This is a genomic window from Bradyrhizobium sp. (assembly GCF_035309285.1).
Lineage (GTDB): Bacteria > Pseudomonadota > Alphaproteobacteria > Rhizobiales > Xanthobacteraceae > Bradyrhizobium.
The window spans coordinates 1-57,671 of sequence record NZ_DATGFH010000072.1 but is presented as its reverse complement, the minus strand read 5'-3'; the positions used below and the strand labels follow the sequence as shown (position 1 = coordinate 57,671).

The following is a 57,671-nucleotide window of genomic DNA, read 5'->3' as shown; positions in this document are numbered from 1 at the left end:
GCGGCGGCCGGTCGATCAAGCGAGCCACCGCCTGGCTGACATCATCGATATAGGTGAAGTCCCGGCGCATCTTGCCGTGGTTGAACAGCTTGATCGGCTCGCCGGCAAGGATCGCCCCGGCAAAGAGAAACATCGCCATGTCGGGCCGGCCCCACGGGCCGTAGACCGTGAAGAACCGCAACCCCGTGGCCGGGATTTTGTACAGGTGGCTGTAGGAATGGGCCATCAGCTCATTGGCCTTCTTCGAGGCGGCATAGAGACTGATGGGGTGATCGACGTTATCCTGCACCGAGAACGGCAGCCTGGTGTTGGCGCCATAGACGGACGACGACGAGGCGAACACCAGATGGCGGCAGCCGCCGTGACGGCAGCCCTCGAGGATGTTGATGAAGCCCTCGAGGTTGGCGTCCACATAAGCGTGCGGATGCGTCAGCGAATGACGCACGCCGGCCTGCGCGGCAAGATGGATGACAAAAGGAAAGCGGTGCTGCGCAAACAGCGTTTTCATCGCCTTCCGGTCGGTCAGATTCAGCTTGACAAAGGTGAAGCCAGGGTCGCGCCCGAGAATCTCCAGGCGCGCCTCTTTCAATTTCGGATCGTAATAGTCGTTGACGCTGTCGAGGCCGACGACTTCGCGCCCCGCGGCCAGCAACCGTTGCGCAACGTGGAATCCGATGAAGCCGGCAGCGCCGGTCACGAGCACGCTCTCGTCAGCCATCCTCTCTCCGCTTCAAAGCCGCCAGAGCTCGATGCCCAGAGGCTTCGAGACTCGATCAAGCTTCATCTTGACGTCGAGAACAAGGCCGCTTCCGCCGTCCAGCAGGCGTTGAACGAGCGACCAACCGCCGTCGACATAGCAATTATGCGCAACCGCCAGAATTACGGCGTTCGCAGGCTTCAGTGCGTCAAGTTCCGTCAACGCCACGCCGTATTCTTCGGCGACCGTCGCGGCATTCGCCAGCGGATCGGCGATCTGCACCGCGATGTCGAACGATTGCAGCTCGCGTACGATGTCGATCACTCGTGAATTGCGGATGTCCGGGACGTCCTCCTTGAAGGTGATGCCGAGGATCGTCACCAGATTGCCGCGACCCTTTCGCAACAGGCCGCGAATGCACTCGCGCGCAACCCGCCGCCCCATGTCATCATTGATGCGGCGGCCGGCCAGAATCACTTCGGGATGATGACCGGCCTTCTCGGCGCGATAGGTGAGGTAATAAGGATCGACGCCGATGCAGTGACCACCGACCAGGCCTGGCTGAAAGGGCAGGAAATTCCACTTGGTGGCTGCCGCCGCAAGCACGTCGCCGGTGTCGATATCGAGCGCCTGAAAAATCAGCGATAGCTCGTTCATGAAGGCGATGTTGAGATCGCGCTGGGTGTTCTCGATGACCTTGGCGGCCTCGGCCACCCGGATCGATGGCGCGCGATGAATCCCGGCTGTCACGACCGATCCGTAAACACGCGCCACGATATCGAGCGTTTCGGCATCCTGCGCCGACACGACCTTGGTAATGGTTTCGAACCGGTGCTTCCTGTCGCCGGGATTGATGCGCTCGGGCGAGTAACCGACGCCGAAATCCACGCCCGCGCACAAGCCCGAGTCGCGCTCGAGAATTGGGACGCATTCTTCTTCGACCGCGCCGGGATAGACAGTCGACTCGTAGACGACGATACCGCCCTTCTTCAACGCTCCGCCGACGGCGCGCGAGGCATCCAGCATGGCGCTGAGATCAGGCCGGCGCGCCCCATCGATCGGGGTCGGCACCGTCACGATGAAGAAATCGGAATCGCGCAATGCGTCAACGTCGCTGCTGAGGCTCAGTGAACGTGACTGCAGATCGGCCGCCTCGACCTCGCGCGTACGATCCTGTCCGGCGCGCAGCTCGCCGACGCGCGTCGCGTCGACATCATAGCCGACGACGGGACTGCCACCCCGCGCGAAGGCCGCGGCAACCGGCAAACCAACATAGCCCAGGCCAATGACCGCGATCTTCCGGCCGTGCGACATAAAATTGACAATCCCGGCTTTCACGCCGCCCTTGACGCCACCCCGCCGACTGTTTAGCCACCCTGCGACGGAGACCGCAAGGGGGGTCGGGACATGCGGTGGCGGAGCCTGCGAAAGCCGTCCTTTCGCTCGACCCGGCGCGGCCGTTCAGGGATGCAATCCAGTGGCGTTTTTGAACACGAACAAGCCTGGTCTGAAATGCGCCGGTTTTTGACACTCTCTGGCCGTATTGCCGTATCGCTGGCCCTGCTCTACGTGGCGCTTCGCGGGATCAATTTCGCTGCGATCCAGTCGCGCCTGACCCGGATCAGCCTTGGCTGGATGGGCTTTGCCCTGTTGATTGCGGTGCTGCAGTGTTTTCTCTCCTCGTTGCGTTGGCGCGAAATCTCGGCGCAATGCGCCGCTCCGCTGACAGACCCGCAGGCCTTCCGCTACAACATGATCGGCGCCTTCTTCAACCAGACCCTGCCCTCCTCGATCGGCGGCGACGCGGTGCGGCTGTGGCTCGTCAACCGCACCGGTGCTGGCTGGCGCGCTGCGACCTATTCGGTGCTTACCGACCGGGCGATCGGCCATATTGCGCTCGCGCTCGTGATCGTGGTGAGCCTGCCGTGGAGCTATGGCTTGATCGCAGATGACAAGGGTCGGCTTGCACTGCTTGCGGTCGACGCCGTGGCGCTGGCGGGCGGGCTCGGCTTTCTGCTGGTCGGCCATCTCGACTGGATCTGGCTGAAACGATGGTGGCCCACCCGGCACGTGCAGGCCTGCTCGGTGATCGCAAACCGGGTGCTGTTCGGCAGAAAGAGCGGACCGAAGATTGCGGTCACCTCGCTGTCCGTTCACGTGCTGTCGGTGGTGATTGCCTGGTGTGTGGTCCGCGCGATCGCGGCTTCCGCGGATTTCGAGGAGCTGTTCATGCTGACGCCGCCGATCCTTCTGATCACCATGGTGCCGATCTCGATCGCGGGCTGGGGCCTGCGCGAGGCGACGATGATGATTGCATTCGGCTATGCCGGGCTTTCACAAACCGAAGGGACGGTCGTCTCCATCCTGTTCGGTGCGGTGTACTTTGCCCTCGGCGCGACCGGTGGGCTGGTGTGGATTTTCAGCTCGGAGAAGACTGCGCAGACCATCGAGCTCGCGCCCGTGGAGGACAGCTAGGCGCCTACTGCAGCCGCGCGATTGCCGGGGGCGCACCAGGCGTCGTGCCAGGCCTGTGCCATCAGCACGTTCCACAGCCAATAGCCGTGATTGCAGCGACCCTTGACGTGCTCGTCGACCATGCGCCCGACCACATCCGCATTGAACAGACCCTGCGACTTGAGCCGCGTCGGCGACAAGAGATCGCTCATCCAGGCTTGCAGCGGCCCGCGCAGCCAGTCGTCGATGGGGATGCTGAAGCCGGTCTTCGGCCGCTCGACGAGCTCGACCGGGACGTGCCGGTGCAGCACCTGCCTGACCAGCCACTTGCCACGGCCCGCGCGAACCTTCATGTGCGGCGGGATCCGCGCCGCAAATTCCGCGACATCCTTGTCCAGGAACGGCACGCGGGTCTCGAGGCCCACCGCCATCGCTGCCCGATCGACCTTCTGCAGGATGTCGTCGGTCAGATAGCTCAGCGAGTCCGCGAGCGTCATGCGGTCCAAGGGATCGAGCGCGCTTCCGACCTCCTGCATCTGATCGGTCGACCAGGATGAACTCTCCCTGCCCTGCAGCACGGTCCGTTCCGGATCGCTGTCGATCGAGCAGAGCAAGCGGTACATGTGCTCGAACGAGGTCGCGCCGACAATGCGCGCAAGCTTGCCGGTCTGGTCTCCCGCGCGCCGCACGTTATAGCGCGAAGGCAGGAACGGCTGCGCCCAGCGCGCGATGGTGTCGGCGGGCTCCGGCGAAACGGCACGGAGCAGCGCGCTCAACGCCTGCTTCAACGGCGCCGGCCAGTGACCGACGCGGGCATTGAGACGGCCGGCCCAGACGTGGCGGTTATAGCCGCCGAACAGCTCGTCGCCGGCATCGCCCGAAAGGGCCACTGTGACGTGCTTGCGCGCCAATGCCGACACAAGGTGCGTCGGAATTTGCGAGGAGTCGGCAAACGGCTCGTCGTACATCAGCGGCAGCCGGGGAACGACGTCCATCACAGTCTTCGCATCGACATAGAGCTCGGTATGCGCAGTGCCGAGATGCGCGGCCACCTGCCGCGCGTCGCTCGCCTCATCATACGCCGCCTCGCGAAAGCCGATGGTGAAGGTGCGCACCGGCTGTGTCGCCTGCGCCTGCATCAGCGCCACAATGGTCGATGAGTCGATGCCGCCGGACAGGAACGCGCCGAGCGGCACATCGGACAGGCATTGCCGCTTGATGGCGATCGACAACAGCCGCTGCAATTCCTCGATCGCCTCGCCTTCGTCGCCGATGCGCCGGCCCTGTGCGGCGATGACCTGCTCGCGGAGCAACCAATAGTGAGCCGGTGGCGGCATCGTGCCGGGTTGTATACGGGGTGAGAAAGTCACGAACGATCCGGGCGGAAGCTTCCTGACGCCGGTCCAGATCGTGGCCGGCACCGGCACATAGGCGTAGCGCATGAACGCGGTGAGTGACTCGCGATCGAGCGCCGGCGACCACCGCGGATGCGTTGCGAGCGCCTTCAGCTCCGAGGCGAATACGAGATCGGAGCCGCACCAGCCATAATACAGCGGTTTCTCGCCGAAACGGTCGCGGGCGAGCGTCAGCGTGCGCTCGCTCGCGTCCCAGAGCGCAAAGGCGAACATGCCGATGAAGCGTTGCAGCGACGCCTTTATCCCCCATTGCCTGACGGCATAGAGCAGCGTCTCCGTATCGGAATGCCCACGCCAGTTGGGCGCACCGCCGCAGGCGTCGAGTTCGCGCCGGATGTCGAGATGATTGTAGATCTCGCCGTTGAAGGTGACCGCGAATCGACCGCATTCGCTGCGCATCGGCTGGGCGCCGGCGTCCGTCAGATCGAGAATTGCGAGCCTTCGGTGGCCGAAGGCAACCCCCGCGTTGGCGTTGGTCCAGAGGCCGATGGCATCCGGCCCGCGGTGCGCTAGCGCCTCGGCCATGCGCTTGACCGTGCCCGCAAGCAGCGCGCCATCAGCACCGCCCGGCCGGAACAAGCCCGTTATGCCGCACATGGCCTAGCCATTGACCACGCACCGGCGAGGGCCATCGGACTCAGCGGCCCGATCATCGGCGTCGGTCAGAAACTCGCTTTCATATTTTCTCAGATAGTAAAGACTGGGCCTGCTGGTGCCGTAATAATGCGGCAACGCGAGCTGCTCCTTCCATCGCGACAACAGGCCGCCCGCATCCACCTCCCGCTCGAATTCCGACGACTGTCCGCGGGCCAACGCATCTACTTCTCGTACCACCTCAGTTATTTCGTCGGGCGTGTTGGTGCCCGGATGCGCGCCGCTCCGGCCAAGCACCGCCGCATCAAAAAGGCGCCACCGCCAGGGCGCCGACGTTGACTGCGCCTGCGTCAGCATTTTGCCATCGGCGAGACGCACCGGCTTGAGTGCAAAACGCACATTGCTGTTCCACAGCTGAGCGTCGGTCGTGATGCAGTTCACGATCGCACTAGGAATGCCGAAGCTGATGGCCACGTTGGTCAATCCCGAGGTCGTGCCGATGAAGGCATTTGCGTTCCGGATCAAGCCGATATCCATCAGCTCGGACCTGAAATCACTCAGCGCGTAGTCGATGGTGCGTTCAAGCTCGGGAAGCTTCGGCGAATTCTGGCCACCGAGCTTGATCACCCAACCGCCCCGCTCGGTTATAGAGCGGATGGCATCAAGATAGGACTCAACCGGCGAATTGCGGTGCGTCTGACCGGTGCCGGCAAGTTCGAAATAGTGGGAAGCATCGCGGGTATGTAGGCAGACGTACCAGTCGTCAGGCTTCATCCCGAAATTTTCGCGAAAGCGCTGCATTTTACCTGCGGCTTCCGCCGACGAACCATAAACGCGATCGTACTCGTCCCGTAGTGGGTGGCCGCGGCCTTCACGCTCCCACTGCGCGATGGCAAGTGCGCCAGCCTCCTGCCATGCCATTACCTCGCCGTTAGGCATATGGAATGCATTGAAATTCATTCCGCACCATCGCTGCAGGGACAGAAGTTCCTCGGCGACGAGGTCGGAGACGTTCTCGCCGATGACCAGAACATTGCTGAAACGCTTGAACAGGCGGAAGAACGCCTGGTTGGCGATCCGCCCTGGACGAGTAACTATAAGCGGCCTTCCCGACCACCAGCCGAGCTCACGCATCCGGAATAAAATATCGAGCATGCCGAGATGCCCGATCTGGGTCGTCCATTCTTCCGGAATGATTCGCAATTCGTCGAACGGGATTTCAAGCTCGTCAAGCAGCTGCGCGAGCTCGACCGACAAACCCGGACGCGACAAGCTCCGCAATTGCGCTTGGGCTGCAAGTGCCCGTGCATAGAGGCGAACCCCGATGTCGCCGCGGCCAACGTGAGTTGTCCGCTCGCCAGTGAAATTACAGAGATCGAACAGCCGGCCCGGCGCATCGCAAAGGAAGTCGAGGTGATTCGGTACGTAATCCGAGCCGGGACGCGACGCGAGATTTTGATGCGGCCGTAAAAAGCGAAGCTTGCCGCGATAGGCTCTTGAGAGGCTTGCGAGTGCCGCGGTCTCATCTCCGTCGATGATGTCAAGCATTGCTTTGAGATAGGCGAGATCGGGCACCTTTTGCAGTTCGACCCGCGAAGCGCACGCCGAAGCGATATCGCGCGCCTCTCTGAAAAGCCCCAACTCGAACCGAGCGCGAGCGACCGTAATCGCCCCTTCGACCGATGCCATCTCATCAAACGCGGCAGCAGCGGCCTCCCTGTAGGCGCCGATCCCGAACAGAACCTGGACCCTTGCCTCCGGAAGCCAGCGCTTCAATTTCTCAGAAAAGCGCCAGGTTGGGTGATCCGTCAAGAACGCAACCGCGTAGGGCTGATAGGCAAGGGCCAGGCGCCGACGACCAGGAAACCTGACCTTTTCGCAAACAACGAGCAGCCAAAACACCAACCGCCGGGGCAGAACATCGAGCGCCGCGCCGGCGCAGATGAAGCAGTGATGAATAAGCCGCCGCCGCTGCAACCAGGGCACCGATTTTGTTGCCGACTTCGTGTGGCCGTTTTTCATTTCAGGCCGAACACAGGAAGCAAAGGTTGCAAAAACCTCCAGTTGGCGGGAAGACGTCTGGGTGAGGAACCATCCGGTTCCAACCCATCATGAGCCAACGGCCCTCCGTCACCGCCGAGATCGTTCTTGCGCATCGACATTTCTCGTACCCTCTTTGATTCTCCTTGAGGATCCGCCGACGACGAGGATCGCCAAGACCAAGGTGATCAAATACAACCTTCGAATGGCCGGGACAAGATCAACAAGAAACGAGGCCGGCTTGGGCCACGAAGCAGCCAGGCCGTTCACGCGCTAAACGAGGATCGGCGGTCTATTAGAGCGGACTTGGCAGCTAACGAAAAGCGGGCGATAAGGCGCCCTCCACTCCCGATAAACCGCTCGGTCCGAGCCGGAGCGACGAACGAGGTGGCATGAAATGCTCTTCACTCAATTCGAATTTCTGTTCCTGTTCCTTCCACTGACGTTCGCCGGATATTTTCTCATCGCCTATCTCGTGGACGCGCCGGCCGCGCGCCTGAGCTGGCTCGCGGCGGCGTCGCTCGTCTTCTACAGCTACTGGGATGTGCGCTTCGTTCCAATCATCCTTGTTTCCATCGTCTTCAACTACGTGATGGGCCTTCTGATCGCGCGGCAATCGAACCAGACGGCGCGAGGCTGGGTGCTGGCCGCTGCCGTAACCGTCAATCTCGCCGCTATTGGCTTTTTCAAATACACCAATTTCGCCATTCATATTTTCGATGCGATCACCCGGGCGAAATATCCCTCGCTTGCGATCGTGCTGCCGCTCGGCATTTCCTTCTTCACCTTCACCCAGATCGCTTACCTTGCCGACGTCTATGGCGGTTATCCCAACGAGAAGAGCTTCACCAAATACGCGCTGTTCGTGACCTATTTCCCGCATCTGATCGCGGGCCCCATCCTTCACCACCGTGAGATGATGCCGCAATTCGGGTCCAAGGCCGGCCGGACCCTATCGGCAGAGAACGTCGCGATCGGGCTCACCATCCTGGTGATCGGCCTGTTCAAGAAGTCGTTCATCGCGGACGGTTTTGCACTGATTGCCAACCCCGTCTTCCAGGCGGCGGCCCAACAGCACTACCTTCATATTCTGGATGCCTGGGCCGGCGCTTTCGCTTATTCGCTGCAGATCTATTTCGATTTCTCGGGGTATTCCGACATGGCGATCGGGCTGTCGCTGTTGTTCGGCATTAGGCTGCCGTTCAATTTCGACGCGCCTTATAAATCGCAGAGCATCGTAGAGTTCTGGCGCCGCTGGCACATTTCGCTGTCGCGTTTCTTGCGTGACTATCTTTACATCCCTCTGGGCGGTAACCGGTATGGCGAAAGACGCCGCAGCTTCAACCTTGCGGCCACGATGGTCCTTGGCGGACTATGGCACGGCGCCGGCTGGACCTTCGTGATCTGGGGTGCGCTGCACGGGTTGTTCCTCACCATCAATCATCGCTGGACTGAATTTGCCCAGAAGCGGCCGGCGCTCGCGAGAGTGACGAAGAGCTGGTGGTATCCGATCGCGGCGCTTGTGCTGACACAGGTCGCCATCGTCTTTGCCTGGGTATTCTTTCGCGCCGACAACTTCCATGAGGCCGTGCGCGTGATCCAGGCCATGGCGGGCCGCGCCGACCAGAGCAGGGTGGCTCCTCGCCTCGTCGACGTCTACGGAGGGGCCTCGATTGCGCTCGGTTATTTCGCCTGCCTGATTCTGCCCAACGTCAACGCGATGTTCGCACACTGGAGTGTCGGACTTGAGACCTACAAAAACGAACGACCGTGGAGCATTCTCAATCTGACCTGGCGGCCATCCGTCGCGTGGGCGCTTACGACATCCCTAGTGCTGTTCGTTGCCGTGATGATCAATCTTGTTGCCGGCGACAGCTCGCAGTTCCTGTATTTTCAGTTCTAGCCGCTTCGAAAAACGGCGAAGACCCACGAATCTGGGGCGTCAGCAATGAACGCGACATCGGAAACCATTTCCTCCATACAACCGCTGCAAACTGAGATGAACCAGCCGCCACGACGCTACCTGACTATTGTCGGTGCATTGTTTGCTGCGGCCTTCGTGCCGCTGGTCTGCCTCATTGAGTGGGCAGGCTGGCATTCGGGGGCGACGGTGCCATTATCTAGCATCGCACGCGAGCAACAGGATTCTGACAAAATTCTTTGGCTTGGCGCCTTCAAGGACTATGCGGCCTACAAGCTCGAGCGCATCAAGCTCGTCCAGCCGGAAGTGCTACTGGTCGGCAGCTCACGCTGTGCACAGGCCCGCGCACAAATGTTTCGGCCCTACAAGACCTATGACGGCTGTCTGACCGCCTGGCCGCTCGAGCATGTTGTTGATTTCATCGATCGAGCGACACGCATAGCCAAGCCGCGGGTCGTCATTGTGGCGCTCGATTGGTTTCTGTTCGGCGACACCCTCGCAGAGGCCTGGCGGAAAGAGCGTACGATGGACTTCCGTCAAGGACTGAACTCGCACCGCAGGAAGGTGCATGACCTCATCGATTTCGCCAAGCAGACCCACTGGAATCTCCACGAGCTCCTCGCGTCGATGGAACGGGACAAATTCGAGCCGATCGACCGTAATCGCCTGCTCGGAATCGAGGCGACCCGCGGGCAGTTCGGCTTTCGCAGCGACGGCTCTATCTTTGTCGCGCCCGTATATCGTAGGATTGCCGACGAACAGCTTGCCAAGGGCGTCGAAAATGTCACAGGCTCTTTTCCCGGTGGTCAACATCTGAGCGAGAAACAGTTTCGGCATATCGAGCAGCTGTCACAGCTGGCGAGAAATCGCGGCTTTACGTTGGTCGCCATTCAATTCCCGATCTTCAAGCCCGCCGCAGACTTCATGGATACGAGTCAGTCCTATTGGCCCTATGCCGGGCTCTGGCGCGAACTAAGAAGCGAGGCGACCGCCGAACGGTTTGAACGCCTCGGTATCCGCTTTTTCGACATGAGCCGCGATCCTTTGAACGCAGACCCCGAGAATTTTTTCGATCCGGCCCATCCGACGGAACGCGGCGTACTGCGGACGATCATCAAGCTATTGGATCGCAAGGATTTCCGAGACGTATTTCCTCAAATCGACAAGGCCGCCCTGGAAGGCGATCTCCAGAAAAATCTGGAGAGCGGAGAGAGGTTCGACCTCTATCACTGAGCGCGCGCCTTTCAGTTCGAAGCGCCGATCTTGCCGGCAAAGGCCCGCTTGAACGCGGCCGTCTTCACGAGCTCACGGGCGAGATAGCCTGTGAATATCTTCGCGCCATTCTTGTCGAGATGCCCTCCCCCGTCGACGGTCGTCATGCCGTCGAATGGCGGCGCGATCAGTTCGACGTGCAATGCATCAGCCAATTCTCTGGCCTGCTGAAGGCAGGACTGGCTGTGCGGCACAAGCGTCAGAACCACATTGCCGCCGACCTCCTTGAGGAACCTGCGGGCGTAATCGACCACGGCTGCATTGGTGTGGCAGTTGCCGTCCCGTGCACTGCGCATCGGCTTGTTACCGCTGGCGACATAGGCAGGATTCGCATCGAGCAGCATGTCACCGTTGGAGACGTTGCGATAGAGACCGAAGAAGGGAGGCGTGAGCGAATAGCTTCCCTGCTGGAAGGCGGCATCGATGTCCTCAATACGCCAGCGGAGATTTCGGCCGACCACCGTGAGCCAGCCCCGCATCCGGTTGCGCTGAACAGCACCGATCGGCACCTTTTCGGGCCCAATCGTCAGGTCCAGATCGTTGCTGAAAAAATGCACGAACTGATCGTCGGCATTGATGATCCACAAGGGCGGCCGGATACCCCAGCGCTTGATCACTAGGCGCGAAAACTCACCGCCCCGAATGCCGACGAAGGCCATGTTGTAGATCTTTAGACCGCCGAGTTGCGGAGAGGACTGCAGCGTCTGGCGGTCGACTGCATAACTGACGAAGGAAGGTCCGAGAAACACGATATCGGATGCCTTCGCGGATGCGACGGAGTGCCCGACATTGTTGTAGAAGATGTCCTCGTCCTGAATCTGCGGAATGTGGCGCCCACCGAAATTGCGGTACCAGTCTGCATCGCCGTCCTTCACGATCTCCGAAAAGAAATCGTGCCTTGCGCCACCGTCCCAGCAGATCACAGCGAAGGCCGCGAGGATCAAGGACACTCCAAACACGATCGCAAAAGCCAATGCGAGCAAGTAGCGGCGCATGATGCCGGAAGCCGGCCTGATATCGAGGCCGTCATTGGAAACCGAGATAGCTGTGTCCTGCATGTCCAGAAGGCGCCTCGAGCGATTGGACGAGAGTCCGGCTGCTTGGAAAGCCTTGCTAATCCAACTGGGACATCGACTGCAATGGCCTCGCCGGCAGACTTTATGTGGTATGCAGCACGTCCCGCGGGGCGGTGGTGCCAAGCGCGCGTCTCAGCCATGCGCGGGACGGCGCCTCGATCAGCGAATAGCAGCCCCAGGCAATGGCTGTCGTTACGCCGACGAACAAACAAAGCCGAAACACGAATTCGGGAACCGACATGACATCCGACGCCCCGATCATCGCGATGCGCATCAGAAACGGATGCAGCAGATAGACCGAGTAACTGCACTCGCCGCCGATGATCACCGCACGCCAGGACAAAAACCGCGCCAGCCCATACCGGCTCGCGCCCAGCATGATGATCGAGAAGAAGGCGACTTCCCCGAGGCGGACGGCAAGCTCGATCGCGAGATAATAATCCGGCATGCTCGGCTGAAAGAACAGCAAGATCGGAAGCAATACGAGCCCCGCTGCCGACAACCAGAACAGGCCGGCAACCAGCCTCCCCTCGGCGCGACGAACGGGCTTCCCGGTGCGATCGAGATAAATCATCGCGACCAAACAGCCGGCCAGGAACTGCGGAACACGCAGATATGGCCCGTAATAGGTCAGCCATTGCATTCCGCTGTCGGTGAGCCGTGGGGCTACCGTCTGCAGCAAGGCATCTCCATAGCGGAAGAACAGGAAGATTGCGACCGCAAACGCAAGCAGGTTCACAAGCGCAAGCACCATCACAGTTGCCGGACGTCGCACGCGCGCAAGCGCGATGCAGATGAGCGGAAACAGCAGATAAAAGAAAAACTCGACGCTGATCGACCACAAATGCTGGATCGAAGGAATCACCGCCACCAGCATTTTGCCTTCGAGAGCTGGGAACCACGCCTGAGTCATCGTCAGCACAAACCCCACGGCATGCGGGTCGCCACCCTTCAAGGCCACGATGCCCAAGACCACGACCGCATACATCGGATAGAGCCGCGCGAATCGTGCGATCGCAAAACTGCGCATGGCTTCCGCCAAAGGCTTCGTCCCAAAGCTCTCCGCATAATTCAGCCAAAGCACGAAGCCGCTCAGCACAAAGAACAGCGTCATCCCGATGCTGCTGATTTGCGCCACCAGTTGCGCAAGCCAATCATGGCGCAGCGCCAGTGCGCCGTGGCCGACCGCAACGGTCACGGCCGCGACATATCTGAGCCCCGTCAATGAGCCGATGAAGCGGGAATTTTCGTTCACCCAGCAACCCCCGTTCTCCCATACCGCCATCTTTGGCTAGCTCACCCCGAGCTTCCGATGTCTTGCTCAAATGCCCGCAGCCGCCAAGGAAAGATTTTCCCCAACCTGGCCTCGCGCGCTCCGTCCCTCCTCCAGGTGGAACCTGGGCGGAGGCCGGAAAGCAAAAAGCCCAAGCTTTTCAAGGCTGATCCCGAAAGTGTCAAAATCTCGGCACAACCGGGTTAGGATTGATGCTTCTCTCCGCGTGTGAGTTGGGCTATCCGTTCGGACTCACGCGAGTGCCCTCCGCGGGGCTCTGAAGTGAAGCAGATGGGGGCTGAAGGGGGATCCTTGCACCAACTTGTTGACACTTTGCACGGCGATGTCGTGTGCCAGGAAATTCGCGCCTCATGCCGCGCGGATCAGACCATTGCGTTCGTTTCGGGCAACTTCAATGTCGTCCATCCCGGCCATCTGCGGCTTTTGAAGTTCGCGGCGGAACAGGCCGATGTTCTGGTAGTCGGCGTCAATTCCGATTTCACACCGGGCGTGACGGTTGCCCAGGAGATGAGGCTCGAGAATGTACGCTCGATATCCTTCGTGCCGCATGTCGTGCGCCTGGACAAATCCGCCTCCGAGTTCATTGCGCGGCTGAAGCCCTCCGTTGTGGTCAAGGGCAAGGAATTCGAGAATAGGTCCAATCCTGAACAGAACATCGTCGAGTCTTACGGTGGCAAGCTTATCTTCTCCTCCGGCGAATTGCGATTCGCCTCGCTTGCGCTGCTCGAGCGCGATGCTAATGTCGATATCTCCACTGTTCGCAAGCCCCTCGAATTCCCCCAGCGCCACGGCTTCGAGATCTCGGGTTTGAAGCAGCTGCTTGGCAAGTTGTCCGGCATGCGAGTTGCCGTCATCGGCGATCTCATCGTGGACGAATACGTGACCTGCGATGCGGTCGGCATGTCACAGGAGGACCCGACCATCGTGGTCACCCCACTGATGACACGCACCTTTGTCGGTGGCGCCGGCGCGGTCGCTTCCCATGCACATGGGCTCGGCGCCGACGTTCAATTCTTCACCCTGGTTGGCAACGACGAGGCGGCGAATTTCGCGTGCGATACTCTGGAACGGCATGGCGTTATCTGCAAGACTTTCGTGGACGAAACCCGGCCGACCACTCGAAAGCAGCGTTTTCGCGCTTTGAACAAGACCCTGCTGCGCGTCAATCATCTCCGACAGCACGCGGCTGAAGCCGACGTCCAGCGTCAAATGCTGAGTGCGGTGGAGATCGCGCTGAAGACCAGCGATCTTCTGCTGTTTTCTTGCTTCAACTACGGCTGCCTGCCGCAGGACCTAGTGGATGCGGTCGCTGATCGCGCGCGCGCCATGGGCGTCATGATGGCCGCCGATAGCCAAGTCTCCTCACAGACCGGCGATGTCTCTCGTTTCAAGGGCATGACACTTCTTACGCCGACCGAGCGCGAGGCGCGCGTGGCGCTGAACGATTTCGTCTCAGGCCTTGCGGTCATCAGCGAGCGGCTGATCGAAAAAGCGCGAACGAAAAACCTCGTCATAACGCTTGGCGCGGAAGGCGCGTTGATCAACACGATGAGCGACGGCGCACACAATTCCGACCGCCTGCCCGCCTTCAATCCGTCGCCGAAGGACGTATCCGGTGCTGGTGACAGCCTATTCATGGCCTCGTCGATGGCGCTGCGGGCTGGTGCGGATATCTGGCAGGCCTCCTACCTAGGTTCACTTGCGGCCGCGCTGCAGGTCTCCCGCGTTGGCAACCTACCGCTTACTACAGACGAACTCGTTACCGAGATCGACGAGACCGGTTTTACTCACGAGTGACGGACCACTCATGCGAGCGCTATTGCTTGCAGCCGGAATCGGAAGCCGGTTGCGTCCATTAACCGACACGATGCCCAAATGCTTGGTGCGCGTGCACGACAAGCCACTGCTCGACTACTGGCTCGGCCTTGTTTTCGAAGGCGGGATCGAGCGTGTGCTTCTGAACACGCATTGGCTTGCGGAGCAGGTGCGTCAGCACGTGGCAAATTCGCCCTGGCGCTCCCGCATCGATCTCGTCCACGAGGACGAGCTTCTAGGGACAGGAGGCACCGTACTTGCCAATCGGGACTGGTTTCAGAACGAGGCGTTTTTGGTCGCGCATGCCGACAATCTCACTGATTTCGACGTGCCAGGGTTGATCGCAGCCCATAACCGCCGCCCCAAGGGCCACGTCATGACCATGCTCGGCTTCCAAACTGACGATCCCTCCTCGTGCGGGATTCTCGAACTGAATGCACAAAACACCGTCGTGGCGTTTCACGAGAAGGTCAAAAAACCGCCGGGCAACCTCGCCAACGGTGCGGTCTATATTTTCGAGCCGGACGTAATGGTCGACATCGCCGGGGTCGGCAGGGCCTTCGTCGATCTCTCAACCGAGATCATCCCGAACTATATCGGGCGGATTTTGTGCGTTGAGACAAACGGTTATCATCGGGACATTGGCAATCTAGAAAGCTTGCGCCGTGCCCATTCTGAGTTTAAGCAAAAGCCGCACCAGGAGCGCGTCGTCGCGGGGCTTTCCTAATTGCCCTTCTTGGTTTCAGCTGTTTGTTCGGCAGGGCCGATCATTGTCGCGGCTTCGTGTAAAGCGCGGGGCCAAATTTGGGGAGCGTCAAGGCGATGAAGATTTTTGTGACCGGCGCGTGCGGCTACAAGGGTAGCGTCCTAGTCCCCAAACTGCTCAAGGCAGGGCACAAGGTGGTTGCGTTCGACATTATGTGGTTCGGCAATTTCCTCGAGCCTCATCCGGACCTCACCGTCGTCAAGGGGGACGTTCGGAATCCCGATGAAATCGATCTTTCCGACGTCAATGCGATCATCCATCTATCGAGCGTCGCCAACGACCCCTGCGGCGATCTCGACCCCAAGCTCACCTGGGAAATCTCTTGCCTTGCCACCATGCAGCTGGCCGACCGCGCCAAGCGTCACGGCATCAAGCGCTTCATCTATGCTTCCTCCGGCAGCGTCTATGGCGTCAAGGAAGAGGAGCAAGTTACCGAAGATCTCGAGCTTCTGCCGATCTCCGAATACAACAAGACCAAGATGTGCGGCGAGCGCATCGTGCTGTCCTATAGGGATGACATGATTGTGCAAATCGTGCGGCCCGCCACTGTGTGCGGATACTCGCCGCGGCAGCGCCTCGACGTCTCTGTCAATATGCTGACCGTACAGGCGCTGATGAATGGCCGCATCACCGTTTTCGGTGGCGAACAGACCCGACCCAACATTCACATCGATGACATTACCGACCTCTATCTGTTCCTGCTCGACCACCCCGAGCACACCGGCATCTACAATGCCGGCTTCGAAAACATCTCTATCCTCGATATCGCCAAGCTGGTGACCAAGCACATCAAGGCCGAGATCGTGGTGACGCCGTCCAACGACCCGCGCAGCTATCGAGTCAATTCTGACCGCCTTCTAGCGACCGGCTTTCGACCTAAGAAGACAGTCGAGGACGCGATTAAAGAACTGGTCGGGATGTACTCCCAAGGCCAGCTCAAGAACGAAGACCGTTGGTACAATCTGAAATGGATGGAAAAGGAAGTCGTGTCATGAACGCGCCCGCCTTCTCGGCTCCGAGCAAGCTGTTTAACGAGTATTCCAGGCGGCTTTCTGTCCTATTGGAGAGCTTCGACTGGAGCCCTGTCGAGCGCCTCGCCTACGATCTGCGTGACTGCTGGCAAACGGGGCGGCAGGTGTTCTTCTGCGGCAATGGCGGCAGCGGCGGCAATGCCAATCATCTCGCCAACGACTTTCTCTACGCGCTGTCGAAGACGCCGGGCTCGGGCCTGCGCGTGCATTCGCTCTCGGCCAATCCGTCCGTCATCACATGCCTTGCCAACGATGAAGGCTACGATCGGATCTTTGCGCTCCAGCTTGCGGTGCTTGCCCGCAAGGGCGACGTGCTAATCGCCTTCTCCGGGTCAGGCAATTCTCCGAACATCGTGAAAGCACTCGAAGAGGCCAGGAAGATCGGCATGACGAGCTATGCGGTGCTCGGCTACTCCGGCGGCAAGTCAAAGGCGCTGGCTGACGTGCCGATCCATTTCGCGATCGAGGACATGCAGATTTCCGAAGACGCCCAGATGATCATTGGGCACATGCTGATGCAGTGGCTGTACCGGCAGCGCGGCGAAATAGTGCGGAACGCGAGCAGATAAGCGGATTCCATGGTGGGGCAAGAGAAGTTTCTCATCCTGGGCTCGAACTCGTTTTCGGGCGCGACCTTTGCCGACTATTTGGCGACTAAGGGCTATGACCTACTCGCAACGAGCCGGTCGGACGAGCCTCACGACGCATTCCTGCCCTATAAGTGGCATAAGCGGCCGGGGAAGGTTCGGTTTCGTCGGCTCGATCTGAACAATGATCTCGACACGCTGAAGTCGCTGCTAGCTGCCGAGAGGCCGACCCACGTTGTCAACTTCGCCGCACAAAGCATGGTCGGAGAAAGTTGGCTCTATCCGGACCACTGGATGATGACCAATGTCGTTTCCGCGGTGCGGCTGCACGATATCCTTCGCAATTATGACGGACTCGAGCGGTATGTCCATGTGACGACGCCCGAAGTCTATGGCTCGACCGAAGGCTGGGTGAAGGAAGACGCCCCCTTCAACCCGTCGACGCCTTATGCCGTGTCCCGCGCGGCCAGTGACATGAGCCTGAGTACGTACTTTGCGAACTATAAGTTCCCCGTAGTCTTTACTCGTGCGGCCAATGTCTATGGTCCCGGCCAGCAGCTCTATCGCATCGTCCCTCGCACGATCGCCGCCGCGATCGGCGGCCAGAAGCTGCGGCTCGACGGCGGCGGCAAATCGGTACGCGTGTTCATCCACATGGCGGACGTATCGGATGCGACGCTGAAAATCGCGCAGAGGGGCACCCTCGGGCAGACCTATCACATTTCCGGTTATGAGCTCGTCTCCATCCGGGCGCTGGTCGAGATGATCCTGAAGCAGCTCGGCAAGTCCTTCGAGGAGTGCGTTGAGATCGGCCCCGAGCGTGCGGGCAAGGACACCGCCTACAGGCTGGACAGCCTCAAACTGCGCACCGCACTTGGCTGGCGCGATACGTTCTCGCTCCAGCAGGGCATCGATGATGTGATTGCCTGGGCCGAGCGCTTCCGTACCGACATTCCGAAGCTGCCTACCAAATACGAACACAAACCTTGAAGACCACCGCCCCTGAAGCGGGTGACTGGAGAGCACGATGAACGTTGCAGTCCGGACAACGACCGCGCCAATTGATGCTGCCGCGCTGAAACTGCAGGCCGCGCGGGTTCGCGGCAAGATCATCGAAATGTCGCATGCGGCGCAGGCCGCACATTTGGCGTCCTCGTTGTCTTGCGCGGACGTGTTGACTGCGGCGTATTGGCAGGTGCTCAACATCGATCCGAAAAGGCCAAACGATCCGTTGCGCGATCGCTTCATCCTCTCGAAAGGGCACGCTGCGGCGGCCCTTTATACGACGCTCGCAATGAAGGGCTATTTCCCGTTCGAAGAGCTAGACACCTATTGCAAGGATGGCGGGCGGCTCGCCGAACATCCGCCAGCAAACCTGTTGCCCGGCGTCGAGGCCGCAACGGGTTCGCTCGGGCACGGTCTGCCGCTCGGCTGCGGCATGGCGCTGTCGGGACGCATCAAGGGCGAAACCTTCCGCGTCTTTGCCCTTCTTTCGGATGGCGAGAACAATGAGGGCTCAGTGTGGGAATCCGCGATGTTTGCCGCCGCCCAGAAGCTCGAAAATGTTTGCGTCGTCGTCGATTACAACAAGTGGCAGGCAACAGCGCGTTCGAACGAGACGTTGATGCTGGCACCGCTCCGCGACAAATGGGTTGCGTTTGGCTGGGATGCGCATGAGATCGACGGCCACGATGTCGGCGCACTGGCAGAAGCCATGCAGCGCATTCCGAACGGCTCGGGCAAGCCGGTTGCGCTGATCGCACACACTGTGAAGGGCAAGGGCGTGTCGTTCATGGAGGACGACAACAACTGGCATTACCGCGCGCCGACGGCTGAGGAGGTCGTGAGGGCGCATAAGGAGCTTGGCCTCAGATGAGAAATGCATTCGCCGACGAACTGACCAAGCTCGGCAACGAGGACGCTCGTATCGTGATGCTGTCGGGCGATATCGGCAACCGCCTGTTCGACAAATTCAAGGACAAGCACCCCGGCCGTTTCTTCAATTGCGGCGTGGCGGAAGCCAACATGATGGGCGTTGCCGCCGGCATGGCCATGAACGGCCTGCGGCCCGTCGCCTACACCATCACTCCCTTCGTGACCACGCGTTGTCTCGAACAGATCCGCACCGACGTCTGCTATCACGAGGCGCCGGTGACCATCGTCGCGGTCGGCGCGGGCCTGGCCTATTCCGGCCTCGGCCCCACCCACCACGCCTGCGAGGACATCTCCTTCCTGCGCTCCATCCCGAACATGGTGGTGATCTGCCCGGGCGATGCCTTCGAGGTACGCGCGGCGCTGCGCGCCTCGATGCAGCAGGATCGGCCCGTCTATATCCGGATGGGCAAGAAGGGCGAGCCGGTGGTGCATTCCGGTCCGATTGCCGATTTCAAGATCGGCAAGGCGATCACCATCGCCGACGGCAGCGACGTCTGCCTGCTCTCGACCGGTAACATGCTGCCCGAGGCAACCGAGGCCGCCCACAAGCTGAAAGAGCAGGGCGTCTCGGCCAAGGTCGTGAGCTTCCACACGGTGAAGCCGCTCGATGAGGCGTGTCTCAAAGACGCGTTCTCGCGCTTCAGGCTGGTGGCGACCCTGGAAGAGCATTCGCTGATCGGCGGCTTTGGCGCGGCCGTCTCCGAATGGCTTGCGGACACGGAGACGCAGGCGAAAAAATTCCTGCGCTTCGGCACGCCGGACGCCTTTTTCAAGAAGTCTGGTGAGCAGGAATATGCCCGCGAGGTGCTCGGGCTCACCGGGCACCAGATCGCCGAAAAAGTCCTCCACGCCTTGTCCTGAAGAATCATCCGTATGAAAACCGAAGCTGCGCTTCTCGTCCAAACCGGAAAGCCTCTGGTCCTGGCGGAAATCGAAATCCCCGCACTCAAGCCCGGCCAGGTGCTGGTCGAGATCGCCTATTCCGGCGCCTGCGGTACGCAGGTGATGGAGTGGCGGGGCGACAAGGGCGAGGACAAATGGGTCCCGCACTGTCTCGGTCATGAGGGCACCGGCACCGTCCTGGAAGTCGGGAGCGCCGTGACCAAGGTCAAGGCCGGCGACAAGGTCGTGCTGTCCTGGATCAAGGGTAACGGCATCGAGGCCGGCGGCGCGGTGTATGATTGGGCGGGCCGGAAGGTGAATGCCGGCGGCGTCACCACCTTCCAGCGTCACGCGGTGGTGAGCGAAAACCGCCTCACCCATCTGCCCACGGGCCTACCGATGGATGTCGCGGTGCTACTCGGCTGCGCCGCGCCGACCGGCATGGGCGCTGTCTACAACGTCTTGAAGGTGCAGCCCGGTGATGCAGTCGCCGTGTTCGGCACCGGCGGCATCGGCTTGAACGCGCTGATGGCGGCCAGCCTCGCCGGTGCCATGCCGGTGATCGGGATCGATCCCAATCCGACCCGCCGCGCACTCGCCAAGATCTATGGCGCAACCCATGTGCTGGACGCCTCCGAGGGCGATGTGATCGCCGAGATCAAGAAAATCGTGCCGCAAGGCGTCGATCTGGCCGTGGAATCCTCCGGTATTCCGGCCGTGATGGACCAGGCCGTCAACGCCACCCGCCAGCAGGGCGGGCGTGCGGTCGTGATCGGCAACGCCAAGCAGGGTGCGGCGCTCTCGCTCAATCCGGGCGTCTTCAACCAGGGCAAGAGCCTGCTCGGCACCTGGGGCGGAGACAGCGTTCCGGACCGCGACTATGGCCGCTACGGCCGCTTGCTGGCGTCAAACCGCTTCCCGGTGCGCGATCTGCTGTCAAAGCCTTACAAACTGGCAGAGGCCGATCAGGCGCTAGCCGACCTCGCCGCGGGCAAGGTGGGCCGTCCCCTGATCGACATGTCGCTGCGCTAGGCGTTCAAGGACCCGCGATGCGGATCGGGATCGATTTCGACAATACCATCGCATGCTACGACGGCGTGTTTCATGCGGCGGCCCTCGAACGCGGCCTGATCCCGCGCGGTCTCGCGCGCGACAAGAACAGCGTGCGCGATCATCTGAACGGCAGCGGCCGCAAGGATGACTTCACCGAGCTGCAGGGCTACGTCTATGGCGCCCGCATGGACCTGGTCTCGCCCTTTCCGGGCTTTGCCGAGTTCATCGGCGTTGCGCAAGGCGCCGGCCACGAGCTCTTCATTGTCAGCCACAAGACGCGCCGTCCGATCCTCGGGCCCAGGCACGACATGCATGCGGCCGCGCGCGGCTTCCTCGAAGCGCGCGGGCTGATCGGCCAAGGCGCGGCCAGGATCGATCCGGCGCGGGTGTTCTTCGAACTGACCAAGGAAGAGAAGGTCGCGCGTGCGGCCGAGCTTGGCGTCGACATGTTTGTCGACGACCTTCCGGAGATCCTGGCGATGCCCGGATTCCCGCTCGGCATGCGCAAGGTCCTGTTCGATCCGGATGACCAGTTCGCTGGCCGGGCTGAGGATGCGAGCAAGCTCGACCGCCGCTCATCCTGGGCCGCGATCTCGGCGGATATCGGCCGTGAACAGAGCTGAACCGCAAGCCGAGGAAAGCTGGCTTTCCCTGGCGAGCCATCTCGCCGATAGCGCAGGCCGCGGACAGGCGCGTGGGCTCTCGCGCCTGGCCGGAGGCAAGAACAACCAGGTCTACCGCGTCGAAATGGACGCAGGCTCTCCGCTGGTCCTGAAGCGCTATTTCAGCGATCCGCGCGATCCGCGCGACCGGCTCCGTGCCGAATGGGATTTCTTGCAGCACGCCTGGTCGCGCGGCATGCGCTGCGTGCCCGAGCCTTTGGCCTGTGATACGAGCGCGCATGCCGGGCTCTACAGCTTTGTCGAGGGACGCAAGCTGCTCGCTGCCGAGCTGAATCCGGCCCATATCGAGGCGGCGATCGACTTCGTGCTCGCGGTCAACGCGCGGCCGCGGGCGGCGCTCGCGCCGGGCTCGGAAGCCTGCTTCGCGCTCGCCGAGCATGTCGCAACCGTCGAACGCCGCGTCGCGCGCCTTGAGCAGCTCGATCCCGATGCGCCGCACGCCAAAGCGGCCCAAAGTTTCGTGGCGAAGCGGCTGCTGCCCATATGGCATGCCGTGAAACTGAATCTCGAAGTCGCCGCCCAAGCTGCCGGCATTCCCATGGAGCAGGCGCTCGCAACAGACGATCGCTGCCTGTCGCCGTCGGATTTCGGCTTCCACAACGCGCTGATCGACGCTGCTGGCCGCCTGACGTTCCTGGACTTCGAATATGCCGGCAGTGACGATCCGGCCAAGCTGGTCTCCGATTTCTTTTGCCAGCCGGAAATCCCGGTGCCATCAGGCTATCATCCGACCTTTATCGCGCGCGTGGCCGACGGCCTCGGGCTCGACGAGAAGGGCCGCGCACGCTGCCGCATGCTGCTTGACGCCTATCGCATCAAGTGGACCTGCATCATTCTCAACGATTTTCTGCCGCTCGGCGCGGCGCGCCGCGCCTTTGCCGAAACCAGCGCCTGGGCCGCGCGCTGCGCCGCCCAGCTCGAGAAGGCGGAAGCCAAACTTGCCGGATTGAACGCTTAAGATCCGGATTGACCGACCTGTTGCACTGGAGAGAGTTTCATGGCCTATCGCGAGTTCGTCAGCCTCGTTCATAAATCGACCAAGCGCGACTATCTCGCGCGCGTCACCCAGCGCGACAAGGCTGAGGTCGCCGAGATGGCGATCAAGTTCGACTACGATTACTGGGACGGCAGCCGCGAGACCGGCTATGGCGGCTACAAATATGATGGCCGCTGGCGCAAGGTGGCGGATGCCATGGTTGCCGCCTACGGCATCAAGCCGGGCATGCGCGTGCTCGACGTCGGCTCCGGCAAGGGCTTTCTGCTGCACGATTTCCGCGAGGCCGTTCCCGGCATCGAGGTCGCCGGCATCGACGTCTCCGCTTACGGAATCGAGCACACGATGGAGGATGTCAAGCCGTTCTGCCAGGTCGGATCGGCCGCCAAACTGCCCTGGCCCGACAACCATTTCGATCTCGTCATCTCCATCAACACGCTGCACAACCTCTACAACTACGACCTCGACGCCGCCTTGCGGGAGATGGAGCGCGTCGGCCGCGGCGCCAAATACCTCTGCGTCGAAGCCTATCGCAACGAGCGCGAGAAGGTGAACCTGATGTACTGGCAGCTCACCTGCCGCATCTTCCACACGCCGGAAGAATGGGCGTTCGAGTTCAAGCGAAGCGGCTACACCGGCGACCACGAGTTCATCTTCTTTGAATGAACGTGGAAGGGCGACGCGGCAAGATACGGCATGACCGGCCTCTCGCGATAAGGCGCCTTGACAGCCCCGCCCCAAGGAACCGCAGCCTGTGAGCCGCGGGAGTGTTGCTTTCCGGTGTCAGATGCAACCAAAGAGAGAGGTTGATGCTCCAAAGCGCCAGATGATAGGGTCGCCGGGGCGCAAGGGTGGGGTTTCATAATAGATGGTCAAGCCAATAGCGGGCGAGCACGGGCCGCACGTGATCAAGTACCGGCCCGATGTAGATGGGCTGCGCGCGGTCGCTGTTATCAGCGTCGTCATATTTCATGCATTTCCGACCTTGCTCTCGGGCGGTTTCGTCGGCGTCGATGTCTTTTTCGTCATTTCCGGATACTTGATCACGTCGATCATCGTGTCCGATCTCGACGATGGCCGATTCAGCTTCGCGACCTTTTACACGCGGCGCATACGCCGCCTCTTCCCGGCGCTGTTGGTCGTACTGGCCGCCTGTCTCGTTGCCGGATGGTTTCTGCTGCTTCCCGATGAATACCAACAGCTTGGGAAACATGTCGCCGGCGGAGCCGCCTTCATTGCCAATTTCATCTTCTGGAAGGAAGCGAACTATTTCGATACCAGCGCCAACACCAAGATCCTGCTGCATCTGTGGTCGCTGGGAGTCGAAGAGCAATATTACCTGATCTGGCCGGCGCTGGTGTTGGCGGTCCGGAAGACCCGGTTCAACCTGGCGCTGATCAGTATCGTTCTGCTCGTGGGATCGTTCGCGATCAGCGTTCATAGCGCCGCGACCAATCCACCCGCTGCTTTCTATTCGCCACTTTCGCGGTTTTGGGAGCTGCTGGCTGGAGGACTGCTGGCCTACTTCACCCAACTTCGGCCCGTGCTGCGCAAGCCGCTGCCGCTTGTGCTGTGTGAAGCGATGGCGCTGTTGGGCGCGTTGCTGCTGGCGGTGGCAATCGTCAAGATCACGCCGAAGACAACGTTTCCGGGCTGGTGGGCGCTGCTCCCGGTGCTAGGGACGTGCCTGCTCGTGCTTGCGGGCCCGCTCGCCTGGCTCAATTCCCGCGTGTTGTCCAACCGCGCCGTGGTATGGATCGGCCTGATCAGTTATCCTCTCTATCTCTGGCATTGGCCCCTGCTCGCGTTTGCGCACAACGCCTACGCCGAGCCGTCTTGGATGCTGCGGCTGGAGCTCGTGGTCGCCAGCGTCGTTCTCGCCTGGCTGACCTACCGCTTCATCGAGACGCCGCTGCGGTTCGGAACATTGCCTGTAAGGGTCCGGATATTGGGGCTCATCGGCGCGATGGTCTGCGTCGCTGTCTTCGGCATCTATGACCTTGCAAAATCCGGCATCCCGGGTCGATTGAAAGACCGAGCCGAATACGCGGCCTATTTCGAAGGTTATCTGTACGACGCAAGCAAACATACGGTCGAACGGGCGCAGATCGCCCAAAATCAATGTAACTTCTATAGATGGAACAGCCCGTTCCCTTCCAATGCCCCTCGTGATGCGATCGATCCGGAGTGCTACACCCGTCACACATCAAAGGCCGTGTTGATCCTTGGAGATTCCAATGCGGCCGACTTGTACTACGGGCTGAAGGAGGTGCTACCGAAGGAGATTTCCACGCTCTTGATCTTCAGCTCGGGCTGCCCGGTGCGTGCTCTCAACGATGCACAGATCCAAGCGGATCACTGCAATATGACTAATCACTTCGCGCTGGAACGAATCAAACTCGATCCGCCCGACGTAGTTCTGATGTCTTCAAACAGTTCGTTCGATATAAACTACATCAGGACCTACTCGGTCATGATCAGGAAGCTTGGTGTGAAGCATATCTTCGTGCTTGGCCAAAGACCGCATTGGAAGCCGTATCTGTATAAGATCATTATGAAGAGCTATTGGTACTCTACTCCGCACTACATACCCGGGCATCAGGACGACGAGCTCCTTGCATTAGGGAATGCATTCGAGTCCAAACTAAAAAGCAATGAGCCGTTCGACTACGTCGAGGAGCGAAGCCCATTCTGTAATTCGGATGGTTGTCTCACCTATCTGGGCGATGATCGAAAGACGGGCTTAATTACCTTCGACGACGCACACTTGCGGCCGTTCGCGTCCGTGTATCTCGCGAAAAAGCAGCTCGGGCCTATGATCGTCAATGCCCTCCGAACTGACGAAGCCAATGCGGCCACGCGCTAGCTCCCAAGGTCGGGGAGATGCTTCTCCTTTCGATGCGGAGCTTCATGATTGGATGGACGTGCCGAGCCACGCGCGAGGGCTATGGGATATTGCGGGGGGGGGCGGGGTAGATGTCGGTTCATTCGGTTGACATGAAAATCGGCTCGGTGCGCCGCTGGCCCGTACGGTTGCGAAAGCCGAAGATCGCTGCGCGCTTTGTGCGGCTGCTCGAGTTGGCGCTGAACGTTGCAGGCCGCTTCGGAGCGAAAGAATTTCTCAAGAACATCATATTTGTGTTCTTGCCGTTCAAGCAGGCATTCATGCTCGCTGTCATCTACCGGCACTACACCCGACGCGATGATCTCGACCGGCACTTCCAGTTTTTTTGCGGTCTCAACATCCACGGCATGTTGCCATGGGTGCTCGCCAGCCCTCGTTCGGACAAGTACATCAATGAGCTCGTGTTCTTTTTCCTTCTTTGTGGGGACGAGAAGCAGGTGCTGGCGCTCTTCCCACAAATCAATTGGCAAGGGAGCGAAGAGTACTTTCTGGAGGCGCTGGAAACCCTCATTAAGAAGCTTTCGACCGGCTACTTCATGGAAGTGCTGGCGCAGATCCATACGGTCGATTGGAGCGCGATCCCACCCCGGTTTATGGGTGGTTTCGCAGAGCTCATCAAGATGATGCTGGAGCACCGCAACTTCACCTTTGAACAGGGGACGTTCGCAGCAAGGCAATATGACGACGACGAATTATTCGAAGCGCCGCTCGATCGTTATGTCCCGGAGTTCTTTGCCGACAAGGAGCTGATCAATGGGCTGATCGAGCGGCTCAAGCTGCCGCGGCACAACGATATCCTCAGTTCGCGCGAGCAGAACGGTCAGCACTGGGAGAGGTTGCCTGCCAGTCACCCGCAGCGTCCGCTGCTGGCCGAGATCAACCTGTTCTATGCCTATCGCCACCTGTTGCTGACGACTTATCACAGCGGCGAGGGCTTTCATCTGCCGGACGTCTTCAACCGAATGAACGAAACGCAGCAAAGACTGCGCCGCTCGCTGCCCGCGCCCAGTCCGAAACTGAAGACGTTTCTTGACGGGCTCGGTGTCGATTTGCCGGAGGCCAAGCTGTTGTCGCCGGACTGGAGCGCGCTGATCGGCCACAACGGGCATCTGAATGTTCATCTCATGATGCGCCAGATGGGATGGTGGAGAGGCAGTCCGCTGCTGCTGGCTTACGACGATCGCATCGCCAACAAGCCTTTCCTGTCGCTGTTTTCGGAGATCTGCCCGACGCTCACTTTGCATGACAACGTCACGCCCGACATTTGGCACGAGCTCGCAAGCCTCATTCCCTTCCTCGGCATGTCGCATCAGGCCTTCGCGTTCGAGGATGGCCGCGCCGTTTACTGGAATGACGCCGGCTCGCTGGCGCTCAAGCAATGGGAGGCCGAGGGGCGCGGCTTTCCACTGCGCGACATCTACGACCGCCGCATGGCCGCCGACGACCGCACCGAGCAGCTTTACCAGTCGCTGCGCCGGAAATGGGGCATGAGCGAAGACGACTGGTACGTTTGCCTGCATGTTCGCGACGCCAAGGCGCGCAACGATACCGAAGGGGTCGGCGAGTCGATCCGCAACGCCTCGCTCGAGAGCTACATGGATGCCATCCGCCATGTCACGGAACGCGGCGGCTGGGTGGTGCGGATGGGCGGGCGCAGGGTGCCGCCGCTGCCCGAAATGGCGCGGGTTATCGATTATGCGCGCAGCGACGACCAGGTGCCCGAGATGGATATCCACCTGATGCGCCGCGCGCGGATGTTCATCGGCACCACCTCGGGGTTTGCCTATGTAGCAACGAGCTTCGGTATCCCGACCGCGATGGTGAATGCGCTGAGTTCGGTCGGGCTGTTGTGGTCCACCGACACGCGGTTTGCGCTCAAGCCGGTCCACACGAAGGGCGGGCGAATGCTGTCGCTCGGCGACGTCACATCCGAACGCTACCGCTGGGCGTTCCCTACCTACGAATCGCTCGTGCGCGCCGGCTTGACCGTGGGCGAGAGCAGTTCGGATGAAATCCTGGAAACGGTACGGGAGGTCCTGGATCTTTGCGAGCCGGGGCGTACGGCCGCGGTATCGGGCGTCGACGACGGCTGGGAGCGCTACGTGAAGGTACCGGGCTTTTTTGGCAGTTCCCGGCCGAGCAAGTACTTCGTTGAGAAGTATGCGCGCGAATTCTTGGCGAACGACTGAAGGCGGACAGCTATCATGAACATCGCGCGGTTCGACCTCGCTTTGGAGAAGCCAGGTGCGGCTCAGCCGTCTCACCTATCCTACCGCCCGGATATTGATGGCCTGCGTGCCCTCGCGGTCCTTCCGGTGCTCATCTATCACGCCTTTCCGAGCCTCCTGCCCGGCGGCTTCTTCGGCGTCGACATCTTCTTCGTGATTTCCGGTTACCTGATCACCGGCATCATCCACCAGCAGATGCGCGAGAAGCGTTTCAGCATCGCTAATTTCTATGCCCGCCGGATTCGCCGCATCTTCCCGGCGCTGATCCTCGTCGTCACCGTCACCTTTGCCATCGGCTGGTTCCTGCTGCCGCTGCACGACATGCAATCGCTGGGGACCAACATCGCCGGCGGTGCGATCTTTGCCCAGAATTTCGTGCTGCTCGGGCAAGTCGGCTATTTCGATCTGGCCGCCAACATGAAGCCCCTGCTCCATCTCTGGTCGCTTGGGATTGAAGAGCAATATTACGTCGCCTGGCCGCTGACGCTGCTTTTGATCCGCCGCTGGAATCTGAATGGGCTCGCCGTAGTGACGGTGCTCGCGGTCACTTCGTTCGTGCTCTGTCTGATTGTCGGAGCCCGGGCGCCCGATTACGCCTTCTACCTTCCCGTGACGCGCGCGTGGGAGCTGCTGGTCGGCTCGGCGCTGGCGCTGTGGCATGGCGGACGCATCATCAATCTTGAGCAACGCAAGTCAAGCTTCCGACCGTCGCGGGAGATCGCGGCCGCATGCGCGCTGGCGGCGATTGTCGTCAGTCTATGCGCATATCGCGCCTGGATGCGGGACCCGGGCTGGTTCACCCTGTTGCCGGTGCTCGGCGCCGCCGCCTTGATCGGCGGCAGCGGCACGTTCGTCCACCGACATCTGCTTGCGGCGCGTCCGGCGGTGTTCGTCGGGCTGATCAGCTATCCGCTTTACCTCTGGCACTTCCCGCTGATGGCCTATGCGCGCATCCATTTCGTCGACGGCGTCCGTATCCGCTACATGCTGGCGATCCTGCTGGCGAGCGGGTTACTGGCCTGGCTCACCTATCGGATAGTCGAGAAGCCGTTGCGGTTCGGACGCAAGCGCGTCCGGATCAAGGTCGCAGGCCTGATCACCGCGATGCTTGCTCTAGGTATAGTCGGCCTTGCTGCCGACCGAACCAACGGTTTGCCGATCAGGATTCCAGCTTCGGTTCGTCCCTTCATGCTCACTGGCGCAGAATCCTCGCAATATTGGCGGGAGGGAAAATGCCTGATGCAGCCCGAACAGAGCCCCGCGGAATTCGCTCCGGAATGTGCGGGCAATGGTGGCCGGCCCTTGCTTTTCATTTGGGGCGATTCCTACGCCGCATCACTTTATCCCGGGCTGAAGCATTTCGCCGCCAAGCGCGGGTTCGACGTGGCGGAGTACACCGCCTCGGCCTGTGCGCCGCTTATCGGCTACGTCAATCCTGAACGGCGGTTCTGTAAGCCGAGCAACGACTACGCCCTCAAGCGCATTGCGGAGCTGCGCCCGGATGTGGTGATCCTCTATTCGACCTGGAGCTACAGCGAACCCGATCTGCGTGGCGGCCTGCAACGGACCGTTCCGTTGCTGAGGCCGTTTACTAAGAAGATCGTGCTGTTGGGACCGCCCGCAAGCTGGACCGGCGAGGGTCTGTCCGCCAACGTTCTCGACTACTACTTCGAAAGCGGCGGGGCGATACTGCCTGAACGAACCTGGTATCGCTCCAACGACCGTTGGACTCGCCAGATCGAGTCGATTCTCGAGCCCGAATCCGCAAAGGCAGGCATCGACTACATCTCGATGCGCCGACTCATGTGCAACAATGACGGATGCTTGGCGCGTATCGGCCCGAATGGCTCCGAGCTCACCGCATTCGACGGCGGCCATCTGACCCACGCCGGCTCGATCTTCATGGCCGGTCAGGTGATCGACCGCCTTTTGGATTTCAAGCACTAAGGCTGACGCTGCGCGGCGAATGACGAGTTTTGCTTGGCTCCCAGCACGCGCTGGAACGTCGGAGTCTTCTCCAGCGCTGAAATCAGGTCACGGGTGAACGCGTTGCTGCCGCGGCGATCGAGGTGACCGCCGCCATCCCAGCTCGAATAGCCGAGCTTTCCGGTAAGCACGAGCTCCACGCCCAGTTTCTGCGCCAACTCACGCGCCTGCTGTTCACAATAGTAGGTATTCGGCACCAGGGTCAGAACCACATCTCCACCGACAGTCGCGACGAAGCGCCGCGCGATCCGAACGACCTGTTCGCTGGCATGGCACGCCGCACGAGGTTTGATCGCAACGCTTGGATTATCGGCGTTCTCGTACCTGGGAAATGCCGTCATATCGGCATCGCCCGTTGCAGCATCGCGATAAAAGCGCGGGATGATGACGCGGTCCGGCCGTTCAAGGGCAGTGGAATGGAACAGGCTCTTGAAAAGAGCCTCCGCGCGCCATCGCAGGTTGCGCCGGACGACCTCCCGAAACGCCTTGAACCGGCTGTGCTCGGTTGCGGCGATCGTCTTGACGTCGCCGGAAAAGGACCGCTGCACGGTGTCGCCGAAGAAGTGACCACCGCCTCCGCCATCATCCGCGTTGATGATCCAGAGTTTTGGATGAATGCGGAAGCGTTCGGCGATTCTTCGGGTAAACTCGCCGCTGGAAATGCCGACGAAGGACATATTGTAAAAGGTTAGTCCATACCGGGCCAACCTTTTGGCCGCGATGTTTCCGTTGATGCCAAAGGCCACCAGGGATGAGCCGACAATCACGACGTCAGCCTGCCGCAGGTGCTCGATCGACGTGCCGATGTCGTGAAAAAAGATGTCCTGGTCCTGAATCTCGGTCACAGCGTCGCCGCCGAGGTCCTGATACCAGCTTGGTCCGTGGCCAGCCCGGATTGCGGCAAAGTGGTCGCGTCCGATCAGCGCCCAGGCTGACAACAGCCCGCTGATTAGGATAAGGGAAACAAAGAGGGAAAACACGTAGCGGGCGAGAGCGACAACCATGCTGCCGCCGTCCATCGCCTTGCCCCCGATCGCGTGCATCCGCAAGTTTCGCCCAAATCGTTCAGATTTCCTCTGATCGGCATTGCCGCCGAGCAGAGATGCCAGCATAGGCTGCTAGCATTTTGCCGTCCAAACGGTTAGCACGTCGGGACCTCGCTGACAGCCCGTTGCATGCGCGTGCACGGAGCGCCGCTCGGGCTGTCCCAGTACCACGAATTCGCCTTTCTGTATGAGCATCTCGGACCAGATCATACGCCCAGCGAGCTCTCACTGTCGACTGTGCGGCCACACGGTCAGCACACCGGCGTTATCGCTCGGCCGGCTTCCGGTGTGTAACCGTTTCACCCGGACGGGACAGGTCGACGCGCTGGTCGATGTCGACATCGTCGAATGCGAGAGCTGCCGGCTGATCCAGCTCCGCGAGCCGCCGCCGGCGGAGGCCCTCACCCCGCAATTGCCCTGGATTCGCTACCGCGAACCGGAAGGCCATCTCGACGCCCTGGTGGAGACGGTGTTGGCGCTTCGCTCCGACGCGCGCAGCGCGCTCGGCACCGGCCCGTTCGAACAGCCGCTGCTGACGCGCCTTGCGGCCCGCGGGGTTGCGACCGCCGCCCTGGAACTCGATGCGCCCACCCGGGAAGGATTTTACCCCTATCTCGAAACCTGGCAGGCCAGCCTGAACGCGCCGCGGCTCACTGAGATCGCGGCGCGCAAGGGGCGCTTCGACCTGGTGTCCTGCCGCTATATCATCGAACACTCGCGCGCGCCGGTCGCGGCGCTCACCGCGCTCAAATCTCTCGTTGGCGAGCGCGGCCTGCTTCTCATCGAGGTTCCCGACAGCAGCAAGTTTCTCGCCGCGCGCGACTATTGCTTCCTGTGGGATGAACACTGCTGCTATTTCGTGGAGAATACCCTTGAGCGGCTGGCGGAAGCCGCGGGCTTCCGGGTGCTCTCGATCCTGCGCTATCCAGGAGTTCTGGAAGATGCGCTGGTCGCCGTGCTGGAGCTCGCAAAGTCCCCTGTCCCGGCGCTCGTCCCGCAAGGCGCGTCCGCCCTGTTCCAGACCTATCGCGAGCGGTTTCCGGCCACTCGAGAGCGCCTTCGAGCAAAACTCGCCAGCAGCGCCGGCAAGACCAAGAATGGGGTCGCGCTGTTCGGGATCGGCCATCACGCCATCATGTTCGTCAACGCCTTCGGATTGGGCGTCGATATTGCGCTCGCGGTCGATGACGACCCCGACAAAGCCGGCTTTTTCCCCCCCGGCTTCAGGGTGCCCGTGGTAAGTTCAGAGGCGCTGCTGCAGGACGAGCGGATCAAGATTTGCCTGTTTGCGGTGGCGCCCCATATCCAGGCGAAGGTGCGGGCCAAGCTCGCGCCACTCGCGGAACGTGGGGTGGAATTTCGCTCGATCTATGCGGCGCTCGATGATTCGGTCGTGAAGGAGCTTGCGTGAAGGATCTTGCCTGATGGTGCTTGTTCAGAAATCGCCCGAGGTCTTCCTCGCCAAGGGGCCAATATCGGCGGTCGGCGCGCGCGAGCTCGACATGCTGAAAGCCTCGGTCAAGGCCAGCCCCAAACGCCGCGCCCGCATCAACGCGCATCCCGACGGCGAGGACGCGCTGCACGAGATGATCATCGCGATCGACCCGAGCTCCTACATCCGCCCGCACAAGCATCCCGGCAAGAGCGAGGCCTTCCACATCATCGAGGGCGAGGTCGATATCGTCGTGTTCGACGATGAGGGCGAGATTAGCCGCGTCGTCGCGCTGGGGGAACCGGGCAGCGGGCGTTCGTTCTATTACCGGATGTCGAAGCCGTTCTTTCACACCCTGATCATTCGCAGCGACATGTTGATCGTGCACGAAATCACCAACGGTCCGTTCCGGCCGCAAGGGACCGTGTTCGCCGATTTCGCGCCCGAGGACAGCGAGCCCGACAAGGCGGCGGCCTACCAGGCCGAGCTGGTCCGCCGCGTTGCCGCGCTTCAGGACAAGGCCGCATGAGCACGCAGCACGCCGTCGTGGTCGGCGGCACCCGCGGATTGGGACGGATCGTCGTCGAGCGCTTCCTGTCCCGCGGCTGCGCCGTCAGCGTCATCTCGCGACACAAGCCGGCCGAATTTCCGGAAAGTCCGCGGCTGCGTCATTTTGCGGCCGACCTGGAGAAACCCGCAAGCTTGGACGGGCTGTGGACGCAAATCTCCGATGACCTTGGGCCGATCAGCTATCTGGTGCTGAGCCAGCGCTTTCGCGGGCAAGGCGATCCCTGGGTCGGGGAGATCCAGGTTGGCCTCACCGCATCGCGCGACCTGATCGAAGGTTTTGCAGCGCATTTTACCGACAGTGGCGATCGCGCCATCGGCGTCGTGAGTTCGGTCTATGCCGACTATGTCGGCAGCTCCCAGCCTGTCGGCTACCACGCGGTGAAGGGCGGCCTCAACGCCATGGTCCGCCATTATGCCGCGACGCTGGGGCGCCAGGGCATCCGGGTCAACGCCATCATGCCGTTGACCTACTTAAAGCCGGAGTCGCGCGCGTTCTACGAATCCAACGCCAAGCTGATGGAGCTCTATCACCGCCTGGTGCCGCTCGGCCGTCTCGGCACCGCCGAGGAATGCGCCAACGCAATCGATTTCCTCTGCAGCGAGCGCGCCTCCTTCATCAATGGACAATCCTTGTTCCTGGATGGCGGGGTTTCGGTCGTTTGGCAGGAGGAGGTCGCGAAAGCCTTCTCCGGGCTATGAATCGCTATGCATCCCGCCCCTAATTTCCTATAGAGCCCTTTCATTCGTCCGCAGGGATCGCCGAGACATGCAAAAGCACGTGACGCACAAGACCGCTTGCCGCCTATGCGGATCCACCTCGCTGGAGCATGTGCTGCCGATCAAAGCCTCGCCGATCGGCGATGCCTTCGTCACCGCCGAGCGCAAGAGCGAGCCGCAGGACCTCTACCCGCTCGACTGCTATCTCTGCCTTTCGTGCGGACATCTGCAGAATCTCGACGTCGTGGATCCCGACGTGCTGTTCCGGGACTACACCTATCGCACCTCCGTCTCGCTAGGCCTCGTCGAGCATTTCAAGCGCTACGCCCACTCGGTGGTCGAAGGGCTTTCGATCCCGAAGGGAAATCTGGTCGTGGAGATGGGCAGCAATGACGGCTCGCTCCTGAAGGCCTTCAAGAACGAGGGCATGCGCGTGCAGGGCATCGATCCGGCGCGCAACATCGCCGCGGCCGCGACGCAAGACGGCGTGCCGACCATCCCGGATTTTTTCACCAGCCGGCTCGCGGAGAAGATCAGGGACGAGCAAGGCAGCGCCGCGCTGTTCTGTGCCAACAACGTGTTCGCCCACATCGACAACATGGCCGATGTCGTGAAGGGCATTCGCCTGTTGCTGGTAGATGACGGCGCGTTCGTCTTCGAGGTCTCCTATATCGTCGACATGATCGACAACATGGTGTTCGACACGATCTATCACGAGCATGTCTCCCATCACGCGCTGATCCCGCTCGAGACCTTCCTGAACAAGCACGACATGAGCCTGTTCCATGTCGAGCGGACCGGGACCAAGGGAGGGTCGATCCGAGCCTTTGCCCAGCCCAAATCGACGGGCAAGCGGCCGCGCTCGGAGGCCTATCTCAAGCTGGTAGCCGAGGAGCAGCGCCGCGGCATCACCAAGCCGAAGATCTATCGCGACTGGTTCGACGCGATCGAGAGCCGGAAGCGCACGGTCCTCGCCTATCTCGACAAAGCCCGCGCGGAGGGCAAGGTCGTCGCCGCCTATGGCGCTTCGACGACGACCACCACCCTGCTCTACCATTTTGAGCTGGAAGGCAGGGTCAAGTTCATCGTCGACGACAATCCGCTCAAGCAGGGCACGTTCAGCCCGGGCGCGCATATCCCGGTGCTGCCCTCGGCGGTGCTTGCGACCGAAAAGCCGCACGTAGTCGTCATCCTGGCCTGGATCTATGCCGATCCGATTTTGAAGCGGAACGAGGCCTATGTCGCGGCCGGCGGCCAATTCCTGGTGCCGCTGCCGGAGCCGCGGATTGCGGACAAAGCCGACTCGAAGCTCCTCTAGGCAAAGCCCCTCTCGGCCGCTTCCGCTTCGAGAGCCCGGAGAAACACGGAAGCGAGGGTTTGGGGCCTTCCGAGCCCAATGGCGGCGGCGCGATGTCGCCCCCGGAACTGGTTGACAGGGGCCTGCTAAAATGGTGTCCAGCAGGCACCGAAAAGCGGCGTGGAACGCCGCTCGGAGCCTTTCGGTAACCAATGCCGGATGATCCCGCCTCCACGAGATTGCGCATGACGACCCTGGCCAACGACCACGACGAGCGCTTCGTGATCGCGGAGAAGCGCCGCTTCAGCTGGGCCCGCTGCCGCACCGATATTGCGCCCTTCGTGACGCGCCACGTAACTTGGCGGGCGCTGGCCGCGGGTGACATCCGATCGAAATACCGGCGGACCTTTCTCGGCCCCTGGTGGATCACGGCGACCAACGGCCTCACCGCCGTGATTATGGGTCTGGTCGCCGGACGGTTCCTTGGCGCCGATACCAAGACCTACCTGCCGAATTTCATGGTGAGCATCACCATCTGGAATTTCATCGCCTCCTCGCTCGGCGAGTCCTGCTCCACGATGATCAACGCCGGCGGCATGATCAAAGCGGTGGACATGCCGATCCTGATCCATGTGATGCGGATGGTTCAGCGCAATCTGATCATCTTCCTGCACAATATGGCGATCGTGCCGATCATCTGGCTGATCCTTCCCTGGCACATCGGTTTCAATATCCTGCTCTGCCTGCCGGGCCTCGCGATCGTCTATGTCTTCGTGGTCAGCGCGTCGGTCATCACCTCCATGATCTGCGTGCGCTATCGCGACGTGCCGCCCGTCGTGGCGGCAGTGCTTCAGCTCTTGTTTTTCATCTCGCCGATCATATGGCTGCCGTCGCACATAAGGGGCGGCGAGATTATCGTTAAGCTCAATCCCATCGCTTATCTGCTGTCCATCACGCGCGATCCGCTGATGGGGAATCCGACCGGTCTGATGAGTTGGTTTGGCGCGTTCGGCGTCGTCGCCCTTTTGACGGCGGCGATGATCTACATCTACACGCGCTACCGCTCGCGCGTGGTCTATTGGGCCTGATGGTGGTGGCTAGCAGCACGGAAACATCATGCCTCTGATTGAAGCCCGCAATATCGGTATCGAATTCCCGGTCGCGCCACCGAACGCGCAGTCGTTCCGCCACCTGGCCTTGCGCACGGCCTCGCGCGTCGGCGGCAAGGTGCTCAAGAACGAAGGTTCGTTCCGCTTCGTCCAGGCGCTCGATGATATCAGCTTCACCTTGCGCCGCGGCGACCGGCTCGGCCTGATCGGCCACAACGGCGCCGGCAAGACAACGCTTATCCGCGTTCTCGCCGGCATCTATGAGCCGACCCGCGGATCGCTGCGCACGGTGGGGCGCAACGTGCCGATGTTCGACATCGGGCTCGGCATGGACGAAGAGGCTTCCGGTTATGAGAATATCAGGATCCGCGGCCTGATTCTCGGACTGACGCCCGAGGAGATCGAGGCGCGCGTGCCGGAAATCGCCGAGTTCGCCGAGCTCGGCGATTATCTCGAATTGCCGATCCGGACCTATTCGTCCGGCATGCTGCTCCGCCTGGTCTTTTCCATCGCCGCCTCCATTCACGGTGACATCATCCTGATGGACGAATGGATCGCCGTCGGCGACGCGCAGTTCCGCAAGAAAACCCACGACCGCCTACTCGACATCACCAATCAATCGGGCATCGTGGTGCTTGCCTCGCACGACCACGGTCTTCTGAGGGACATGTGCAATCTCGGCCTCCACCTGGACGGAGGCCGCGTGCGGGCCTTCGGTCCGCTCGAGAACGTGCTGAAAGAACTCCCGGCGACCTGAGGCCTCGCAGACAGGTTTGAGGTGGCGACGACGCGTTGTTGGAGTCCAATGGACCAGCTGACTACATCCACTGCCCGGCCCCGCGTGACGCTTGTCGTCCCCAACTACAATCACGCGCGCTATTTGCCCGAGTCGCTCGGCAGCATCGCCGCGCAAACGCGCGCGCCTGATCGCGTGCTCATCATCGATGATGCCTCGTGCGATGACAGCATTGCCGTCATCTCCCGCTTCATCGCCGAGCACCCGGGGTGGGAGTTGATCCGCCACAACAAGAATAGGGGCGTGGTGGCCGGCCAGAACGAGGCCATTGGCCTCGTCGATACCGACTGGATCGGCTTTCTGGGCGCTGACGATGCGCTGCATCCGCATTATCTCGAACGTAGCCTGGCGCCGGCCGAAAATTGTCCCGAGGCCGGCCTGATCTGCGCTTGCACCGAGATCATCGGCACGCGAGAGACGCGCGCGCTCCGGCCGATCATGCTGCCCGAAAGCCACTCCGCGTTCTTGAGGCCTGACGATGTGCGCAAGGCGCTGCGCGTCGGCGACAATTACTTTTCCGGCACGGTCTCGCTCTACCGGCGCAGCGCGCTCGTCGCACTTGGCAACTTTGACGAAAAGCTTGGCTCGTTTGCCGACGCGTTTCTCGCGCGCCAGGTGGCACTGACTTACGGCGTATTCTTTGTCGCGGAAATCCTCGGCTACTGGCGCATCCACGGCCAAAATTACTCCATGACCACAGCGACCGACCCCAAGGTGCTCTCGGAGCGGCTGAGTCGGATTCGCGCCTTGATCGCGGCAAGCACACTGTTTCCGCAAGGATATGACGACGCATTCGAGCGCCGCACCCGCTTCGGTGCTGCACGGATCGTCATCTCTGCCGAGACGGAGCCCTCCGCCAAGACCGAGCGCGCTGCGGCCCTGCTCGGCTTTGGTGCGCTCGAGCAGAGGTGGCTCGGTCTCTTGCTCCCGCTTGGCTTTCTCGGGATATTGGCCGCTCTTGCCTGGGCTGCGTTGCGGACCCGGCCGATGTCGTTCACGCGGCTCTTGAGCCAATGGCCCCGACGGCGGGCAATCGTCGCGGCACGTGCCGCCTATCGTCCTGCATGAGCCCGCTGTCATCAGTCGCGCAGCTGCGGCATCGCCTCAATCGCGCCAATATCGCGCCGCCCGCGTCGACTGCGGCCCGCCAGCGCTCGGCTTCGGCGCCGGCGGCGCCGCCGAAGCAGCTGACGGGCCTGGCATTCCGGTTGTATGGCGCCCTCGCCGCGCGCCGGCGCATGCTGCTGCCGTTCACCTCGAAGGCCAGCACCCTTGTCGATCGCTGGTTCATCAACGGCACGGCCGGTGCCGCCCTGTTGCGCTTTGCGGATCGGAAGCTTGCCAGGGGCTCGTTCATCGCCCCGCTCGCAACCAAGGTAATCCTGCTTGGCCTAGCGGCGACCGCGCAAATCCACATCGCAGCGAGCCGGAAGCCGGCAGCACTGCGCGCGGTTCGTCTGCTCAACCTGATCTTCCGCATTAACGTGCGCAGCCGCAAGGGCCTCACACCATCCGTCTATTTCGGTACGCTGGCGCTCTGCGAGGCCTATGACCGGATCGTTCGCGAGGTGCCCCGCGCAGAGGCGATCGACAGTTTTGCGCTGAACTTCGCGGTTGGCGTGGCCCATATGTACCGCGCGAGCTACCCAGCCGCACAGCACTTCCTCAACGCCGCAGCAAAGGGCGGCGACAGCAGTGCGCTGCGCAAGCTCGGCTGCGTCCATGCGCTGATGAAGGATTACGCCAATGCGGCGGAATGTTTTCGCGCGTCCGTCGAGCGCAACCCGCGCTCGGTGATGAGCCATCAGAACTACGCAGCCGGCTACGATCCCGCAACCTACACGCCGAGCGCGTGGGAGTTTGCAAATGCGGGCGAGCTCCTGATCTACGACAATCTCATTCAGCTCGGCGAGAATTTCTACCACCAGGGACAATATGCGGATACGTTCTGCTGTTATCAGGCTGCGCTCGACCATCAGGACGCGCTGGTGCAGAGATGGTCTATGCCGCAGCACTTGATCGCACGGATCGCAGCAACCAGCTCCCATTTCAACGCAGACCTTCCCGTCAGGCTGCTCGGCTATGAGTGGGTCACCCTGATCGGGCACATCGGCTTCATCGACTGCCATTTGCGCATGGCCGAGCTCGGCCTGTTGTCCCGCGCGAATTATGTGCTGCTCGCGCCGCCACGGAAGGTCGTCAATCGCGCCTTCCTGTCACTGATCGCGCCTCACGTTTGCCTCATTGAAGACCCGGCGCTCGTTGACGAGCTGTTGCCCTACCAGCGCCTTGTCGGCGATCAGTTCATTGCGATACGCGGCCGGCAACCGTTCGCCGCAACGGGCTTGGCCGAACCCTGGGCCCACGCCGCGGCGCGGGCGCAAATCGCCTGGGCAGAGGCTAAGCGTGGCCCGATCGTCGCCATACCTGAGGATTTGCGGGAGCGTGGCCGTGCCCGGTTGCGCGAAGCCGGCGTCACCGTCGATTGGTTCGTTGCGCTGCACATTCGCGAGGGCGGCTACCACGGCGATGGGCCGGGTACGACGCGCCAACATCGCTCCGCCAACGTGAGCGACTATCTCGATGCCATCGCCGAGATCACCTCGCGCGGCGGCGCGGTTGTGCGGCTCGGCGATAAATCGATGACACCGCTCAGGGAATCGCCCGGCGTTTTCGACTATGCTCACAGTGACATCAAGTCTGCTGACATGGACCTTTTCCTGTGCGCGGGGGCCCGCTTGTTCATCGGCACGACGTCGGGATTGACGAGCGCCGTGCAGGCGCTTGCAACGCCTATGTTGCTCGTCAATTGCATTTCGAACGATTGCCAGTTTTGGAATGACAAGACCGACTTCACCTTGCGGCTGGTCTACGACCGACGGACCAAGCGCTATCTCTCGTTGCGCGAGACCTACCGGCAGCCGATGCAAGCGCTTTTGATCGACACCGCCCTGCTGACCCGTCGAGGGCTCGAAATCCACGCCAACCGGCCGCAGGACATCACGGCGGCTGTTGCGTACAAATTGGATTGCATGGACGGCAAATCCAAGCCACTGCGGGACGGCGGCGAGTTGCTCGGACGATACCGAAGAACGCTGGCGGACAACCCCTACAATTTCGGTGCTGCGCTTCCCGTGCCCGCGTTCCTTGAGAGCCACCCGGAATTGCTTGAGAGGTAATCCGCATCGCAGGTTTGCCGGGTGGAACTTTCAGGCGACATCCGCTCGGCTATGGCCCGCTTGCCCTGACAAGGCGACATCGCACCATTCCAACCTTCAAACCGGTCACGCCAAGCTACTCCCCATGTCTGAGCTGTCGACCGCGGCTTCCCAGCGATCGCTGCCGGATAATCCCTGACGGCCCGTGAGACTACGGGTTGCGAAGCAAGGACTTGTCCGCAAAGATACGACCTTTGATTGTTCGCAAGCAGAGGCTGCCGCGGACGGGCACGGTACCAGCGCGAGGCGCCCACATAGTCATTATTTGTTTCAGTTTAGGAATTGCAAATTAGGCACCTGGAAAGGGCAAGCTATGATATTTCTTGATTCGGCCCTTCAAGGTGCTGTGGGGCGCCTTCTACCATTAGCTGTTTCAACAGCGCATGTGTCAGGTGTGGAACCGGCCTTGAAGCACGTCGCCAAGATACCGAGCCATGAAGTTTAAGAACCCGGGCGACCCGTACGACCCTTTTGACGACTCCGGTGGGGCCGATTCCTCACCCTTTTTCAATTTCTTTTCCTTGGTACGCGGCTCTGGCGGCCATCAGCCACAGGTTTCGCCCACTCCGACACTTCCAGCGGAATCACACGAGGCTCAGGCCGCCCAGAATGGACCCGGCGGACCTGGATCCGTCGTTCCGGTGACGGCCGCCACCGGCAGCGGCTTCACGATCAATCTCGAGTTCGATGCGGCCGCGATGGCCGCGCCTGCGAGCTTCCGCGCTGGTATCGAAGAGGCCGCGTCGATTTTGGCGGCGACGATCACCGATCCGATCACGGTGAACCTCAACATCGATTACAGCGGAACCGGCGGCGGCGCCGCTGCTGGACCAGACAATGGACAATTCGTTCCCTATTCAACGGTCGTGGCCGACCTGATTAGCCATGCCGCGCCCGGCGACACGACCTTCAATTCGTTGCCGTCGGGATCGACGATCCAGGGTCAATCGCAGGTCGCAGTCTGGAACGCCCAATTGAAGGCGTGGGGGTTGCTCGGCCCCAACGACACGACGACAGATGACGGCAGCGCTACCTTTGCGACCGACATCAATCCGAACCTGCTGGTCGGCGTTGCGCTGCACGAGTTGACCCATGCCATGGGCCGCGTGCCCTACAGCGGCGCGCAACCTGACATTTTCGAGTTCTATCGCTTTACGAGCGCAGGCGTGCGCCTGTTCTCGGGCAATATCCCGGCATCGGCTTCCTATTTCTCGCTGGACGGCGGCAATACGAAGCTGGCCGATTTCGGCATCTATTCGGACCCCAGCGATTTCCTCAATCCCGGCCCCGACCAGCTTGGACCGCCCTACAGCAACCTGACCCCGAACGACCCGTTCAACGAGATCTATACAGGCAGCACGCTTCAGCAGTTGACGGCCGTCGACCTGCAGATGCTCGATGCCTTGGGATTTAACGTAACCGCGACCCCGTCCACGTTGATACAGACCGATGGCACGACCAGCCTCGTTCAAGTGGGGAATTCGTACTATCTCGACAATGCAAGCACCCTGACCGGCCCCGAGCTGAAATATGGCGGCGCGCCAGTAACGGTCGGCGAGTTTGGCAGCATCGTCCCGATCGGCGCAATCCAGACCTCGACCGGCTACGACGTCGCCTGGAAGATACCAGGCACGAACCAGTTTACATTCTGGACCACTGACGCCAACGGAAACTACACGGGAAACGTTACAGGCCTGGTGGTCGGCACCAGCTTTGCTGTGGAGTCAGAGGAGACAATCTTCGGCCAAGACCTCAACGGCGATGGGACCATTGGTGTCACGTCGGCACTGATCCAGGCCGCCGGATCGACCGACTTTCTGCAGATTGCCAATAATTACTACATCTACATCAACGGGTCTGGGCCCGAACTGAAATATGGCGGCGCGCCGGTGACGGCCGGCGAATTCGGCAACATCACACCGATTGGCGCGATCCAGACTGCTTCCGGCTATGAGATCGTCTGGGAAATACCGGGTGCCGACGAGTTCACATTTTGGTCGGTCGACAAGAACGGCAATTTCACTGCAAACCTTACGGGCCTCGTACCCGGCACAGACTTTGCCGTGGAATCAGTGGAGTCCCTTTTCGGCAAGGACCTGAATGGCGATGGCACAATTGGCGTCACCGCAGCCCTGATCCAAGCTAACGGCTCGACCGACCTGCTGCAGATCGCCGACAACTACTACATCTACACCAACGGGTCTGGGCCGGAACTGACATATGGCGGGGCGCCGGTGACAATCGGCGAGTTCGGCAACATAGTCCCTGTTGGTGCGATCCAGACTGCTACTGGCTACGAAATCGCGTGGAAAATCCCGGGCGCCGACGAGTACACGTTCTGGTCGACGGACAGCAACGGCAACTACACCGCCAACCTGAGCGGGCTCGTGCCGCTGAGCGATCCCGTCGCCCAGCAGTTCGAGGCGCTCTCCCACCAGAATCTGGCAGCCGCCGCGCCCGCAGCGCAGATGCCGGCAGCCGCCGCAGCTGAAACGCAGCTACCGATACCTTCTGCCACAGTATCAGCGCAAGCGATCTTCGATGGAACCACCCTGAACCTTGAGCAGCCCTCCACGTTCTCTGGACAGATCGTCGGGTTCACTGGCGACGGCACGCTTGCAGGATCCGACAAGATCGATCTGCACGGATTCAATTTCAAGGCTCTTCAGTCGACCTTCGACAGCACCTCCGATACCTTGTCGATAACCGACGGCCCGACAACCGTCGCGCTTCATTTCCTTGGCCAGTATTCGCAAAACAGCTTCCATTTTGCCGACGACGGTTCTGGCGGTACGCTGGTCGTCGCCGCTGCGGCGCCCGGCCAAAGCTCAAGTCAGGTTTTCAATTCGACGGCGCATGATACATTCGTGTTCGCACCAAACTTCGGCCAGCTCAGCGTCACCAATTTTGCACCTGCCACCGACACGCTGGAATTCAGCAAAAGCGTATTTGCCAATATGGCTGCACTCCTGGCGTCAATCCATGACGATGCGTCCGGCAACGCCGTGATCACCGATGCTGCACACGACACGATCACGCTGCAGCACGTCACGACCGCACAGCTTTTGGCGCACCAGAGCGACTTTCATTTCGTTTAGAAAGGCCTGGTTACGGTAGGATCACTCGAAGAAGGGTGATTGGATCAAAAAGAAGATGGTCCGCGCTACTATGGCCGCCGCTGACGGATACTCAAGACCGGCAATCCAGATCTTTCTGATGTGAGGCACACTTTCGCTGCTGTGCTGAGGGTCGGAGGCTTAGCCAAAAGCAGCGCTCGTCACGCCCGGACAACTACGGAGTTAGCCTGCTCACTGATAGGAATGGTACGGCTGTTGCAGGCAGCTATCCATGTAGACCGAAGGGCGTGATTGCACGTACGAGCCGTCCTTCCCATAGAAGACCGAGTAAGTAAACCGCCTTGCTTCATCGGAACTTCCGCTTCTGACGCAGGCCATCCATGGCGGCGTCGAACTTGGGGGCGCTCTATAGACGTCAGTCACTTCGATGGGCGGACCGAAGTGAGAATCTCTGACGCCAGCTGCAAGGCCTGCCGTCAGCTGAGTTGGATTAGGCGGCTGCCCTGCATCGAGAAAGGGCGCCGGGTCCGAAACGGGAGAGCAGGCTCCCGTGGCCAAGCAAACCAGCAAGACTGCAAAAGCGCGCATGCAAATGACAGTACACCTGGGTCCAAATCGGGCCAGTCCCAAATCAAAAGGGGCCTCACTTATGCTGGGAATGCAAGAGGGATCAGCACCGGAACTACCGCCCTCCGACGGCAGCCGAACATTGGGCGCAATCTGCACGCGCCTCCGAAATTCGACAGCCAATTGCGAGCCGACTAGCACATCAGTCGATCAGTAACCAAGCAGTTTTGTCGGACAAAATCGCTGAAAATCCTACTATTTTTCGCTCGCTTTCATGCAGGCGCGCTACAAGGCCATGAAAGCTTCGCGCATCCTGGAGCCCTTCGCCGACTGCCTGGCCACCGCGGATTGCCGTTGATGTTCTACACGGATTGAAGATGTTGCTTCTGAGCTACACCGCCGCGACCTGCGCCATGTGTGCGGCTGCGCTTTATCTTTTCTTGCGGTTGCGGCCTCTGGTCACCACCGCGAGCATGCTGTTGATTTCGCTATTGCTCGTCTACGGGCCGGCGGTGCTGAGCTTTACGCTGTCGTCCGGTGAGCACGCCTTTCTGCTGCGCCTCTTGGGCATGCATGTCATGCCGCGTTTCGCGTTGCCGCCGATCAGGGAAAAGGTGCCTGACATCGATGCGGTCATCGTCGCCGTGAATTTCGCGGTGGCCGTTATGTATTTGGGCATCATGGCCGGCATTGAGCTGGTTAACAGGCTGGTCCCTGCGCGAGCGGCCGCCGCCGAGGCGGCCGTGCGCGGCTGGGATGCCCAACCGCTCCATGATGAGCTTCATGATCATCGCCTGCTGCTCGCGGCGATTGTCGTGCTGTTCCTCTTCATGATCACCATCTCGATTTCGGAGCATCACGTCCGCACCATCCAGGATTTCTTCGCCATCAAGGCCGATGATGCCGCGCGAAACCTGTTCCGGGCAAAATTCGGCGGCAGTCCCAACTATGCTTATCGCGTAGTGCTTGGAGCCGTTGCCCCGATGTTCGTCATTTGGGGACTATTGGCCGGTTGGGTGAAGCGGTCCTGGCCTTTGTTGCTTGCGACGACGCTATTACTACTAGTCACGATGCTTGGAAAGATGGAGAACCTTGCTAGGGCGCCTGAGGCATTTTTCCTTATTCAGCTTTTGTTGGCGGCGCTGCTGATGCTCACCAATCGACTGTCGGGGAGAACCCTGCTTCTTGGGGCAGCTGTCGTTGCTGTCGTCATCTATGCGACTACCCGTCTCGTCATCTCGGAAGACCAATCGATCCTGGAAGTCGCCTATGCGCGCGTTTTCGAGGTCGAGAATGAGACGCTGCTGCAAAACTTCGCCGTCTTTCCACACCTTCATCCCTTCATGTGGGGAACCAATATCCGGCCGATCGCCATCCTGATGGGAGTGCCTTATGTCCCGAGCTTCAGCCTGGTGGCGATGACCTGGACCGGTGATCCCAACGTCACGGCACCCACGCTCTTCATCGCGGATGCCTGGGCCGACTTCGCCTATGCCGGTGTCTTCGTCTACAGCATCGTGGCCGGCCTGATCTGCCGCGCGATCGACCTCAGTTTCCTGGCAAAGGGCAAATCGGTCGCCGCCATCGCCGTTCTGGGCGCGACCTTCTGGGGCGTGCTCACGCTGATCACCACCGCCCTGAATATCGCTTTATTTTCCGGCGGGCTGCTGCTAGCCCCCGTTCTGGCTGCTATGTTGCTGGCCGCAACCCGTTTTGTCTCGCGTACTGCCAAAGCTTCGTGAACCGATGACAGCCCCGGACTCCGCTGCACCAAGGCGATTGCTCTACGTGGTGAACGAAGACTTCGCCTTCCTGCTCAACCGGCTGCCGATGGCGCGTGCGGCGCGCGAAGCCGGTTATGAGGTCCATGTCGCGACCAATGTCAACAAGGGGGCGGAAGCGATCGAAGCCGAGGGCTTCATTCTGCACCCGATTCCGTTCCGGCGCGGCGGACTGTCGCCGTTCGCAGCGATCCCCACATTGCTGGCGATCCGGCGCGTCGAGAAGGCGATCAAGCCGAGCGTTGTCCATCACTCGGGGCTGCAGTGCTGCGTCTACGGATCGGCCGCGGCGCTCGACAAGAAATTCCCGATGGTCAACGCGATCACCGGGCTCGGCTATATCTTCACCTCGGCGAACTGGCGGACGCGGCTGTTGCGGCAGGGCATGGTGTGGGTGCTGCCCTGGCTGCTCAATCGAAAGAACAGCGTCGTGCTGGTGCAGAACCCCGACGATCGCTCGACGCTCCTGACGCTCGGCATCAAGCCGACCCGGATGACCCTCATTCCAGGCTCCGGCGTCGACACCGACACCTTGCGTCCGCTGCCGGAACCCGACGGCCCCATCACCCTTGGATTCGCCGGCCGCCTGCTGGCAGACAAAGGCATTCGCGCGCTTGTCGCCGCCCACAACATCCTGCGCAGCCGCGGGCATGAGTTCAATCTGCTGATCGCAGGCAGCCCCGACCCGGCCAACCCGACTTCGGTGTCGCTCGACGAGGTCGATCAATGGGTCAAGCGTCCCGGCGTCACCTGGCTCGGGCATATCGACAACATCGTATCGCTGTGGCGAACCTGCCATCTCGCGGTGCTGCCCTCGCACCGGGAAGGCCTGCCGGTCAGCCTGATGGAGGCGGCAGCCTGCGGCCGGCCACTGATCGCGACCGACGCGCCAGGCTGCCGCGAGATCGTGATCGACAATGAAACCGGGCTCCTGGTTCCGATCGAAAATCCGACGGCGCTTGCAAGCGCGATCATGCGGCTTGCCGAATCTCGAGAACTGCGCGCGCGCTATGGCGGCGCCGCGCGCAACCTTGTGGTCGACAGGTTATCAGCGAAGATCATCGGGGGCTCGATTGTCCAGCTCTACAATGGCTTGACACTGGGCGACGAGGGCGCAGACGTCAGGGAAGCAAGGCCATTGCCGTCGCGCCCCGGCAAGGTGGTGCTGGTCAGCCAGCACTACGCGCCGTTCCCATCCACCACGTCAGGCTACATGACCGAGATCGCTGAGGAGCTCGCGCGCGAAGGCCCGGTCATGGTGATCACAAGCGCTCCGGGCTCGGCCTCGCGGCTGCCCCTCGCGCCGGGAAAGCCCGAGGTGATCGAGATCAAGAGCTGGTGGCCGGGCAAATCCGCGCTGGTCGCCCGCTCCTTCGCAGCGGTGCTGTTTTCCGTGCAGGTGTTTTTCGCGGTGCTGAAGCACGCCCGCAGCGAGGACGTGCTGCTCAGCGTCACCACGCCGTTCACCCTGCCCTATACCGTCACCCTCGCCGCGCGGATACGAAAAGCAGCCTCCGCCCTGATCATCTACGACCTTTACCCGGATACGCTGGTGATGGCCGGCTTCCTGCGCGCAACCTCGTTCCTGACGCGGTGGCTTCGTTCCGCCAACAAGACCATGCTGCGCTGGCTCGACGCCATCGTCATCATCGGTCGCGACATGGCGCCGAAGCTGCTGGAATACCCGAAGATGAACACGTCCAAGATCAATCTGATCCCGAACTGGGCCACGATGTCCGTGGGCCACAGGGAGATCAGCGAAGTCAATCCGTTCCGCCAGTCCTGCGGCGGAAAATTCGTCGTTGCCATGTCGGGCAACGCCGGATTCACCCACGATCCGGTATCGGTGTTCGAGGCTGCCCGTATCCTGAAGGATCGCCCCGACATCAAGTTCCTGCTGTCGGGCGAAGGCGTCGGCTGGACCAAGATCAAGGAGATGCAGGCGGCGTCTCCGCTGCCCAACGTCACGCTGATCGAGCGCGTCCCGGATTCCGAGCTCGAGAATTTCCTCGCCGCCGGCGACGTCTGGATCGTTCCCTATCGCAAGAACAACACTGGCGTCTCGGTCCCAAGCCGCATCTACAACATCTTTGCGGTGGGCCGTCCGATCATCATCTGCTCGGAGGCGGACGCCGAGGCGGCGATCCTTCTCAAGGAAGAGAATATCGGCTGGGTGACCCAGCCGGAGGATCCCAGGGCGCTGGCCCAGACCATCGCATTCGCGGCCTCCGAGACTGCAGCCGCGAAGGCCAAGGGCCAGCGCGCCGCACAGGTTGCCTCACGCTATACACGGCAGATCTCGCTCGGCGCCTATCGCGATTTGATGGATGGGCTCTTGCACCGTCAACTCGTTCGCCATCGGGAGAGCCTGAGGGAAGTGGCTTGAACAAGCGCGATTGCATCGCTAGACGGGGCCGGTCGCCATTCCCTCTTCCATGAACCACCCAACCGGAACCTCGCCTTGCCGCACGTAAGGACGACGCCTGTGCTTTCTTCATGAACGCCCCGGATTCTCATCCTACCATCCTCCTCCTCGCGTTACCGGCGGCTGCGCTGATCTGTGCCGCTCTCGTCGTCCTGCTGCGTCCCTTGCTGCATCGCTATGCGCTCGCCCGGCCGAACGCGCGCTCGTCGCACAAGGTACCCACGCCGCAAGGCGCCGGCATCGCGGTGATCGCGGCGACGTTGCTGGTTGCCGGCCTCTGCACGCGCCTGAACGGTTCAGCCATACCCGTCGCGCTGGTTGGCGCCACAGTGTTCATCGCGCTGGTAGGTTTTGCCGACGATATCAGGCCGATCCCGGTGGTGCCGCGGCTGTTGCTGCAGGCCACAGCCGTCGGCGCCGTGCTATGGGCGGCGCCCGCCGCCATGCGGCTGGAGCCGTGGCTGCCCCTCGCCGTCGAACGGACCATGCTTCTGATCGCAGGCCTGTGGTTCGTCAATCTGGTGAATTTCATGGACGGGCTCGACCTGATGACGGCAGCCGAGACCGTGCCGGTCACGGGCGCGTTGATCCTGTTCGGATGGCTTGGCGATCATCCGCTGCCGCCGACCATCATCGCCGCCGCGCTCTGCGGCGCGATGATCGGATTTGCGCCGTTCAACCGTCCGGTCGCAAAAGTCTTTCTCGGCGACGTCGGCAGCCTGCCGATCGGCCTGTTGCTCGGCTGGTGCCTGCTGCAACTGGCCTGGCATCATTATATCGCAGCCGCCCTGCTGCTGCCGCTTTACTATCTCGGCGACGCGACCTTGACGCTGCTCCGCCGCATGGCGAGAGGCGAGCCGTTCTGGGCTGCGCACCGCACGCATTTCTACCAGCGCGCCACCGACAACGGCATTGCGGTGTCGCGGATCGTGGCTGAGGTCTTTGCGCTGAATATCGTCCTGGCGGCGCTTGCGATGACATCGATCAAGCTTGATTCGGCAACTACCGACATCCTGTCGCTGCTGACAGGATCGATCGCGGTGGGCGCGTTGCTCTACCGGTTCTCACGCAAAAAAACGGCGTGACGCTCACGCCGCATTCGATCCGAACTCCGGCACGGCATCCTTCAGGATCGTCTTGATTGTGGTCGAGTCGTCGTTCTCGATCGCCTGCTCGAGCGCGGCGATCCATTTCGTCAAATTCTGCATCGGTGGCTCGTTCGGCTTGGCGGCCATGATGCCCGCGACGCCGATTTCGACGGGAGGCTCCTCGTTCGCGAACAGGATTTCATTGAGCCGCTCGCCCGGCCGCATGCCGGTGAACACGATCTCGATGTCGTGGCCGGGCTGCAGGCCGGAAAGGCGGATCATGCGCTCGGCAAGGTCGACGATCTTGATCGGCTGTCCCATGTTCAGCACATAGACCGAGACGTGCCCGCGCTCTCCGCCCAGCGCGTGGGTGGCGGCCGTGATCACGAGATCGCAGGCCTCGCGGATGGTCATGAAGTAGCGGACCATGTCGGGATGGGTGACGGTGACCGGCCCGCCCGCCTCGATCTGCGCCTTGAACTTCGGCACCACCGATCCGTTCGAAGCGAGCACATTGCCGAAACGCACGGAGATCAGCCGCATCGGCCGCTTGCTTCCCGGTTTCGCGGCAAGCTCGTTGTCGAGCGCCTGGCAATACATCTCGGCAAAGCGCTTGGTCAGGCCCAGCATCGAGACAGGCTCGATCGCCTTGTCGGTCGAGATCATCACCATCGCCTCGGCGCCGGCCGCGAGCGCGGCGTCGGCGACGTTGATCGATCCGAAGATATTGGTCTTCACGCCCTCGCTCCAGTCGCGCTCGAGGATCGGCACGTGTTTCAGCGCCGCGGCGTGGAACACGAGATCGGGCTTGAACTCCTTCATGAGCCGCAGGACACGATCCCGGTCGCGGATATCGGCGATCCGGCCGTCGATGACGGCGCCGGAGCCAAGCGCAATCAGCGCCTCGGTGACGGCATACAGCGCGGGTTCGGAGTTCTCGATCACCAACAGCCGCGCCGCGCCGAAGGTCACGACACGATGGCAAACCTCCGAGCCGATCGAGCCGCCGCCACCGGTAACGATGACCGCCTTGCCCTTCACCAGGGCCTCGAGACGCGCATAGTCGATGTTCTCGCTCGGCCGCAGCAGCAGATCCTCGACCGCGACCGGCGCCAGCCGCGGCGCCTCGCCGCCCTCGAGCGACGGCAGCCGACTGACGATCAGACCGAGCCGCTTGGCCCGCATCAGGACCGACTCCGGATGGGCGTCGGGCTCGAACGCCGACGGCATCATCAGCACGCGCGCGATCGACTTGTTGCGCCGGCCAAAATCCTGGATCACGTCCTCGACGTCATCGACCCCGCCGAGCACGGGGAGATTGCGGATCAGCTGGCCCTGATCGGCGGACGACGGCGACAACAGGCCGACCGGCCAGATGTGCTTGACCGCGCCGCTCTCGATGCCGCGCAACAGGATTTCCGCGTCCGCGGCGCGCCCGATCAGAAGCGTAGGCGCGGCCTCCTCCACCCGTGCATGGCGGCGTACGCGCGTGTAGCGGAAATAGCGATAGGCAAAGCGCAACGCCCCGAGGAAGGATACTTCCAGGAACCAGAACAGGACGATCGTCACCTTGCCGACAAAGTAGGCGCCGCGGACGTTGGGCGCGACCAGGATGTAGTCGAGCACGAGCAAGGCGAGGGTCATGACGGTCGCGACCCGCAGGATGTTGAGGGCATCGGGAAGCGAGGTGAACCGCCACTTGGTGGTGGTGAGATTGAAGACGTAGGAAACGACGACGCTGAGGACGAGGAAATACGGCAGGATCTGCGAGAGCAGCGGAATGCGATCGTAAAACTCCGCGCCCCCGTCAAAGCGCAGATAGAACGCCGCAAAGAACGCCAGCGCGGTCGCGATAACGTCGTGCAGGGCAATCAGGAAATTGCGCGGGGTGAGATGCGAGAAACGCGTCATTCAACGACCAATTGACAGTAAAAATCCGAGATTTTCGACAACGTTCCGGCCTCGCTGATAGCCCATCTCGCCTTCCGTTGCCAGCGCCGGGCCCCGTTCAGGAACCGCAGTCCTGCTCGACCGAACCGGCCGCGTGCGCTCTTAGCACCATGCCGCCGGCGACCCCAACCCCAAGCACATACATCCAGCCCTCGTGAAAATCGAACAGATGCGAGTTGAAGAGCGAGGTGAAGATGTTCTGCACCACGACGAGGAGGCCGATCCAGTGGGCGAGCGTCTCGCCGCGAAACGCGAGGAGATGCAGGATCCACATCGCATAAAGCAGCACGACCCCGACAATTCCCCATTGCACGGCGACATTGAGGGTCTGGTTGTGCGGGTTGCTGATGATCCGCGCCGATGCATGGTCGGCCGGACCAGCGGCGACCTGCTCGAACAGTGAGCGAGTCGAACCCGTGCCGTGGCCGATCACCGGCGCGTCCGCAAAGAAGCGCAGGGATTTCTTCCAGTATTCCAGCCGTTCACCGATCGAGGTTGACGTTCCCTGCTCGCTGTAGAGCCGATAGTCGCTGTCGAACGTCTTCACGGTCCGCTCGAGTTGCGGGGACACCGCCCAGGCAAGGCCGGCCAACGCGATCGTCGCGCAAAGGATCGCGAGATTGGTGCGCCGGCGCAAATGCATCAGGCCGAAGACGGCGAACATGATCGGCATCGTGACGAGCGCGGTGCGCGAAACGATGACGAAGGCCATGGTGAGGACAAAAAGCGACGCGATCGCGCAGAGCAGAAGCGCGAGCCTGATCCGCCCCTCCCGCAACAGCTTGACCACCGGGTAGGCAAGCGCCACGGCGCACAGCGTGAATTCCTGGCTTTGATCGATGTAATCCCCGACGAAGATGCCGCGGGACGCATGCCCTGCCTGCTTCATGGTCAATTGTGGGTAGTAGGTGACGATCCACGACATCACCGCGAGCAGCGCGCAGGAGATCAGGAACGCCATGAAGATCGATTGCCCGCGCTCCGAGCGCTCGAAATGATGGAACAGAAACGGCAGCATCAGGAGTTTTACGGTCGGGCCGACCGCGTAAAGCCGCTCGCCCCATGACGCCTCCGACCACAGAGTGCCGACGGCCGCCAGCACGAACAGCGTAATCGGCACCGCTGCGATCGGACGCTTGAGCGACCGCAGCAGTGCCTCGATATCCATGAACGGCACCATCGCGATCAGCATCAGGACCGCGAAAACCGCGACCAGCGTCGTCGACCATGGCAGCGAAAGCGCGAGCAGGATCGCGGCGACATCGGCTGCGGTGATCCAGGTCGCGGGTGCGCGGACCAGCCTCGTCAGCGAAGCAAGTGCGGCGTTTTCCGCGACCGCAGTCACGCCTTGCCTCCGCGGGCGCGGTTGACGAGCGACGTCGTCGAGAAGCCTTGCAGGATGTCGACCAGCATCACTTCGCCGCCATAGGCCTCGACGATCTCGTGACCGACCACGGTTTCGCGGGTGTAGTCGCCGCCCTTCACCAGCACGCTCGGCTTGATCTCGGTGATCAGCCCGAGCGGAGTGTCCTCCTCGAAGATCGCAACGAGATCGACGGCTTCGAGCGCCGCCAGCACCTCGGCGCGCGCGGCCTCAGACTGGACCGGACGCCCCTCGCCCTTGAGACGCTTGACGGAAGCGTCGCTGTTGAGGCCGACAATCAGCCGGTCGCAGGCGCCGCGCGCCGCGGTGAGCACCTTGACGTGACCGGGGTGAAGAATGTCGAAGCAGCCGTTGGTGAAGCCGATGCGCAGGCCTTGCTTGCGCCAGGCCAGAAGATGCGGTTCGAGATCGCCGCCGGCGATAACGATCTTCTCCTCCGCCGCAAGATAAGCGTGCGGCAGGATCTTTCGCCGCAGCTCCGCCGCGCTTACGGTTGCGGTACCCGGCTTGCTGACCGCGACCGCGGCGGCCGCGCTCGAAATCCGCAACGCCGCTTCCCAATCCGCCCCTGCGGCGAGCGCCAGCGCGAGCGCCGCAACGACCGTATCGCCGGCGCCCGAGACGTCGCGCACCTTGACCGGATGCGCCGGCACATGGATGGTCTCGCCCTTGCGCGGCACCAGCGTCATGCCGTCTTCGCTTTTCGTCACAAGGATCGCATCGCAATCGGCGAGGATGATGGCGTCGCGCGCAGCCTCCGCGATGGCCTGGTCGGAATCGGCACGGCTGCGGGTCGCTTCGGCAAATTCCTTGCGGTTCGGCGTGAGCAACGTCGCACCGCGATAGATCGCAAAATTGGCGCTCTTGGGGTCGACGATCACCCGCTTGTGCGCTTTCCGCGCGGCATCGATGACGTTCCGGATCACCCGCGCGGTCAGCACGCCCTTGGCGTAGTCGGACAACAGGACGATGTCGGCGCGGGCAAGCTGTGGCAGGATCGCATCGATCAGCTTCTGCTCGATCCCGGGTGCTGCCGGCACGGCGCGCTCCCAGTCCGCGCGCAGCATATGGGTGGAAAAATGCTCCGAGACGAAACGGACCTTCCGCGTCGTCGGGCGCGACGGATCGCCGACCAGCACGCTCTCGACGCCCTTGTGCTGCGCAAGCTCCGCTTTCAGTCTGGAACCCGCCTCGTCCTCGCCGATCAGGCCGATGAATATGCAGCGTCCGCCAAGCGAGACGATATTGCGTGCGACATTGCCGGCGCCGCCGATATTGGTCTCGCTGCGCTTTGCGGCGATTACGGGCGCCGGCGCTTCCGGTGAAATCCGCGACACCTCGCCATAGACGAACTCGTCGAGCATGAGATCGCCGATGCAAAGCACCGTCTTCTCTGGAATCGCATGCGCGAGGCTGTCAAAATCGAACATGTGGATCCGTTTTCCTCTTGCGGCCGTCAGCGGAAACGATCGGCAGCGTCGAGGAAGTTCCTGACGTAGCGCGCGACCGCGTCTTCCAGCACCGTGAAGCCGCCGTTATAGCCGGCAGAGCGCAGCCGATCGACCTCGCTCTGCGTGAAGTACTGGTAGCTGCCGCGAATCTGCTCGGGCATGTCGATATATTGGATATTCGGCCTCGTGCCGAGCGCGGCATAGGCCGAGAGGATCAGATCCTTGAAGCTGCGCGCCTTGCCAGTTCCGACATTGAAGAGGCCGGAAACCGTGGGCGTGGCGAGCAGCCACATCATCACCCGCGCGACGTCGTCGACATAGATGAAATCGCGCCGCTGATCGCCATCGGCGATGCCCTCGTGGTGCGACTTGAACAATTGCACGGGGCGGCCGGCCTTGATATCGTCGAAGCGACGCGCCAGCACGCTTGCCATCGTCCCCTTGTGATACTCGTTGGGGCCGAACACGTTGAAGAATTTCAAGCCCACGCATTGCGGCGGCAGCTTCTCGCCATGCGCGATGCGCTCGGCGACCACGAGATCGAACAGGTGCTTGCTCCAGCCGTAGAGGTTCATCGGCCGCAGGGTTTTGAGCGCTTCAAGCGATGGATCGTCCGAGAAACCTTGTGCGCCGTCGCCGTAGGTTGCGGCCGACGAGGCGTAGATCAACGGCGTCGCATGCGCCGTGCACCAATCGAGCAGCCGCAGCGAGACGCGGAAATTGGTTTCGATCACGGCGTCGCCGTCGGTCGCGGTCGTTGACGAATTCGCGCCGAGATGGATCACGGCATCGAGCTTCCGCCCACCCAGCCAAGCCATGAGCTCGGCAGGCGGGACGAAGTCGGCGATCTGCCGCTTGGCCAGATTGCGCCATTTGCCGTCACGGCCGAGCAAGTCGGAGACCACGACATCGGCACGACCGGCGTCGTTCAACGCGGCCACAACATTCGATCCGATAAAACCGGCGCCGCCGGTCACCAGCAACATTCCGTCCCCTGCCTTGAACTTCGGGGCCAGCTTTGCCCCACTCCCGACGCCCAGGCAACTTCGCAGGTCGGATTTGGTGAAAACCGTTGGTGACTTTACCTGCTCCAAGCGAGCGGCTACCCACATATATCGCCGAGCCAACACTCGAATGAATGAATATTAATTCACAATATGCCGAAGCGGTTGAAGACTCGGACGATACCCGTCCGATCCTGATCGTGCCCTATATGTGGGTCGGCGACTTCATGCGCGGGCATACCGTCGTGCGCGTGCTGAAGCAGCGTTGGCCGAACCGGCCGATCGACCTTCTGACCACCACGCTCTGCGCCCCGTTGGTTGATTACATGCCCGGGGTGCGGGCGGGGATCGTGTGGGATCTGCCCCGGAGTCGGCTGGCGCTGGCCAAGCAATGGGGGCTGGCCGCGCTCCTGAGGGTGCGGGGCTATGGCACGGCTCTGGTTCTTCCACGGACCTGGAAATCCGCTATTGCCCCGGCGCTCGCCAGGATTCCGGAACGGATCGGCTTCGTCGGAGAAGCGCGATTCGGGCTGATCAATCACTGGCGCTGGGGCGAAAAGGCCCTGCCCCGCTTCATCGACAAGAACGCCGCGCTGGCGCTGCCGGACAAGGCGCCCCTCCCCCCGGAATGGCCGGTGCCGCAGCTCGCCGTTGCCGCGGACGAGGTCGCGCGCTGGCGAAAGACCCAGCAGCTCGGCTCCGGCGCGGCGGTCGCGCTGGCGCCGGGCTCGGTCGGCGCCTCCAAGCGCTGGACCTATTACGGCGAGGCGGCAAAGCTTCTGGCGGAACAGAACCTCGACGTCTGGGTCGTCGGCGGCCCCGGCGAAAAGGCGCTGGCGCAGGAGATCGTGGCGATCGGCGGGCCACGCGTCCGCGATCTCACGGGCGGCGTCGATGTCCGCAATGGCATCCTGGCGATGGCCGCCGCCGATGTCGCGATCTGTAACGACTCCGGTCTCATGCACATCGCGGCTGCCTTGGGCACGCCGACGATGGGTATTTTCGGGCCCACCAGCCCCTATCTGTGGGCGCCCCTGAACGGGCTTGCGGCGACCGTGCAGACCAAAACGCAGCTTGCCTGCCAGCCCTGCCAGCGAACCGTCTGCACCATGAACGATCACCGCTGCATGCGCGACATTCCACCGTCCCATGTGGTGGAGATTGCACGGCGTCTGCTCGATCAGGCCGGCGGCCGGATCGTGCATTGATGATCGCGCCTTGCGCCGACGCAGCGCCGTCATTACCAAGGCGTTGCAGCATACCCTTGCCAAGTGAGTCGCGATCGTGAGCCAGGATTCGAAGGACTTCATCGGCGTTCATCTCAAGCAATCGCTCGCTGCGTTCGAGCGCGCCACACGGGATGCATCGATGCTCGCGACCGCGCGGAAAATCGCGGACGTCTCGATTGCGGCGCTTCGTGCCGGCAACAAGCTGCTGCTGGTCGGCAATGGCGGCAGCGCCGGCGACGCGCAGCATATCGCCGCCGAAATCACAGGCCGCTACAAAAAGGACCGGCCGGCTTACGCGGCCATCGCGCTCACGACGGATACGTCCGCGCTGACCGCGATCGCCAATGACTACGGCTACGAGCAGGTGTTTTCCCGCCAGGTCGAGGGGTTGGGCCGGCGCGGCGACGTGCTGCTCGCGCTCTCCACCTCGGGGCGCTCGGCCAACATCCTCGCAGCATTGCGCAAGGCGCGCGAGCACGGCCTGGTGACGATCGGCTTCACCGGTCCCAAGGGGGAAGCCATGCGCGGGCTCTGCGATCACCTGTTGGTAGCGCCCAGCGACGACACGCCGGTGATCCAGCAAATCCATCTCGCCGTGGCGCACGGCATTTGCGACGCTATCGAGCAGACGCTAATGAGCGGGACGTGAACGCGACGCTGCAAAGGCCCGCCGCCTTCCTCGACCGCGACGGCGTCATCAATCATGACGACGGCTATATGGGCACGAAAGAGCGCATCCGCTGGATGCCCAACGCCGCCAGGGCGATCCGTCGGCTGAACGACGCCGGCTATTTCGTGTTCCTGTTCACCAACCAGTCCGGCGTCGCACGCGGCTTCTTCACCGAACAAGAGCTCAACCATCTGCACGACTGGATGTGCGCGGAGCTGTTGGCGCTGGGCGCGCGCATCGACGACCTCCGCTATTGCCCGCACCATCCCGAAGGAACGGTGGCCGGCTATCTGGAGGACCATCACTGGCGCAAACCTGCGCCTGGTATGATCCTCGACCTGATGCAGCACTGGCCCGTGCGCCGCGAAGGCAGCTTTGTGATCGGCGACCGCCCGAGCGACATCGAGGCCGGACAGGCCGCGGGCCTGCCGGGATTCCTGTTCGAGGGCGGCGATCTCGATGCCTTCGTGGCCGGCGTGATGGCTCAGACCAGCCGCCCATAGACCTCCGCGATCGCCCGCGCCTCCGCATCGAGGCTGAACTTTTCCAACACGCGCTGCCGCGCCTGCGCGCCCATCGCGCTCGCCGCCGCGACATCGCGCATCAACGGCTCAAGCGCCGCGGCGAGCGCGTTGGCATCGCCCGCCGGAACCAGCACGCCCGTGATGCCGTCGTCGACCACCAGTTCCGCCGCGCCCGCGCGCGCGGCGACGAGCGCAACGCCTGCCGCCATCGCTTCGATCAGCGTCAAGCCAAAGCCTTCGTTGCGCGAGGTAAAGGCATAGATGGTGAGGCGCTGGTACCAACGCTGGACCTCTTCGATGTCGAGTTCGCCCGTGATGACGATGCGCGAGGTGAGCCCCGCCGCTTCGATGCGTCTTTTCAAATCGTTGGCAAAGCCCACCTGTTCCGCCACGATCGCGCCGACCATGACGGCGGTGAAATCCGGATAACGCGGCAGCAACCGGCACATCGCATCGACAAAAACGTCACTTCCCTTTTGCGAACGGATGCGTCCGAAGCAGCCGATGGCGTAACGCCCCGGCAATCCGCTTTCCGCAAACGCCGCCGCGCGATCCTGCGGCGGCGCGTAGATATCGGTGTCGACGCCGTGCGGAATGACGGTCGCGTCGCGCTTCAGATACGACGCCGACGCATCCGACGTCGCGATGATCGCATCCATCTTGCTGATCAGCCATCGCGTGAGCCGTTTGTGATGGCGCTGCCCCGCC

Annotated in this window: 44 protein-coding genes and 1 pseudogene (1 of these 45 running past the window's edge); 33 read left to right on the top strand and 12 right to left on the bottom strand. The window is 61.8% G+C overall.

Annotated features, from left to right (window positions below; all coding sequences use genetic code 11):
- Positions 1 to 718, bottom strand: the 5' portion of a protein-coding gene (locus tag VKR55_RS13890) for an NAD-dependent epimerase (protein ID WP_324404146.1). The gene continues 299 nt to the left of window position 1, outside the view; the window shows 718 of its 1,017 coding nt (coding positions 1-718); its start codon is at positions 716 to 718; the stop codon falls past the left edge of the window.
- 12 nt (positions 719 to 730) lie between these two features.
- Complete coding sequence (locus VKR55_RS13885; protein ID WP_324404144.1) at positions 731 to 2,011, bottom strand: nucleotide sugar dehydrogenase; 1,281 nt, start codon at positions 2,009 to 2,011, stop codon at positions 731 to 733.
- Positions 2,012 to 2,209: 198 nt separating this feature from the next.
- Between VKR55_RS13885 and VKR55_RS13880 the strand changes: the two genes are divergently transcribed.
- Entirely contained in the window at positions 2,210 to 3,172 is a 963-nt protein-coding gene (locus VKR55_RS13880) for a lysylphosphatidylglycerol synthase transmembrane domain-containing protein (protein ID WP_324404140.1), read from the top strand.
- On the opposite strand, the gene asnB is transcribed toward VKR55_RS13880, so the two are convergent.
- Together asnB and VKR55_RS13870 are read right to left on the bottom strand one after the other, a co-directional pair.
- On the bottom strand, positions 3,169 to 5,163 hold the full coding sequence (asnB, locus tag VKR55_RS13875; RefSeq protein WP_324404139.1) for an asparagine synthase (glutamine-hydrolyzing): 1,995 nt from the start codon (positions 5,161 to 5,163) through the stop codon (positions 3,169 to 3,171). The genes VKR55_RS13880 and asnB overlap by 4 nt on opposite strands.
- A gap of 3 nt (positions 5,164 to 5,166) precedes the next feature.
- Positions 5,167 to 7,182, bottom strand: a complete 2,016-nt coding sequence (locus VKR55_RS13870; RefSeq protein ID WP_324404137.1) for a TIGR04372 family glycosyltransferase — start codon at positions 7,180 to 7,182, stop codon at positions 5,167 to 5,169.
- Positions 7,183 to 7,597: 415 nt separating this feature from the next.
- Between VKR55_RS13870 and VKR55_RS13865 the strand changes: the two genes are divergently transcribed.
- Together VKR55_RS13865 and VKR55_RS13860 are read left to right on the top strand one after the other, a co-directional pair.
- On the top strand, positions 7,598 to 9,103 hold the full coding sequence (locus VKR55_RS13865; protein WP_324404135.1) for an MBOAT family O-acyltransferase: 1,506 nt from the start codon (positions 7,598 to 7,600) through the stop codon (positions 9,101 to 9,103).
- Positions 9,104 to 9,148: 45 nt separating this feature from the next.
- Positions 9,149 to 10,354 carry a hypothetical protein gene (locus tag VKR55_RS13860; RefSeq protein ID WP_324404134.1) on the top strand — a complete coding sequence of 402 codons (1,206 nt, stop codon included), beginning with the start codon at positions 9,149 to 9,151 and terminating at the stop codon, positions 10,352 to 10,354.
- 11 nt (positions 10,355 to 10,365) lie between these two features.
- On the opposite strand, the gene VKR55_RS13855 is transcribed toward VKR55_RS13860, so the two are convergent.
- Complete coding sequence (locus VKR55_RS13855) at positions 10,366 to 11,451, bottom strand: hypothetical protein (protein ID WP_324404132.1); 1,086 nt, start codon at positions 11,449 to 11,451, stop codon at positions 10,366 to 10,368.
- Between the two features lie 100 nt (positions 11,452 to 11,551).
- On the bottom strand, positions 11,552 to 12,724 hold the full coding sequence (locus tag VKR55_RS13850) for an acyltransferase family protein (protein WP_324404130.1): 1,173 nt from the start codon (positions 12,722 to 12,724) through the stop codon (positions 11,552 to 11,554).
- Between the two features lie 309 nt (positions 12,725 to 13,033).
- On the opposite strand from VKR55_RS13850, the gene VKR55_RS13845 reads away from it, so the two are divergent.
- The 14 genes from VKR55_RS13845 (at position 13,034) to VKR55_RS13780 (ending at position 29,589) form a co-directional block, all read left to right on the top strand.
- Positions 13,034 to 14,560 (top strand): PfkB family carbohydrate kinase, encoded by a 1,527-nt coding sequence (locus tag VKR55_RS13845; protein WP_414642365.1) that lies wholly within the window; start codon positions 13,034 to 13,036, stop codon positions 14,558 to 14,560.
- Positions 14,561 to 14,570: 10 nt separating this feature from the next.
- The gene (locus VKR55_RS13840) at positions 14,571 to 15,305 is read left to right on the top strand and encodes a nucleotidyltransferase family protein (RefSeq protein ID WP_324404128.1); all 735 of its coding nucleotides are present in this window, start codon (positions 14,571 to 14,573) and stop codon (positions 15,303 to 15,305) included.
- Between the two features lie 95 nt (positions 15,306 to 15,400).
- Entirely contained in the window at positions 15,401 to 16,339 is a 939-nt protein-coding gene (locus tag VKR55_RS13835; protein ID WP_324404126.1) for an NAD-dependent epimerase/dehydratase family protein, read from the top strand.
- Complete coding sequence (locus VKR55_RS13830) at positions 16,336 to 16,944, top strand: SIS domain-containing protein (protein WP_414642364.1); 609 nt, start codon at positions 16,336 to 16,338, stop codon at positions 16,942 to 16,944. Before VKR55_RS13835 ends, VKR55_RS13830 begins: the two co-directional genes overlap by 4 nt.
- A gap of 9 nt (positions 16,945 to 16,953) precedes the next feature.
- The gene (locus VKR55_RS13825) at positions 16,954 to 17,952 is read left to right on the top strand and encodes a GDP-mannose 4,6-dehydratase (protein ID WP_324404122.1); all 999 of its coding nucleotides are present in this window, start codon (positions 16,954 to 16,956) and stop codon (positions 17,950 to 17,952) included.
- A 37-nt stretch (positions 17,953 to 17,989) separates the two neighbouring features.
- A complete protein-coding gene (locus VKR55_RS13820; RefSeq protein ID WP_324404120.1) occupies positions 17,990 to 18,838 on the top strand; it encodes a transketolase in 849 nt (282 codons plus the stop codon).
- Positions 18,835 to 19,758, top strand: coding sequence for a transketolase family protein (locus tag VKR55_RS13815; RefSeq protein WP_324404118.1), 924 nt, complete (start codon positions 18,835 to 18,837; stop codon positions 19,756 to 19,758). Before VKR55_RS13820 ends, VKR55_RS13815 begins: the two co-directional genes overlap by 4 nt.
- Positions 19,759 to 19,770: 12 nt before the next feature.
- The gene (locus tag VKR55_RS13810; RefSeq protein ID WP_324404115.1) at positions 19,771 to 20,811 is read left to right on the top strand and encodes a zinc-binding dehydrogenase; all 1,041 of its coding nucleotides are present in this window, start codon (positions 19,771 to 19,773) and stop codon (positions 20,809 to 20,811) included.
- A gap of 17 nt (positions 20,812 to 20,828) precedes the next feature.
- Positions 20,829 to 21,455, top strand: coding sequence for a hypothetical protein (locus tag VKR55_RS13805; RefSeq protein WP_324404113.1), 627 nt, complete (start codon positions 20,829 to 20,831; stop codon positions 21,453 to 21,455).
- Complete coding sequence (locus VKR55_RS13800; protein ID WP_324404112.1) at positions 21,442 to 22,473, top strand: aminoglycoside phosphotransferase family protein; 1,032 nt, start codon at positions 21,442 to 21,444, stop codon at positions 22,471 to 22,473. The genes VKR55_RS13805 and VKR55_RS13800 overlap by 14 nt, the downstream gene beginning before the upstream one ends.
- Positions 22,474 to 22,512: 39 nt before the next feature.
- Entirely contained in the window at positions 22,513 to 23,175 is a 663-nt protein-coding gene (locus VKR55_RS13795; RefSeq protein ID WP_324404110.1) for a class I SAM-dependent methyltransferase, read from the top strand.
- A gap of 202 nt (positions 23,176 to 23,377) precedes the next feature.
- Positions 23,378 to 25,375 (top strand): acyltransferase family protein, encoded by a 1,998-nt coding sequence (locus VKR55_RS13790; RefSeq protein WP_324404108.1) that lies wholly within the window; start codon positions 23,378 to 23,380, stop codon positions 25,373 to 25,375.
- Between the two features lie 197 nt (positions 25,376 to 25,572).
- Positions 25,573 to 27,603 (top strand): TIGR04372 family glycosyltransferase, encoded by a 2,031-nt coding sequence (locus VKR55_RS13785; protein WP_324404106.1) that lies wholly within the window; start codon positions 25,573 to 25,575, stop codon positions 27,601 to 27,603.
- A 15-nt stretch (positions 27,604 to 27,618) separates the two neighbouring features.
- Positions 27,619 to 29,589 carry an acyltransferase family protein gene (locus tag VKR55_RS13780; RefSeq protein ID WP_324404103.1) on the top strand — a complete coding sequence of 657 codons (1,971 nt, stop codon included), beginning with the start codon at positions 27,619 to 27,621 and terminating at the stop codon, positions 29,587 to 29,589.
- On the opposite strand, the gene VKR55_RS13775 is transcribed toward VKR55_RS13780, so the two are convergent.
- Positions 29,586 to 30,740 (bottom strand): hypothetical protein, encoded by a 1,155-nt coding sequence (locus VKR55_RS13775; RefSeq protein ID WP_324404101.1) that lies wholly within the window; start codon positions 30,738 to 30,740, stop codon positions 29,586 to 29,588. The genes VKR55_RS13780 and VKR55_RS13775 overlap by 4 nt on opposite strands.
- A gap of 121 nt (positions 30,741 to 30,861) precedes the next feature.
- Here VKR55_RS13775 and VKR55_RS13770 point away from each other — a divergent pair, with 121 nt between their 5' ends.
- The 13 genes and pseudogenes from VKR55_RS13770 (at position 30,862) to VKR55_RS13710 (ending at position 48,748) form a co-directional block, all read left to right on the top strand.
- Complete coding sequence (locus VKR55_RS13770; protein ID WP_324404100.1) at positions 30,862 to 32,085, top strand: class I SAM-dependent methyltransferase; 1,224 nt, start codon at positions 30,862 to 30,864, stop codon at positions 32,083 to 32,085.
- Positions 32,086 to 32,098: 13 nt separating this feature from the next.
- Positions 32,099 to 32,635 carry a WbuC family cupin fold metalloprotein gene (locus VKR55_RS13765; RefSeq protein WP_324404098.1) on the top strand — a complete coding sequence of 179 codons (537 nt, stop codon included), beginning with the start codon at positions 32,099 to 32,101 and terminating at the stop codon, positions 32,633 to 32,635.
- Positions 32,632 to 33,375 (top strand): SDR family NAD(P)-dependent oxidoreductase, encoded by a 744-nt coding sequence (locus tag VKR55_RS13760; protein WP_324404096.1) that lies wholly within the window; start codon positions 32,632 to 32,634, stop codon positions 33,373 to 33,375. The genes VKR55_RS13765 and VKR55_RS13760 overlap by 4 nt, the downstream gene beginning before the upstream one ends.
- 67 nt (positions 33,376 to 33,442) lie before the next feature.
- The gene (locus VKR55_RS13755; protein ID WP_324404094.1) at positions 33,443 to 34,711 is read left to right on the top strand and encodes a class I SAM-dependent methyltransferase; all 1,269 of its coding nucleotides are present in this window, start codon (positions 33,443 to 33,445) and stop codon (positions 34,709 to 34,711) included.
- 224 nt (positions 34,712 to 34,935) lie between these two features.
- Positions 34,936 to 35,778 carry an ABC transporter permease gene (locus VKR55_RS13750; RefSeq protein ID WP_324404092.1) on the top strand — a complete coding sequence of 281 codons (843 nt, stop codon included), beginning with the start codon at positions 34,936 to 34,938 and terminating at the stop codon, positions 35,776 to 35,778.
- A 28-nt stretch (positions 35,779 to 35,806) separates the two neighbouring features.
- Positions 35,807 to 36,556, top strand: coding sequence for an ABC transporter ATP-binding protein (locus VKR55_RS13745; protein ID WP_324404090.1), 750 nt, complete (start codon positions 35,807 to 35,809; stop codon positions 36,554 to 36,556).
- Positions 36,557 to 36,604: 48 nt separating this feature from the next.
- Complete coding sequence (locus tag VKR55_RS13740) at positions 36,605 to 37,663, top strand: glycosyltransferase family 2 protein (protein ID WP_324404087.1); 1,059 nt, start codon at positions 36,605 to 36,607, stop codon at positions 37,661 to 37,663.
- Positions 37,660 to 39,774, top strand: a complete 2,115-nt coding sequence (locus VKR55_RS13735; RefSeq protein WP_324404085.1) for a TIGR04372 family glycosyltransferase — start codon at positions 37,660 to 37,662, stop codon at positions 39,772 to 39,774. The genes VKR55_RS13740 and VKR55_RS13735 overlap by 4 nt, the downstream gene beginning before the upstream one ends.
- Before the next feature lie 473 nt (positions 39,775 to 40,247).
- Positions 40,248 to 42,911, top strand: a complete 2,664-nt coding sequence (locus VKR55_RS13730; protein WP_324404083.1) for an NF038122 family metalloprotease — start codon at positions 40,248 to 40,250, stop codon at positions 42,909 to 42,911.
- A gap of 923 nt (positions 42,912 to 43,834) precedes the next feature.
- Positions 43,835 to 45,199 carry a hypothetical protein gene (locus tag VKR55_RS13725; RefSeq protein WP_324404081.1) on the top strand — a complete coding sequence of 455 codons (1,365 nt, stop codon included), beginning with the start codon at positions 43,835 to 43,837 and terminating at the stop codon, positions 45,197 to 45,199.
- Positions 45,200 to 45,203: 4 nt separating this feature from the next.
- A pseudogene (locus tag VKR55_RS13720) lies at positions 45,204 to 46,337 on the top strand (glycosyltransferase family 4 protein); the annotation flags it as partial.
- Between the two features lie 114 nt (positions 46,338 to 46,451).
- Positions 46,452 to 47,624: a glycosyltransferase family 4 protein gene (locus VKR55_RS13715; protein ID WP_324404159.1), complete on the top strand. Its 1,173-nt coding sequence runs from the start codon at positions 46,452 to 46,454 to the stop codon at positions 47,622 to 47,624.
- Between the two features lie 110 nt (positions 47,625 to 47,734).
- Positions 47,735 to 48,748: an MraY family glycosyltransferase gene (locus VKR55_RS13710; protein WP_324404079.1), complete on the top strand. Its 1,014-nt coding sequence runs from the start codon at positions 47,735 to 47,737 to the stop codon at positions 48,746 to 48,748.
- A 3-nt stretch (positions 48,749 to 48,751) separates the two neighbouring features.
- Here the strand turns inward: VKR55_RS13710 and VKR55_RS13705 are convergent, their stop codons facing one another.
- The 4 genes from VKR55_RS13705 to rfaD all read right to left on the bottom strand — a co-directional run bounded on the left by VKR55_RS13705 (position 48,752) and on the right by rfaD (position 54,522).
- Positions 48,752 to 50,662, bottom strand: a complete 1,911-nt coding sequence (locus VKR55_RS13705) for a polysaccharide biosynthesis protein (protein WP_324404077.1) — start codon at positions 50,660 to 50,662, stop codon at positions 48,752 to 48,754.
- Between the two features lie 97 nt (positions 50,663 to 50,759).
- A complete protein-coding gene (locus tag VKR55_RS13700; RefSeq protein WP_324404075.1) occupies positions 50,760 to 52,046 on the bottom strand; it encodes an O-antigen ligase family protein in 1,287 nt (428 codons plus the stop codon).
- Complete coding sequence (gene rfaE1 / locus VKR55_RS13695; RefSeq protein WP_324404073.1) at positions 52,043 to 53,515, bottom strand: D-glycero-beta-D-manno-heptose-7-phosphate kinase; 1,473 nt, start codon at positions 53,513 to 53,515, stop codon at positions 52,043 to 52,045. Before rfaE1 ends, VKR55_RS13700 begins: the two co-directional genes overlap by 4 nt.
- Before the next feature lie 26 nt (positions 53,516 to 53,541).
- Entirely contained in the window at positions 53,542 to 54,522 is a 981-nt protein-coding gene (gene rfaD, locus VKR55_RS13690; protein ID WP_324404071.1) for an ADP-glyceromanno-heptose 6-epimerase, read from the bottom strand.
- 152 nt (positions 54,523 to 54,674) lie between these two features.
- Here rfaD and waaF point away from each other — a divergent pair, with 152 nt between their 5' ends.
- From waaF to VKR55_RS13675, 3 genes are all read left to right on the top strand, one after another.
- On the top strand, positions 54,675 to 55,748 hold the full coding sequence (waaF, locus tag VKR55_RS13685) for a lipopolysaccharide heptosyltransferase II (protein ID WP_324404069.1): 1,074 nt from the start codon (positions 54,675 to 54,677) through the stop codon (positions 55,746 to 55,748).
- A 76-nt stretch (positions 55,749 to 55,824) separates the two neighbouring features.
- Positions 55,825 to 56,418, top strand: coding sequence for a D-sedoheptulose 7-phosphate isomerase (locus tag VKR55_RS13680; RefSeq protein ID WP_324404067.1), 594 nt, complete (start codon positions 55,825 to 55,827; stop codon positions 56,416 to 56,418).
- Positions 56,415 to 56,942: an HAD family hydrolase gene (locus tag VKR55_RS13675; protein ID WP_324404065.1), complete on the top strand. Its 528-nt coding sequence runs from the start codon at positions 56,415 to 56,417 to the stop codon at positions 56,940 to 56,942. The genes VKR55_RS13680 and VKR55_RS13675 overlap by 4 nt, the downstream gene beginning before the upstream one ends.
- Here VKR55_RS13675 and VKR55_RS13670 read toward each other — a convergent pair.
- Positions 56,924 to 57,671, bottom strand: a 748-nt coding sequence (locus VKR55_RS13670) for a glycosyltransferase family 4 protein (RefSeq protein ID WP_324404063.1), incomplete at its 5' end; no start/stop codon positions are given. The genes VKR55_RS13675 and VKR55_RS13670 overlap by 19 nt on opposite strands.

Excerpts from the sequence above, each read along its gene's own strand:
- VKR55_RS13885 (WP_324404144.1), bottom strand. The coding sequence starts at position 2,011 with ATGTCGCACGGCCGGAAGATCGCGGTCATTGGCCTGGGCTATGTTGGT.
- VKR55_RS13880 (WP_324404140.1), top strand. The coding sequence starts at position 2,210 with ATGCGCCGGTTTTTGACACTCTCTGGCCGTATTGCCGTATCGCTGGCC.
- asnB (WP_324404139.1), bottom strand. The coding sequence starts at position 5,163 with ATGTGCGGCATAACGGGCTTGTTCCGGCCGGGCGGTGCTGATGGCGCG.
- VKR55_RS13870 (WP_324404137.1), bottom strand. The coding sequence starts at position 7,182 with ATGAAAAACGGCCACACGAAGTCGGCAACAAAATCGGTGCCCTGGTTG.
- VKR55_RS13865 (WP_324404135.1), top strand. The coding sequence starts at position 7,598 with ATGCTCTTCACTCAATTCGAATTTCTGTTCCTGTTCCTTCCACTGACG.
- VKR55_RS13860 (WP_324404134.1), top strand. The coding sequence starts at position 9,149 with ATGAACGCGACATCGGAAACCATTTCCTCCATACAACCGCTGCAAACT.
- VKR55_RS13855 (WP_324404132.1), bottom strand. The coding sequence starts at position 11,451 with ATGCAGGACACAGCTATCTCGGTTTCCAATGACGGCCTCGATATCAGG.
- VKR55_RS13845 (WP_414642365.1), top strand. The coding sequence starts at position 13,034 with ATGGGGGCTGAAGGGGGATCCTTGCACCAACTTGTTGACACTTTGCAC.
- VKR55_RS13840 (WP_324404128.1), top strand. The coding sequence starts at position 14,571 with ATGCGAGCGCTATTGCTTGCAGCCGGAATCGGAAGCCGGTTGCGTCCA.
- VKR55_RS13835 (WP_324404126.1), top strand. The coding sequence starts at position 15,401 with ATGAAGATTTTTGTGACCGGCGCGTGCGGCTACAAGGGTAGCGTCCTA.
- VKR55_RS13830 (WP_414642364.1), top strand. The coding sequence starts at position 16,336 with ATGAACGCGCCCGCCTTCTCGGCTCCGAGCAAGCTGTTTAACGAGTAT.
- VKR55_RS13825 (WP_324404122.1), top strand. The coding sequence starts at position 16,954 with ATGGTGGGGCAAGAGAAGTTTCTCATCCTGGGCTCGAACTCGTTTTCG.
- VKR55_RS13820 (WP_324404120.1), top strand. The coding sequence starts at position 17,990 with ATGAACGTTGCAGTCCGGACAACGACCGCGCCAATTGATGCTGCCGCG.
- VKR55_RS13815 (WP_324404118.1), top strand. The coding sequence starts at position 18,835 with ATGAGAAATGCATTCGCCGACGAACTGACCAAGCTCGGCAACGAGGAC.
- VKR55_RS13810 (WP_324404115.1), top strand. The coding sequence starts at position 19,771 with ATGAAAACCGAAGCTGCGCTTCTCGTCCAAACCGGAAAGCCTCTGGTC.
- VKR55_RS13805 (WP_324404113.1), top strand. The coding sequence starts at position 20,829 with ATGCGGATCGGGATCGATTTCGACAATACCATCGCATGCTACGACGGC.
- VKR55_RS13795 (WP_324404110.1), top strand. The coding sequence starts at position 22,513 with ATGGCCTATCGCGAGTTCGTCAGCCTCGTTCATAAATCGACCAAGCGC.
- VKR55_RS13790 (WP_324404108.1), top strand. The coding sequence starts at position 23,378 with ATGGTCAAGCCAATAGCGGGCGAGCACGGGCCGCACGTGATCAAGTAC.
- VKR55_RS13780 (WP_324404103.1), top strand. The coding sequence starts at position 27,619 with ATGAACATCGCGCGGTTCGACCTCGCTTTGGAGAAGCCAGGTGCGGCT.
- VKR55_RS13775 (WP_324404101.1), bottom strand. The coding sequence starts at position 30,740 with ATGCTGGCATCTCTGCTCGGCGGCAATGCCGATCAGAGGAAATCTGAA.
- VKR55_RS13770 (WP_324404100.1), top strand. The coding sequence starts at position 30,862 with ATGAGCATCTCGGACCAGATCATACGCCCAGCGAGCTCTCACTGTCGA.
- VKR55_RS13765 (WP_324404098.1), top strand. The coding sequence starts at position 32,099 with ATGGTGCTTGTTCAGAAATCGCCCGAGGTCTTCCTCGCCAAGGGGCCA.
- VKR55_RS13760 (WP_324404096.1), top strand. The coding sequence starts at position 32,632 with ATGAGCACGCAGCACGCCGTCGTGGTCGGCGGCACCCGCGGATTGGGA.
- VKR55_RS13755 (WP_324404094.1), top strand. The coding sequence starts at position 33,443 with ATGCAAAAGCACGTGACGCACAAGACCGCTTGCCGCCTATGCGGATCC.
- VKR55_RS13750 (WP_324404092.1), top strand. The coding sequence starts at position 34,936 with ATGACGACCCTGGCCAACGACCACGACGAGCGCTTCGTGATCGCGGAG.
- VKR55_RS13745 (WP_324404090.1), top strand. The coding sequence starts at position 35,807 with ATGCCTCTGATTGAAGCCCGCAATATCGGTATCGAATTCCCGGTCGCG.
- VKR55_RS13740 (WP_324404087.1), top strand. The coding sequence starts at position 36,605 with ATGGACCAGCTGACTACATCCACTGCCCGGCCCCGCGTGACGCTTGTC.
- VKR55_RS13735 (WP_324404085.1), top strand. The coding sequence starts at position 37,660 with ATGAGCCCGCTGTCATCAGTCGCGCAGCTGCGGCATCGCCTCAATCGC.
- VKR55_RS13730 (WP_324404083.1), top strand. The coding sequence starts at position 40,248 with ATGAAGTTTAAGAACCCGGGCGACCCGTACGACCCTTTTGACGACTCC.
- VKR55_RS13725 (WP_324404081.1), top strand. The coding sequence starts at position 43,835 with ATGTTGCTTCTGAGCTACACCGCCGCGACCTGCGCCATGTGTGCGGCT.
- VKR55_RS13715 (WP_324404159.1), top strand. The coding sequence starts at position 46,452 with ATGACCGAGATCGCTGAGGAGCTCGCGCGCGAAGGCCCGGTCATGGTG.
- VKR55_RS13710 (WP_324404079.1), top strand. The coding sequence starts at position 47,735 with ATGAACGCCCCGGATTCTCATCCTACCATCCTCCTCCTCGCGTTACCG.
- VKR55_RS13705 (WP_324404077.1), bottom strand. The coding sequence starts at position 50,662 with ATGACGCGTTTCTCGCATCTCACCCCGCGCAATTTCCTGATTGCCCTG.
- rfaE1 (WP_324404073.1), bottom strand. The coding sequence starts at position 53,515 with ATGTTCGATTTTGACAGCCTCGCGCATGCGATTCCAGAGAAGACGGTG.
- rfaD (WP_324404071.1), bottom strand. The coding sequence starts at position 54,522 with ATGTTGCTGGTGACCGGCGGCGCCGGTTTTATCGGATCGAATGTTGTG.
- waaF (WP_324404069.1), top strand. The coding sequence starts at position 54,675 with ATGAATATTAATTCACAATATGCCGAAGCGGTTGAAGACTCGGACGAT.